General features: G+C 57.1%; 48 protein-coding genes and 1 other RNA gene (2 of these 49 cut by a window edge). 13 read left to right on the top strand and 36 right to left on the bottom strand.

The window, feature by feature from the left end:
* Positions 1–906, bottom strand: partial view of an ArsR/SmtB family transcription factor gene (locus GFR01_RS00685; protein ID WP_099180900.1) — the 5' portion only. It extends 21 nt beyond the left edge of the window; 906 of the gene's 927 nt are visible here — the first part of the coding sequence; its start codon is at positions 904–906; its stop codon lies beyond the left edge, outside the window.
* Positions 907–1,453: 547 nt separating this feature from the next.
* Between GFR01_RS00685 and GFR01_RS00680 the strand changes: the two genes are divergently transcribed.
* Positions 1,454–1,690, top strand: a complete 237-nt coding sequence (locus tag GFR01_RS00680) for a hypothetical protein (RefSeq protein WP_244902090.1) — start codon at positions 1,454–1,456, stop codon at positions 1,688–1,690.
* Between the two features lie 43 nt (positions 1,691–1,733).
* On the opposite strand, the gene GFR01_RS00675 is transcribed toward GFR01_RS00680, so the two are convergent.
* From GFR01_RS00675 to GFR01_RS00655, 5 genes are all read right to left on the bottom strand, one after another.
* Positions 1,734–3,839: a M13 family metallopeptidase gene (locus GFR01_RS00675; protein WP_099180899.1), complete on the bottom strand. Its 2,106-nt coding sequence runs from the start codon at positions 3,837–3,839 to the stop codon at positions 1,734–1,736.
* A gap of 99 nt (positions 3,840–3,938) precedes the next feature.
* On the bottom strand, positions 3,939–6,086 hold the full coding sequence (locus GFR01_RS00670; RefSeq protein ID WP_099180898.1) for a beta-N-acetylhexosaminidase: 2,148 nt from the start codon (positions 6,084–6,086) through the stop codon (positions 3,939–3,941).
* An 83-nt stretch (positions 6,087–6,169) separates the two neighbouring features.
* Entirely contained in the window at positions 6,170–7,123 is a 954-nt protein-coding gene (locus GFR01_RS00665; protein ID WP_099180897.1) for an ABC transporter substrate-binding protein, read from the bottom strand.
* A complete protein-coding gene (locus GFR01_RS00660) occupies positions 7,120–7,905 on the bottom strand; it encodes an ABC transporter ATP-binding protein (RefSeq protein ID WP_099180896.1) in 786 nt (261 codons plus the stop codon). Before GFR01_RS00660 ends, GFR01_RS00665 begins: the two co-directional genes overlap by 4 nt.
* On the bottom strand, positions 7,902–8,924 hold the full coding sequence (locus GFR01_RS00655) for a FecCD family ABC transporter permease (RefSeq protein ID WP_099180895.1): 1,023 nt from the start codon (positions 8,922–8,924) through the stop codon (positions 7,902–7,904). Before GFR01_RS00655 ends, GFR01_RS00660 begins: the two co-directional genes overlap by 4 nt.
* Before the next feature lie 427 nt (positions 8,925–9,351).
* Here GFR01_RS00655 and GFR01_RS00650 point away from each other — a divergent pair, with 427 nt between their 5' ends.
* The 3 genes from GFR01_RS00650 to GFR01_RS00640 are packed head-to-tail and all read left to right on the top strand — an operon-like array spanning position 9,352 to position 13,494.
* Complete coding sequence (locus GFR01_RS00650; RefSeq protein ID WP_099180894.1) at positions 9,352–10,686, top strand: c-type cytochrome; 1,335 nt, start codon at positions 9,352–9,354, stop codon at positions 10,684–10,686.
* Between the two features lie 26 nt (positions 10,687–10,712).
* The gene (locus GFR01_RS00645; protein WP_007283244.1) at positions 10,713–11,189 is read left to right on the top strand and encodes a (2Fe-2S)-binding protein; all 477 of its coding nucleotides are present in this window, start codon (positions 10,713–10,715) and stop codon (positions 11,187–11,189) included.
* Positions 11,182–13,494 carry a xanthine dehydrogenase family protein molybdopterin-binding subunit gene (locus GFR01_RS00640; RefSeq protein ID WP_099180893.1) on the top strand — a complete coding sequence of 771 codons (2,313 nt, stop codon included), beginning with the start codon at positions 11,182–11,184 and terminating at the stop codon, positions 13,492–13,494. Before GFR01_RS00645 ends, GFR01_RS00640 begins: the two co-directional genes overlap by 8 nt.
* A 71-nt stretch (positions 13,495–13,565) precedes the next feature.
* Here GFR01_RS00640 and GFR01_RS00635 read toward each other — a convergent pair whose 3' ends face one another.
* Complete coding sequence (locus GFR01_RS00635; protein WP_218016644.1) at positions 13,566–14,582, bottom strand: 1-aminocyclopropane-1-carboxylate deaminase; 1,017 nt, start codon at positions 14,580–14,582, stop codon at positions 13,566–13,568.
* Positions 14,583–14,725: 143 nt separating this feature from the next.
* Here GFR01_RS00635 and GFR01_RS00630 point away from each other — a divergent pair, with 143 nt between their 5' ends.
* The 3 genes from GFR01_RS00630 to GFR01_RS00620 all read left to right on the top strand — a co-directional run bounded on the left by GFR01_RS00630 (position 14,726) and on the right by GFR01_RS00620 (position 17,696).
* Positions 14,726–15,202, top strand: a complete 477-nt coding sequence (locus GFR01_RS00630; protein ID WP_099180891.1) for an Lrp/AsnC family transcriptional regulator — start codon at positions 14,726–14,728, stop codon at positions 15,200–15,202.
* Between the two features lie 83 nt (positions 15,203–15,285).
* Positions 15,286–16,377 carry a glycosyltransferase family 61 protein gene (locus tag GFR01_RS00625; RefSeq protein WP_099180890.1) on the top strand — a complete coding sequence of 364 codons (1,092 nt, stop codon included), beginning with the start codon at positions 15,286–15,288 and terminating at the stop codon, positions 16,375–16,377.
* A gap of 140 nt (positions 16,378–16,517) precedes the next feature.
* Entirely contained in the window at positions 16,518–17,696 is a 1,179-nt protein-coding gene (locus GFR01_RS00620; protein ID WP_099180889.1) for a nucleoside hydrolase, read from the top strand.
* 38 nt (positions 17,697–17,734) lie between these two features.
* Here the strand turns inward: GFR01_RS00620 and GFR01_RS00615 are convergent, their stop codons facing one another.
* From GFR01_RS00615 to GFR01_RS00605, 3 genes are all read right to left on the bottom strand, one after another.
* Positions 17,735–18,661 (bottom strand): lysophospholipid acyltransferase family protein, encoded by a 927-nt coding sequence (locus tag GFR01_RS00615; RefSeq protein ID WP_099180888.1) that lies wholly within the window; start codon positions 18,659–18,661, stop codon positions 17,735–17,737.
* Positions 18,662–18,870: 209 nt separating this feature from the next.
* Positions 18,871–19,926: an adenosine deaminase gene (gene add, locus GFR01_RS00610; protein ID WP_099180887.1), complete on the bottom strand. Its 1,056-nt coding sequence runs from the start codon at positions 19,924–19,926 to the stop codon at positions 18,871–18,873.
* 76 nt (positions 19,927–20,002) lie between these two features.
* Positions 20,003–20,410, bottom strand: a complete 408-nt coding sequence (locus GFR01_RS00605) for an MliC family protein (protein WP_099180886.1) — start codon at positions 20,408–20,410, stop codon at positions 20,003–20,005.
* A 114-nt stretch (positions 20,411–20,524) separates the two neighbouring features.
* Here GFR01_RS00605 and GFR01_RS00600 point away from each other — a divergent pair, with 114 nt between their 5' ends.
* The gene (locus GFR01_RS00600; RefSeq protein ID WP_099180885.1) at positions 20,525–21,118 is read left to right on the top strand and encodes a DUF4339 domain-containing protein; all 594 of its coding nucleotides are present in this window, start codon (positions 20,525–20,527) and stop codon (positions 21,116–21,118) included.
* Between the two features lie 7 nt (positions 21,119–21,125).
* Here the strand turns inward: GFR01_RS00600 and GFR01_RS00595 are convergent, their stop codons facing one another.
* Positions 21,126–22,154, bottom strand: coding sequence for a glycosyltransferase (locus tag GFR01_RS00595; protein WP_099180884.1), 1,029 nt, complete (start codon positions 22,152–22,154; stop codon positions 21,126–21,128).
* Positions 22,155–22,166: 12 nt separating this feature from the next.
* Positions 22,167–22,700, bottom strand: a complete 534-nt coding sequence (locus tag GFR01_RS00590; protein ID WP_099180883.1) for a hypothetical protein — start codon at positions 22,698–22,700, stop codon at positions 22,167–22,169.
* 145 nt (positions 22,701–22,845) lie between these two features.
* Here GFR01_RS00590 and GFR01_RS00585 point away from each other — a divergent pair, with 145 nt between their 5' ends.
* The gene (locus tag GFR01_RS00585; RefSeq protein WP_099180882.1) at positions 22,846–25,545 is read left to right on the top strand and encodes a M16 family metallopeptidase; all 2,700 of its coding nucleotides are present in this window, start codon (positions 22,846–22,848) and stop codon (positions 25,543–25,545) included.
* 47 nt (positions 25,546–25,592) lie between these two features.
* On the opposite strand, the gene GFR01_RS00580 is transcribed toward GFR01_RS00585, so the two are convergent.
* The 8 genes from GFR01_RS00580 to aroA form a co-directional block, all read right to left on the bottom strand.
* Positions 25,593–26,072: a hypothetical protein gene (locus GFR01_RS00580; protein ID WP_099180881.1), complete on the bottom strand. Its 480-nt coding sequence runs from the start codon at positions 26,070–26,072 to the stop codon at positions 25,593–25,595.
* 146 nt (positions 26,073–26,218) lie between these two features.
* Positions 26,219–26,548, bottom strand: a complete 330-nt coding sequence (locus GFR01_RS00575; RefSeq protein ID WP_099180880.1) for a hypothetical protein — start codon at positions 26,546–26,548, stop codon at positions 26,219–26,221.
* Positions 26,549–26,621: 73 nt separating this feature from the next.
* On the bottom strand, positions 26,622–27,644 hold the full coding sequence (locus GFR01_RS00570) for a CgeB family protein (protein ID WP_063904479.1): 1,023 nt from the start codon (positions 27,642–27,644) through the stop codon (positions 26,622–26,624).
* A gap of 49 nt (positions 27,645–27,693) precedes the next feature.
* Positions 27,694–30,675: a glycosyltransferase gene (locus GFR01_RS00565; RefSeq protein ID WP_099180879.1), complete on the bottom strand. Its 2,982-nt coding sequence runs from the start codon at positions 30,673–30,675 to the stop codon at positions 27,694–27,696.
* A 19-nt stretch (positions 30,676–30,694) separates the two neighbouring features.
* Positions 30,695–34,045, bottom strand: coding sequence for a glycosyltransferase family protein (locus GFR01_RS00560; protein ID WP_099180878.1), 3,351 nt, complete (start codon positions 34,043–34,045; stop codon positions 30,695–30,697).
* Positions 34,046–34,280: 235 nt separating this feature from the next.
* Positions 34,281–35,990 (bottom strand): 30S ribosomal protein S1, encoded by a 1,710-nt coding sequence (gene rpsA / locus GFR01_RS00555; RefSeq protein ID WP_063904482.1) that lies wholly within the window; start codon positions 35,988–35,990, stop codon positions 34,281–34,283.
* A gap of 252 nt (positions 35,991–36,242) precedes the next feature.
* On the bottom strand, positions 36,243–36,881 hold the full coding sequence (gene cmk, locus GFR01_RS00550; protein ID WP_099180877.1) for a (d)CMP kinase: 639 nt from the start codon (positions 36,879–36,881) through the stop codon (positions 36,243–36,245).
* The gene (gene aroA / locus GFR01_RS00545) at positions 36,878–38,203 is read right to left on the bottom strand and encodes a 3-phosphoshikimate 1-carboxyvinyltransferase (RefSeq protein ID WP_099181567.1); all 1,326 of its coding nucleotides are present in this window, start codon (positions 38,201–38,203) and stop codon (positions 36,878–36,880) included. The genes cmk and aroA overlap by 4 nt, the downstream gene beginning before the upstream one ends.
* A gap of 150 nt (positions 38,204–38,353) precedes the next feature.
* On the opposite strand from aroA, the gene GFR01_RS00540 reads away from it, so the two are divergent.
* Positions 38,354–38,686, top strand: coding sequence for a TIGR02300 family protein (locus tag GFR01_RS00540; protein WP_063904485.1), 333 nt, complete (start codon positions 38,354–38,356; stop codon positions 38,684–38,686).
* A gap of 91 nt (positions 38,687–38,777) precedes the next feature.
* Positions 38,778–39,227: a chorismate--pyruvate lyase family protein gene (locus tag GFR01_RS00535; RefSeq protein ID WP_244902089.1), complete on the top strand. Its 450-nt coding sequence runs from the start codon at positions 38,778–38,780 to the stop codon at positions 39,225–39,227.
* Between the two features lies 1 nt (position 39,228).
* On the opposite strand, the gene GFR01_RS00530 is transcribed toward GFR01_RS00535, so the two are convergent.
* The 8 genes from GFR01_RS00530 to GFR01_RS00495 all read right to left on the bottom strand — a co-directional run bounded on the left by GFR01_RS00530 (position 39,229) and on the right by GFR01_RS00495 (position 46,876).
* The gene (locus tag GFR01_RS00530) at positions 39,229–39,972 is read right to left on the bottom strand and encodes an SDR family oxidoreductase (protein ID WP_099180876.1); all 744 of its coding nucleotides are present in this window, start codon (positions 39,970–39,972) and stop codon (positions 39,229–39,231) included.
* Complete coding sequence (recR, locus tag GFR01_RS00525) at positions 39,969–40,562, bottom strand: recombination mediator RecR (RefSeq protein ID WP_167384207.1); 594 nt, start codon at positions 40,560–40,562, stop codon at positions 39,969–39,971. Before recR ends, GFR01_RS00530 begins: the two co-directional genes overlap by 4 nt.
* Positions 40,563–40,590: 28 nt before the next feature.
* Positions 40,591–40,914: a YbaB/EbfC family nucleoid-associated protein gene (locus tag GFR01_RS00520; RefSeq protein ID WP_099180875.1), complete on the bottom strand. Its 324-nt coding sequence runs from the start codon at positions 40,912–40,914 to the stop codon at positions 40,591–40,593.
* Positions 40,911–42,893: a DNA polymerase III subunit gamma/tau gene (locus GFR01_RS00515; RefSeq protein WP_099180874.1), complete on the bottom strand. Its 1,983-nt coding sequence runs from the start codon at positions 42,891–42,893 to the stop codon at positions 40,911–40,913. Before GFR01_RS00515 ends, GFR01_RS00520 begins: the two co-directional genes overlap by 4 nt.
* 100 nt (positions 42,894–42,993) lie before the next feature.
* Positions 42,994–43,090: signal recognition particle sRNA small type (ffs, locus tag GFR01_RS00510), an RNA gene on the bottom strand.
* Between the two features lie 45 nt (positions 43,091–43,135).
* Positions 43,136–44,935 carry a gamma-glutamyltransferase gene (gene ggt / locus GFR01_RS00505; protein ID WP_099180873.1) on the bottom strand — a complete coding sequence of 600 codons (1,800 nt, stop codon included), beginning with the start codon at positions 44,933–44,935 and terminating at the stop codon, positions 43,136–43,138.
* Positions 44,932–45,735 carry a type I methionyl aminopeptidase gene (gene map / locus GFR01_RS00500; RefSeq protein WP_099180872.1) on the bottom strand — a complete coding sequence of 268 codons (804 nt, stop codon included), beginning with the start codon at positions 45,733–45,735 and terminating at the stop codon, positions 44,932–44,934. Before map ends, ggt begins: the two co-directional genes overlap by 4 nt.
* A gap of 85 nt (positions 45,736–45,820) precedes the next feature.
* Positions 45,821–46,876 carry a D-alanyl-D-alanine carboxypeptidase family protein gene (locus tag GFR01_RS00495; RefSeq protein WP_063904491.1) on the bottom strand — a complete coding sequence of 352 codons (1,056 nt, stop codon included), beginning with the start codon at positions 46,874–46,876 and terminating at the stop codon, positions 45,821–45,823.
* 246 nt (positions 46,877–47,122) lie between these two features.
* Here GFR01_RS00495 and clpS point away from each other — a divergent pair, with 246 nt between their 5' ends.
* Positions 47,123–47,551 (top strand): ATP-dependent Clp protease adapter ClpS, encoded by a 429-nt coding sequence (gene clpS, locus GFR01_RS00490; protein WP_244902088.1) that lies wholly within the window; start codon positions 47,123–47,125, stop codon positions 47,549–47,551.
* A gap of 126 nt (positions 47,552–47,677) precedes the next feature.
* On the top strand, positions 47,678–49,987 hold the full coding sequence (gene clpA / locus GFR01_RS00485; RefSeq protein ID WP_099180871.1) for an ATP-dependent Clp protease ATP-binding subunit ClpA: 2,310 nt from the start codon (positions 47,678–47,680) through the stop codon (positions 49,985–49,987).
* Positions 49,988–50,036: 49 nt separating this feature from the next.
* Here clpA and GFR01_RS00480 read toward each other — a convergent pair whose 3' ends face one another.
* From GFR01_RS00480 to GFR01_RS00445, 8 genes are all read right to left on the bottom strand, one after another.
* Positions 50,037–50,501 carry a DUF3465 domain-containing protein gene (locus GFR01_RS00480; RefSeq protein WP_099181565.1) on the bottom strand — a complete coding sequence of 155 codons (465 nt, stop codon included), beginning with the start codon at positions 50,499–50,501 and terminating at the stop codon, positions 50,037–50,039.
* A gap of 73 nt (positions 50,502–50,574) precedes the next feature.
* Entirely contained in the window at positions 50,575–51,594 is a 1,020-nt protein-coding gene (gene gap / locus GFR01_RS00475) for a type I glyceraldehyde-3-phosphate dehydrogenase (protein ID WP_099180870.1), read from the bottom strand.
* A 117-nt stretch (positions 51,595–51,711) separates the two neighbouring features.
* The gene (locus GFR01_RS00470) at positions 51,712–53,109 is read right to left on the bottom strand and encodes a sugar porter family MFS transporter (protein WP_063904495.1); all 1,398 of its coding nucleotides are present in this window, start codon (positions 53,107–53,109) and stop codon (positions 51,712–51,714) included.
* A 123-nt stretch (positions 53,110–53,232) separates the two neighbouring features.
* Complete coding sequence (locus GFR01_RS00465; RefSeq protein ID WP_099180869.1) at positions 53,233–54,885, bottom strand: electron transfer flavoprotein-ubiquinone oxidoreductase; 1,653 nt, start codon at positions 54,883–54,885, stop codon at positions 53,233–53,235.
* A gap of 34 nt (positions 54,886–54,919) precedes the next feature.
* Positions 54,920–55,846 (bottom strand): electron transfer flavoprotein subunit alpha/FixB family protein, encoded by a 927-nt coding sequence (locus GFR01_RS00460; RefSeq protein ID WP_099180868.1) that lies wholly within the window; start codon positions 55,844–55,846, stop codon positions 54,920–54,922.
* Positions 55,846–56,607, bottom strand: coding sequence for an electron transfer flavoprotein subunit beta/FixA family protein (locus tag GFR01_RS00455; RefSeq protein WP_099180867.1), 762 nt, complete (start codon positions 56,605–56,607; stop codon positions 55,846–55,848). Before GFR01_RS00455 ends, GFR01_RS00460 begins: the two co-directional genes overlap by 1 nt.
* Before the next feature lie 16 nt (positions 56,608–56,623).
* On the bottom strand, positions 56,624–57,481 hold the full coding sequence (locus tag GFR01_RS00450) for a sugar phosphate isomerase/epimerase family protein (protein WP_099180866.1): 858 nt from the start codon (positions 57,479–57,481) through the stop codon (positions 56,624–56,626).
* Positions 57,482–57,483: 2 nt separating this feature from the next.
* Positions 57,484–57,671, bottom strand: partial view of a dihydrodipicolinate synthase family protein gene (locus GFR01_RS00445; RefSeq protein ID WP_099180865.1) — the 3' end only. Its footprint extends 961 nt past the window's final position; 188 of the gene's 1,149 nt are visible here — the last part of the coding sequence; its start codon lies beyond the right edge, outside the window — the gene reads right to left on this strand; the stop codon is at positions 57,484–57,486.

Here is a 57,671-nt window from a genome sequence, read left to right as displayed (position 1 = left end):
CCAGAGTTTGACGGTCAGTTCCCCTTCAAGAGCGACCGGTTCTGCCGAAACCAGACCAGCGGCGCGAAACCATGTCGCCATCTGCGCGTCGGTAAATCCAAGCCGGACATGCGCATCCCGCATGCGAAGCTCTTCCCGGTTATGCGAAGCAAAATCGATCACCAGCAGCCGACCACTGGCGTCCAGAATGCGTGCAGCCTCTGCAATCACAGCCGCAGGGTGCTGCGCATAGTGCAGAACCTGATGCATGACCGCGACATCGGCCGAACCCTCCGATAAAGGGAGGGCCTGAAAGTCACCCTGCCGGAGATCGGCCTGATGCAACCCGGCTTCCGCCAGCTTGGTGCGCGCAAGCCGGAGCATGGCGGGACTACGATCAAACCCGATAACCGTGTCAGCGCCGCTCCCCAACAGCTCCATCATGCGACCGGTCCCCGTGCCTATGTCCACGAGCCGACCAATCGGAAACGCCGACAACGTCTTCACAATGGCAGTTTCAACTTCCTGCTCGGACACATGAAGAGAACGTAGCGCGTCCCATTCCACCGCATGGGTTTCAAACCAGTCTTCCGCCGCAAGAGCGCGAACATCTCGAATGGCCTGCAACCGAATACGATCCGCGCGGATTTCCGCCGGTTCCCGTGCAGTCCATCGACCAAGCGCCATAAAGACAGGCTCCAGAACATCTGGAGCACCTAGCGTCAGAAAAACCCAGCTTCCTTCCTTGCGGCGTTCAATCAACCCCGCATCGGCCAGAATCTTCACATGCCGAGATACGCGGGGCTGACTTTGTCCCAGAACCTGAGCTACTTCGCCAATAGACAATTCCATTTCGCGCAGAAGAGCCACAATCCGCAGACGGGTCCTGTCTGCCAGCGCCTGAAAAATGGTGAGTACCTGCTCCATTCATATTTACATATAAGGAGTTCTTTATATGAGCAAGTATCAGTGACCCTTTTTCACGCCCTCAGGCCGCTATGAAACTTGTCATGCTTTCCTACCGATGTTCACGCCTCTGAGATGACCAAGAGGAAAGACAGGATTGAAGGCCGAGCGAGCCAGATAACCTGCAACAGCAGAAAAAAAGCTTTCGACTGCGCGCTCGGCACGGCTCAAGCCTGCCTCATGACACACGTTTCCACCCTGAGGGTGCGCACACTCCTGAACTGTCTTTTGTACAGAACGATTAGCTGCATTCTGAAACGTGCCGGCAGATCGCTTTTGCCTTCCAAGATCAAGTGCACGCTCTGGAAAACGCCGGTTCCGGCGTTATTTAGAGTAAGAAGCCGCCTGATGGGGACCAGCCCTTCGCCGGGCAGACCGGCAGACCTATCTGAACTGTGCCAGGGAAAGTTTCCGCATTTCAGCCTTTGGTGTGCAGGCCGCCATTCGGACTTCAACAACATCATTGCCGCCATCGGCGCGATAAATGCGGATGAGATTTCGATTGAAAGTGTCCGATGCGCTTACAGCCTATCGCTACCCTGACGAAATCCGGTCAGGCGTTTACGATTTTGCGCGGCTGGCATCTGTCAAAGAGATGGTGGGCCTGCTTAGGGCCGCCAGCAAAACCAACACCCCGGACACCTTCTGGGTCAATCGGGAGTGCGGACTGAAACCCCGGAAATGGCCAGAGACGAAAGCTGCCCTGATCAACATAGTTGCGGCAGCCCACTATATGCGCCCGTAAAAAAGCGGGCAGATGGGGTGGCAATCCACCCCATCATACGCCGTTACCAGATTTTGACGCGCTGATCCGGTGCCAGATACAGCTTGTCGCCCGGCTGTACGTTCCACGCCTTGTACCAGAGATCTATGTTGTGCATCGGGATGTTCACGCGGGCTTTAGGCGGTGAATGCGGGTCGATGACGACAAGCTGCTTCTCGGTATCCGGGCGCAGTTTCTGGCGCCAGACCTGCGCCCATCCCATGAACACACGCTGGTCACCTGTCAGGCCATCAATGACCGGAGCCGGCTTACCGTTCAGGGACGCGTGATAAGCATCCAGCGCCAGCGTCAGGCCACCAAGATCGGCGATGTTCTCGCCCATCGTGAGCTTGCCATTCACATGAACGCCGGGCTGCACTTCGAAAGCGTCGTACTGTGCACCAAAACGGTCCGCCAGCTTCTGAAAGCGCTCTCCATCTTCCTTTGTCCACCAGTTCCTCAGACGCCCCTTGTCGTCGTATTTGCGGCCCTTGTCGTCAAAGGAATGGGTCATTTCATGCCCGATGACACCACCGATTGCCCCGTAATTTACAGCCGGATCAGCCTTCGGGTTGAAGAACGGTGGCTGAAGGATTGCAGCAGGGAACACGACCTCCACAAAACGCGGATTGTTGTAGGCATTCACCGTTGCGGGCGACATCAGCCATTCATTGCGGTCAACAACCTTGTCGAGATGGCTTAACTGATAGTGCCATTCAAAAGCGAAAGCGCGCTCGGCATTGCCGTACACATCGCCCTTCTTCACAACCAGATCGGAGTAATCCCGCCATTCATTCGGGTATCCCACCTGGATTTCAAAGCTGCCCAGCTTCTTCAGTGCGGCTTCACGCGTCTGCGCGCTCATCCATGTGTTGTGTTCGAGACGGTTGTGGAACGCTGCCTTCAGGTTGCCCGTCAGCGTCTGCATGGCAGCACGATCTGAAGCCGGGAAATACCGATCCACATAGATCTTGCCGAGCGCCATTTCCATGGCACCGCTCGTGAAGTCCACACCACGCTTCCAGCGAGCCGCCAGAGCAGGCTGACCAGACATGGCTTTTGCATACGCAAAACGTGCCTGCACGAACGGATCGGACAGGAAGGACGCGGAATTGCTGGCCGTATGGAAAGCCTGCCAGGCGCGCAGGGTATCTAGATCGGTCTTCGCAATCAAATCTGCTTCAGCCTTGATGGCAGACGGTTCACCCACAATGACGGTCCGCTGCTCCAAACCAGCCGACGGCACACCGGCTGCAAGCAGCCATGTCATCCAGTCAAAAGACGGCGTGCTATTGACTAGTGCGGCCACGGTCATCGGATTGTAGGTCTTGTCTGGATCACGCAATTCCGTCCGTGCCCAATGAACCTTGGCGATGTCCGTCTCGAATGCCACGACGTCTGCGGCAGATTTTGCAGGGTCTGCCCAATGAACAAGCGTCAGAAGCTGCGTGATGTAAGCCTGATAAGCAGCTTTCTTGGAAGCAAATTCCGGCTTCAGGTAATTGTCCCGATCCGGCATGCCCAGACCAGCCTGATCAATGCTGAGCGCGTATTTCGTCGGATCTTTTGCATCAACATCCACATCTACCGAGAATGGCGATGAGCTGAATGTCACGGCCGACGCACCACTGAACTGTGCGAACGTCTTCAGATCCTTGATCTGGTGAATAGTGGCAATTTCAGCCTCAAGAGGCTTTGCTCCAACAGCCTCAACCGCCTTCTCATCCATAAAGGACGCATAATACGTGCCGAGCTTCTCGTTGATCGTCTGCGGCTGATCGACCGGATGCGCGGACAGATCCTTGAGAATGGACTGGATGCGCTGGCGGGAGGTTTCGGCCAGAGCGTTGAACGGACCATAACTACTCATATCCGAAGGGATTTCGAGCGTCTTCAGGAAGCTGCCGTTTGCATAATCGAAGAAACTGTCACCCGGCTTTACGCTCGTATTCCGGCCCGCAAGATCGAGGCCATACTGATCGTATGTGATCATCGGCATAGCCGGCTTTGCGGAAACAAGGGATGGCGTTGCTGCCAGTCCGAGACTGACGGACAGCAGCAAAGCTGCCTTACGGGGAAATGTCTTCTGGTGCATGCAAAAAGGCCCGATCGTGAAAATCTGGCAGGCCATGTTGGTCTGCCCTCGGGCCTGCAATGTAAGTTTACAGTCGAAACGAATGAGACGCAAAAATCATGCCCTGCCTAGGAAAGCAGGACATAACCCATTGTATCAGTTCTGGCTTTCGACAAGTGCCTTGATGCCGGGAAGAATGGCAATCAGCAGGCCACCTGGTGGCTGTTCACGCTTCATGGACAGAATGTGGTTCGACGAGTTGTGGAAGAACTCATCCTGCGCTGCGATCAGATGCTGCGCATCCAGACGCCAGGCCGTACCAGCAGCGCCGTTCAGAACATTCAGCCCGGCATTGGAAAGCGCTGCGACCGTATGGGAGACAGGCGTTACCTCTTCGAGAGCGGGCACGTCCTTGGCAATAGCGGAAAAGGCTTCGTCATTGGAGGACCACGCCGTCAGCATCGTCTTCAAGGGCGCTTTCAGGCTCTTCTCACCCGCAAGATACCGCTTGACCATGCTGTTGAAACGCGTGGCCTCAAACGCATCCGGGTCGGCAATCGCCACCGGGGCGGATAGCATGGCGTCTCCGCTCTTGGAGGCCAGACGGTTCAGCGCATAGTTCCGCACCGGAACCGTGGCGCTAAGAAGTGTGGAAAGCGGGCCGGTATGCCCCGGAGCAAGCCCTTCTTCCAACGCGTTTTCATGCTGCGTGGCCTGCAAATCCGTTGCCTGCAGTTCCGCCATGATGACAGGCAGGCGCCGCTCCAGATCATCAACATCCCGCACATTTTCAGGCGACCAAAACCGCTCGGCCAGAGCTGCGGTACGAGGCCACAGACGGGCATCCAGCATGTTTTCGGACACGACTTCCGTCCACAACGCCCCTTCTGCACCCAAAACCATTTTCTTCTGGTCGTCGGTCAGAGGTGCTGCATTCGGGTCCTGAAGAAAGGCCTGAAGCAGGGGAGTAATCTTCGGATGCGTCTCTTCCAGTTCTGCTGGCGTAATGCCATTCGCCTTCGTGTCATACGGATCGACCGCATAATGCGTGCGTGATGGCGTCAACAGATCCAGATAATAGCCTGAAGACACTACAACAGGATGACCAGCCTGCGTGGCAGAACCCGTCCATTTGGAGCCGCGCCACCCTTCCACAACGACATTCTTCGGGATCGGCGCTTCGCTGACCTCATCCCAGCCCATCATGACGCGTCCCTGGCTGGACAGGATCTTCTCGACCTGCGCCGTGAACGCGGCCTGAAGAGCCGGCGCATCCGCATAACCATGTGCCTTCATGTAGGCCGCAATCTTCGGATTGTTCGTCCACTGCGTGCCAAGAACTTCGTCGCCACCCGAATGGAAATAATGATCCGGGAAGAGCGTCTCCATTTCCGCATAGAGCGCGCGGATGAATTTCAGCGTCTTTGGATTGGTCGGATCCATTGCTGGGTTGTTCAGGTTCTCACCCACGGCATTGACGTCCGGCAGCGGCTGGGCTGCCAGTTCCGGATAGGCCTGCAAAACCGCCAGCGCATGACCCGGAACATCAAATTCAGGAACAATGCGGATACCGCGATCCGCAGCATATGCCACGACATCCCGGATCTGAGCCTGCGTATAATACTGCCCGTGTGACCCAACACTGGTCAGCTTCGGGAAAACATGGCTCTCCACACGGAAGCCGGTACCGTCATTCAGATGCCAGTGCAGCACGTTGAGCTTCAGAAGCTCCATGGCATCAAGCTGCCGCTTGACCGTTTCCACCGATGCAAAATGACGGGACACATCCAGCAACAGACCACGCCATGCAAAGCGTGGGGCATCATCAATATGCAGTCGCTCTACGACAGCACCATCCGAACTCTTGTGAACAAGCTGAAGGAACGTCGCCAGACCGTAAACGACACCTGCCGGACCATCGGCCTCAAGATGCGCGCTGTCAGCTGACGTGGTCAGAGCATAATGTTCTTTGGTCGAAGTAGTGAGATAAGCCGGGTCATGGCCAGCACTGATATGCAAAACATACGGCGTGCCGTGCCCTGCAGCACCCGCAACGGCATCAAGACGCGTCGTGAAACGGGCCGCTGCTCTTTGCAGAAGCGGAGAGGGCTGCGTATCCCAGACAATCCGGACGCCCCCGGAAAGAGGACTGACGCCATTGGAAGCAGAAACGGTCTGAGGCACCGGCATCAGTACTGGAGCCGCCTGCGCCATTCCGCCAAAGGCCGTACCAGCCAAGAGGACAGCACCCAGACATGCTTTTTTCCAGAAAGAACCGTTAGGGAAAGAGGAGGTCCGGGTCATCCGAGAGTTTCCTTGCAGTTTCGAATCAATATCTGAAACGATTCTGATCGAATCAGCAATCTTTTTGAGTGTTTTTTACCGTTTCATTCCGGCGGCAGGGCTGCAAGCATCCGTTTTGCATCCTCAGCGCGGAGCGTGATGCCATAGAACTGCCGGTAAAAATCCTGCATTTTCGTGATCATTCCGGCCTCATCCACATGACCGGTCTGAACGATCTGCCGCGCCCAGTCGACCTGAAGCAGCAGCTCAGGGCTGTAACGGTCCCACGGGAAAATCCCCGCCGGATTGCGATACACACGCCCCGCCTTCACAGCCGCAAGCTGAGACCACACGCCATCATTGGCAAGCTGCGCCGGATCGCCCGCATTAGCCCCGATAATGATGATATCCGGATTCCAGGACAGGATCTGCTCCACCGAGACCGGCTGCTTGTTCCCGTGCACGCCAACAGCGCCGTTCCGCCCACCCGCAGATCGGATCCATTCGTCGATGATGCTCTGGTCGCCATCAACGCGCAGCGGTTTGAGCGATTCAACATGCAGAACTTTCGGCCCCTGCGGATTGGTCATAGCCTGTGAGACCGCTTTCAGGAACGCCACCCGATAAGCCTGCGCCCGCTTGGCGGCCAGAGGCGTCTGAAGAAGGGTCGCCGTTCCGTCCACACATTCCAGAAGGCCGACGAACCGATCAAACCCTTCCGGCACGACATGCAGCCCAACCTTTGCAAGCGCATCCGCCGAATGACCGGACGCCGTGACGAACACCAGATCCGGATCAAGACGCAGCAGCTCTTCACCATTCAGATTGCCGGCTTCAAGCGGCTGCGCTTTCGACAGGGACGGCACCAGCTTGAACATCCAGGGCATGATGGACGGCTTGGCCACCGTTGCAACGATGTGATCCTGCGCACCCAGCATGATGAGGGTCGCGTTATGGGCGTACCATCCTTCCACAATCCGTGTGGGGGGAGCCGCATAGGCCGTTGTGGCCATGAGGGAAAGGCTCAAAAGCCCACCGAACAGTCGAGACAGTTTCATCGTGTATTCTCCTCATGGTGGAAAAACCGTTTCCCGGCATGATCGATCTGCGCCAGTGGCACGCCGTAAAGGCGGGACATTCGCTCTGCCGTCACAATCTGCTCTGGTGGACCATCTGCAACAATATGGCCCTGATCCAGAACAAGCGCCCGACTTCCGGACGAAAAAAACTCTTCCGGACGATGCGATGTCAGAAACACAAGATGTCCCTCTGAGGCCAGTTCCGCCAGAAGTCCCATCAGCCTGATCTGATGGCCGTAATCCAGGCCTGTCATAGGTTCATCGAGCAGAAGCCCCACGGCTTCCTGCGCCAACGCCCGCGCCAGAACAACGCGCTGCCTTTCCCCGCCAGACAGTTCCGTCACCGGTCGATCCGCCAGGGCACACAAGCCCAGACGCTCCAGCGCGGCATCGACCTTCCGCCGATCCTCCGCCCCCAATCGCCCGGCGATGCCGTGATGAGGAACACGCCCAAGCTCCACCATCCGCCGCACCGTGTACGGGAAAACAGCCGCATGCCCCTGTGGCACATATGCCAGCCGCCGCGCCACGTCTGCCGAATGAAAGGACGACAGCAGACGACCTTCCAGATGAACCGTACCGGATGTCGGCTTCAGCAATCCCATAAGAATACGGAGAAGCGTACTCTTCCCTGCACCGTTCAGCCCCAGAAGCCCGACCAGTTCCCCCCGGCGGAATGTCAACGTAATTCCGTCAAGCACGGCCGGTCGCCCGGGACGTTTCAGGATGACAGCCTCGCAGGACAGGAACGCATCCGTCATACGCCCTCTCCACGCAAACGGCGCAGCACCAGAACAAAGGCAAGCGCACCAAAAAGCTCAGTCATGACCCCGAGCGGCACTTCTCCGGATGTGAGGGACCGAGCAACCGTATCTGCCAGAATAAGACCCGCCGCTCCCAGCAGAGCACAGACTGGCATCATGTTCCGGTGCTCTGCACCCGCGAGCATCCGTGCCACATGCGGCACCAGAAGCCCAACCCAGCCGATGATCCCCGCCATGGAAATTGTCATGGCACAGACCAGCGTTGCCAGCAGAATGACAACAGGCCGCATGACCTGAACGGAAATACCGAGGCTTCGAGCCTCGTCATCCCCCAAAGACAAAACGTCTAGTAAAGGTGCCAGCAGAATAAGAACCGTGACCAGTATAAGGATTGGAACAGTCAACCAGGACAGCTCTTTCCAATCCGTCTGGGATAATGTGCCCAGAAGCCAGTTCACAACAGCCGGTAACTGATCCATCGGATCAGCCGTGTATTTCACAAGAGACAGAAGAGCCGTGAACACGGCATTGGCGATAAGGCCGCCCATTAGCAGCGTCAGCAGGCCACCTTGGGGCAACAGTCGGGAAATGGAGAGGCCAGAACTGACAGCCAGAAGCCCCCCGCAGAATGCCCCGATCTGGATCAGGGCAGGCGAACCACCCAGCACAATCACCAACGCCGCTCCGAAAGCCGATCCGCTCAGAACGCCCAGAATATCCGGCGAAACGAGCGGGTTCCGCAGTACAGCCTGAAAAGTCGCTCCACCGCAGGACAAGGCGCTTCCGACCAAAAGCCCTGCAAGAGCACGCGGCAGACGAACCTGCCACACAATGGCGTCGGCAATCGGATCAGAGCCACCCCATAAATGCAGCAATCTCCCGAGAACCACCACGACACGCGATGGGGACAGAGGATATCGCCCACAGCACAAGGCCAGCACGACAGCCAGCAGAAGGGCCGCGGCAGACAGGCTGCGGATGAGGGTCGGACGAATGGAAATGAGGCATCCTTTCACGCGGGATAATCACCTTACCTTACCTCTCATCCGGGCGGATCGGGAACAGGGCGGCTTCATGCTCCGTGAGACAGGACTGTGACCCCGAATTGAAACATATCTTCATTTTGGCACTGAGTGACAAAATATTCATCCGCTACGAATCGTTTTTTTCGAGTGTCCAGGCAATGCCGACATCATATAGGACCAATAAAATACCTATTTATAAATATGAATATTGACGCAATCGCACATGAATTTGACTTCGAAACTCCCGAATATGTGTGACATTGAAGCCAACCCACCCTGAAAACTGCACGACAACATCAATCCGGACGAATTTTGAGTTATCTCAATCTTCCATTTCAGCAGCGCGTGCCATATTGAGAAACAATCATCCGTCACAATGAGGACGGCAGTTTTGAAACAGTGCCGGGACAGTGCAAGAATGCTCAAACGGATCGCCGCCAGTATTGTGGGCCTCGGCGCGGTGGGTGGCCTCGGGTTCCTCGCCTATGCGTGGTACCCCCCAATCGCCCCCATCTCCCCACCTTCAACCGCGTCCTTCTCCGCTGACGCCATCAAGCGCGGCGAAATCGTTGCGGCTGGCGGATACTGCGCAGAATGTCATACACGCGTAGACGGCAGCCCTGGCCCCGAACTGGCCGGTGACTTCAAGATGGCTACCCCGTTCGGTGACATCTTCTCATCCAACATCACGCCTGACCCGGAATGGGGTATCGGCAACTGGTCTCTGGCCGCGTTCAAGCGCGCCATGAACAAGGGCATTGCCCGGGACGGCTCGCAGCTTTACCCGGCTTTCCCGTTCGACCACTTCACGAAGGTCAACGATCAGGACGTCTCTGATCTGTATGCGTATCTGATGACGCGCCCGGCCGTGCATCTGAAGCCTCGTGACAACACGGTCCCCTTCCCGATCAACATCCGCCTGACCGGGCAGGGATTCTGGAAACTTCTGTTCTTCACGCCGGGCCGCTATCAGAATGACCCGAAGCATGATGCGCAGTGGAACCGTGGCGCCTATCTGGCCGAAGGCAACGCCCATTGTGGCGCCTGCCATACGCCGCGTAATCTTCTCGGGGCAGAAAAAGCAAGTCATGCCTATGACGGTGCCGTCATTGATGGCTGGATTGCGCCGCCGCTGAACGAACACAACCCAACGCCGGTTGTCTGGACGGAAGACGAATTCTTCCAGTACCTGCGCTTTGGTGTTGCCCCGCTCCACGGCTCTGCTGCTGGCCCGATGTCTCCAGTGCCGCATCGCTTCCTGTCCAAAATTCCGGAAGAAGATGTGCACGCCATCGCACATTATTATGCGGACGTCGCCAAGGCTGCCCAGCGCTCCCAGGGCGATCAGGCCGCCATTGCCCGTGCCATGCAGATGTCCGGCAAGGATCTGGTTGGCCCGCAGACGCTGGATGCCGATGCCCGCCTGTATCAGGGTGCCTGTGGTGCCTGCCACTACAACGCTGGCCCGCAGCCCGTTTCCGGCCGTCCGGAACTGGCTCTGAACAATGCGCTGTGGCTGGATGAGCCGAACAATCTCTTCCAGGTGATGCTGCATGGGATCGGCGCTGCCGAAGGTCAGGACAACATCGCTATGCCGAGCTTCTACACGGCCCTTTCGGACCATGACATGGCCCGCATCGCCGCGTATCTGCGCCGCACTCGCACCACCCTCCCCCCCTGGACGGATCTGGAAAAGAAGGCTGCGGCTGCCCGCGCCACACTGTCCGCACCGCCCGTTAACGCCTCGCACTGATCCGGGCAGGACAGGGAAACACGAAGATGACAACGAAATTTGAACTCAACGGACAGCCCGTTTCGGTCGATGCACCGGATGACACGCCCCTGCTGTGGGTCCTGCGTGACGAGCTGAACCTGACTGGCACCAAGTTTGGTTGCGGCATTGGTGAATGCGGTGCCTGCACCGTGCATGTCGGCGGTCGCGCTACACGCTCCTGCATTACACCGCTGGCCTCCATCGAAGGCGCCTCCATCACGACGATCGAAGGCCTTGATCCGGAAGGCAATCACGTCGTGCAGGTCGCCTGGCGTGACCAGCAGGTGCCGCAATGCGGTTACTGCCAGTCCGGCCAGATCATGCAGGCCGCAAGCCTTCTGAAGGACTATCCGACCCCAACGGATGCCGAGATTGACGGCGTCATGGGCGGTAGCCTCTGCCGCTGCATGACCTATATCCGCATCCGCAAGGCTATCAAGGAAGCAGCTGCCGCACAGCAGGGAGGCGCCAACAATGGCTAAAATCGAGCAGATTGCCCGCAAGTCGGACAAGGCCCGTCTTTCACGCCGCAGCTTCCTGATGACGGCCGCTGGGGCCGGTCTGATGTTCGGCTTCGCCCGCAAGGCCGACGCGTCCCAGACCTATCCGTCTGCCATGCCGCCGGAAGCCGCATTTGAGCCAAACATGTGGTGCGCCATCGCGCCGGACGGCTCCATCAACGTCAATGTCGTCCGTGCCGAGATGGGTCAGCACGTCGGAACTGCCCTCGCCCGTATCATTGCGGACGAAATGGAAGCCGACTGGGATCATATCAAGATCACGGAAGTGGACACGGCCCCGAAATGGGCCGGCAAGTTCGTGACCGGCGGTTCCTGGTCTGTCTGGGATACGTGGGACACGTTCCGTCAGGCGGGTGCCGCTGCACGCACGATCATGCTGGAAGAAGGCGCAAAGCTGCTCGGCACAACGCCAGATAAGTGCGTTGCCCGCAACAGCACGGTCACGGCTGGTAGCAAGAGCGTCTCCTATGGGGAGATCGTTTCCAAGGCTAAGCCGACGCGCAGCTTCACGGCGGATGAGATGGCAAAGCTGCCGCTCAAGCCCGCCAGCGAACGCCGCCTGATCAGCAAGCCGGTTCCTGCTCTGGATATTCCGGACAAGACGACCGGCAAGGCCATCTACGGCATCGACGTGAAGCTCGAAGGAATGGTCTATGGCCGCCCCAAGATGCCGCCGACGCGTTATGCTGCGAAGGTGCAGTCCGTCGATGACAGCGAAGCCAAGAAGATCCCGGGCTTCCTCCGCTATGTTGTTCTGGATGATCCGTCCGGTATCGTTCCGGGCTGGGTTGTGGCTCTGGCCAAAACCTACCCGGCCGCCATCAAGGCTGCGGATCTGCTGAAAGTTCAGTGGAACCCTGGCCCGACGATCAATGTCTCGGAAGCAGACATCATCGAGCACGGCCGCAAGCTGATTGCAGACCCGAGCACAGGTGCACGCGTCTTCAACGACAAGGGCGTGGATGAGGCTCTCGCCCACCCGGCACACAGCTTCGAGCGCAGCTATACCTGCGCATCCGTTGCGCATTACCAGCTTGAGCCGGTCAATGCCGTGGCACGCCATGTTGACGGCGTGTGGGAGATCCACACCGGCAACCAGTGGCAGTCCCTCGTTCTGCCGCAGCTCTCCAAGGCGCTTCAGGTGCCAGAAGAGCAGATTGTCATGCGCACCTATCTGCTGGGTGGCGGATTTGGTCGCCGTCTGAACGGTGACTATTCCATCCCGGCGGCTCTGGCGTCCAAGGCCATCGGTGGGGCTCCGGTCAAGCTGATCCTGACCCGCTCTGACGACATGGCGTTTGACTCCATCCGCTCTCCCTCTCTTCAAACGATCCGCGTCGCTCTCGATGCAGACCAGAAGAAGATCACGGCGATGGACTATGCCGCGACCGCTGGCTGGCCGACGCTCATCATGGCGCCTGCCTTCATGGCAAAGGGCGAAGACGGCAAGTCTTACGATCAGTTCGCCATTGCTGGTGCAGATCACTGGTACGAAACCGGCCCGACCCGGGTTCGCGCCATCACGAACGACCTGGCCAACAAGACCTTCCGTCCGGGTTGGCTCCGTTCCGTATCTGCGGGCTGGACGCCGTGGGCGCTTGAATCCTTCCTCGACGAAGTCGCCCACCAGACGAAGCAGGACCCGCTGGAGTTCCGCCTGTCCATGTTCACGGGCACGGGCCGTAACGCGGGCGACTCTCCGAATGCCGTCGGCGGCGCAAAACGTCAGGCTGCAGCCCTTCAACGCCTTGCCGAGAAGATCAACTACGGCAAGACGCAGCTTCCGGCCGACACAGGCATTGGCATCGCGACCAGCTTCGGTCAGGAACGCGGCATGCCGACCTGGACGGCTGGTGCGGCTCAGGTTCACGTTGATCGCAAGACCGGCGTGATTACCTGCCAGAAGCTCTGGCTGGTTCTGGATGCGGGCACGATCGTTGATCCGGGTGGCGCGCTGGCACAGACCGAGGGTGCAGCCCTCTGGGGTCTAAGCATGGCGCTGTTTGAGGGTACCGAAATCGTCAATGGCACGATCAAGGACAGCAACCTCAACACCTACACGCCAGTCCGTATTCCGGATGTGTCGGATATGGACATCGAGTTCATCCAGAATACCGAGAAGCCTACTGGCCTTGGTGAACCGGGCGTGACGGTTGTAGCTCCGGCCATCGGCAATGCGGTGTTCAATGCTGTGGGTGTTCGTCTGCGTCATCTTCCGATGCGTCCGGCGGACGTGCTGCGTGAACTGAACGGTCACAACAGCTAAAACCGGGCCTTATCGTCGCAATACAGAAACGCCGCGCCCCGGACTGGGACGCGGCGTTTTTTATGGCTGCATCAACCGTTGCGGTAATAATAGCTGTAGCCGTTCAAGGCCGGTGCGCCGCCCAGATGAACGTACAGAACCTTTGACCCATCCGGGAAATATCCTTTCTTCGTCAGATCAATCAGGCCCTGCATGGATTTCCCTTCATAGACAGGGTCCGTCATCATGGCTTCTGTACGCGCAGCCAACCGTATAGCTTCGTTCGTTTCTTCGGATGGGACCCCGTAGGCGGGATAGGCGTAGTCTTCGAGGATCACGATCTCATCATCCCGCACTGTCCGCCCGAGTTCCACCAGATCGGCTGTGCGGTCCACAATCTCCCGCACCTGCTCACGCGTCTGCGTCGGCGTTCCGGAGGCATCAATGCCAATGACCCGATCTGCACGATCCTGCGCCGCAAACCCGACAATCATCCCCGCCTGCGTCGAGCCTGTCACGACACATACGATGATGTAATCGAACGTGAAGCCGAGTTCCTTTTCCTGCTGCGCGACTTCTTCCGCAAAAGCAGCGTAACCGACACCACCATATTGATGAACGGAGGCACCAGCCGGAATGGCATAGGGCTTTCCGCCCGCATCCTTCACGGACTGAATGGCGTCTTCCCAGCTCTGGCGGATGCCGATGTCAAAACCATCTTCCACAATGCGGGATTCAGCACCCATGAGACGCGTCATAAGGATATTTCCGACGCGGTCATAAACAGCATCGTAATGCGGCACCCATTTCTCCTGCACGACAATGCATTTCATGCCCAGCTTGGCGGCTGTCGCTGCAACCATGCGGGTATGATTGGACTGCACGCCACCAATGGAAACCAGTGTATCCGCACCAGAGGCCAGAATATCGGGGACGATATATTCCAGCTTGCGGAGTTTGTTCCCACCCATCGCCATGCCGGAATTGCAGTCTTCACGCTTGGCGTAAATCTGCACTTGGCCGCCCAGCGCTTCGCTCAGCCGTGGCAGATGTTCAATGGCAGTCTTGCCGAAAGTCAGGGGGTAACGTTCGAATTTTTCCAGCTTCATGATCTGCGTCCTTGAAAGAATGACAGGCCACGAGGCGTAATAAATTTTATCCCGAAGGTGCTTTCTAATTTGATCTATATTTTCTTCTAAAAACCCATCAATCTCTATTTTTATTGAAGATATTATTAGTTCTCAGGATCATTATGAAAGATTCTTCCTCCCCTGATCTCGATGCCATTGACCGCAGGATTCTTCAGCTTCTGCAGGGAAACGGACGCATGTCCAACGCAGAGCTGGCGGAGCGTGTGAATGTCAGTGCCGCAACCTGCCATCGCAGGACGCAGCGCCTGTTTCAGGAGGGCTATATCCGCAGTGTCCGCGCGGACATTGACCCGGTGAAGGTCGGACTTGGAACCATTGCGCTGGTCGGCGTCGTGCTGGACCGCTCCACGCCCGAAAGTTTTGCCGAGTTGGAAGCCGCGGTGAAAAACATGCCCATGGTGCTGGACTGTCATCTGGTGGCAGGCGATTTTGATTATCTTCTCAAGATCCGCGTGGATGACATGGCCGATTTCAACCGTCTTCATGCAGAAAAGCTGATCGCCTTTCCCGGTGTTCGTCAGGCAAGAACGTTTTTCGTCATCAAGGAAGTAAAAGACAACGCACCACTGGCTTTCTAAACCTCAAATCAACCCGCCGTCTGGAACATGCACGGAAAGGCTTCTATTGTTTACGACACAATAGAGCCGAAGGTTTTGATGTCATGAGATTTTCCGATCTTTCCCAAGGAACGAAAACTGCCGACTGCGGGATTTCGGAATTTCAGGAATGTAGACCGGCCGAAAAGTCCGTTGGACCGTTCAAGATCTGGGAACTGACGGATCAGCGGGGATGGGTTCACGAATACCACTGGAAACGACCGACCGAAGACCTCAATCCCGTCGGTTTTTACACGGTCCAGGATCTCATTGTGACCCGGCCTGGCAGCACCATCCTCAACACGCATCTGATCTTTGACTGCGCCACAGGGCGGGACAACCAGCGCAGTATACCGCAGGAGGACGACTATTTTTCCCAGTCGCCCCGGAACAAAATCGTTATCGAAGAGCCCGTTATTGTCGCCGATGGTGTTTCGTTTGATATCTGGGGACATTGGCTGATTGATTATCTGCCTCGGTTTGGCGTCGTAAAATCCATGAGAGGAGAGCGATTTGCGGAACTGAAAATCCTTCTGCCACATTCGTCACCTGAGTGGATTTACCGTTTTTTGGCTCTCTCATGCGGCGTCAACAGAGACAATATCATCGGATATAATCCCGGCTCCGATATCGTTCTGTGCAAAAAGGCTATTCTTCCCTCATATTGCTACACGGAAGAATTTTCTTTCCACAGTTTCGTCAGGGATTTTTACAACGCCCTGAAACCGGGCATCAGTACCGAAAAAAAATCCCGCAAGGTTTTGGTGTCACGGTCAGACTTCTCACATGGCAATCGGCCATTCCCCAACCGTGCAGCTTTTGAATCCATGGCGGCAGAACGCGGCTATGAAATTATCCACCCCGAGAAGCTCTCTCTTGAAGAGCAGATCCAGATTTTTTCCGAAGCAGCCGCAGTAATTGGAGAACATGGATCAGGCATGCACAGCACACTTTTTTCCGGCCCTGATACTGTTGTCGGCTGCCTAGGCTTCTGGAATGCCGTTCAGTTGAACATTGGATATTTAATGGGTCATCAAAACGTCTATCTGACAAAAGGCTGCCAGTGGCCCACTCCGGAGAGAAACGAATTTCAAATTGGCTGCACCGAAGAGGATCTTCACAGCTTCCTCGATAAAATCGACGTTCTCATTCCATAGCCGGTAAAAAAATTCCCAGTCTGAACCTGAGAAACGCGGTTGTTCCAAAATAATGCTGTTGATGCATAGGCGATGTGCAAAACCTGCCTTTGAGGTATGGTTTCGCGTTTCTCTGCCAACAGCCATGGATCCCGTCTCCCATGCCTCTTTTTTCAACCGTCCGTAAGACGGAACGTTTCACAAAGATATATAAACGCTTCCGCCAGACCCTCGCTCTCAGCCTGACCGTTGGCAGCCTTCTGGCAGGAGCAGCGCAGGCCAAGGCTGATCCGCGCCTCGTCATTTTTGACGATGACGGTTTCAGCATCGCCCAGTGGATGATCCTCAAGGCGCCCAATGTGCGCGTACTGGGCATCACGACCGTCACGGGAGACGTCTGGCAGAAAGAAGCAACGAATGATGCGCTGCGTGGTGTGGAAGTGGCAGGGAGGGCCGATATCCCCGTCGTTCCAGGCGCAACGTACCCGTTTTTGAATTCCGAAAAGCTCACAGATCGCTGGGAAGCCCTGTATGGCAAGCTGATCTGGAAGGGTGTCTGGATGAAGAAATGGGTCGAGAAGACCGAACAGCCCCTGCCCTATTATCATGGCCCCGATGTCGTACCCGATCTGCCGTATGGCAACCCGGTCAAGAAGCCGGAAAACGAGCGTGCGGCTGATTTCCTGATCCGTATGGTTCATCAGTATCCGGGGCAGGTCAGCATCATCGCAACGGGCCCGATGACCAATATTGCACTGGCCCAGACGCTCGATCCGGAATTCGCCGGGCTCGCGAAAGAACTCGTCTACATGGGCGGTGGCCTGAACCCGCGCCAGACACGGCCCGGCGTTGTGGCGCATCAGTTCGCACGTGAGTTTCTGAACAGTCCCCGTCGTGAATTCAACTTCCGTCTGGACCCGGAAAGCGCAAGTGCGGCCCTCCGCGCACCGTGGAAGCACATCGTGATGGTTCCGGCCGATCCTTCAACGGACACAGAGCTGACGCCGGAATTCCTGAAAAAGCTGGAAGCAACCGGCACGCCAATCGGGCATGTCATGAAGTGGCATTTGAGTGGCTTCCCGCTCTGGGATGAAATTGCAGCATCCGTCTGGCTGGACCCGAGCATCATCACGGAAAAGCAGGATCTGTTCGTGGATGTAAACAGCCAGTTCGGTCCGGGCTATGGGGACGTGGTTTCCTGGACGCCGGGTTATGAGCCGGGTCTGGGTGAGCGTAAGAACGAGGTCGTCCTGCGCATCAATGTCCCGAAACTTGAAAAGCAGATCCTTGATCTGATCGGCAGCCCACAGGCCCCGGTCAGCGGTCGTCCTCTCCCCTGAACGACGAAGCCCCGCGGCACACTGCAGCGGGGCTTTTTTTATACGGCCGAAAGAGCCACCGGCTCCTTCGGCCACCGACGATGCAGCCAGAGCCACGCTCCGGGCCGGTCTCGGATCCACCGTTCCAGCGTCTCGTTCATGGCAACGCAGATGGACCGGATATCAGCATGACGATCGCCGGTACGTTCAGCCTGTAATGGCGCTTCACATACCATCCGGAACCGCCCTTCCCCCAGACGCACGATGTACACGGGAATGATGGGAAGATTAAAACGTAAGGCCAGTTGTGCCACGGCTGGGGCCGTCATGGCCTCACGTCCCAGAAACGGAATGGCAAGCCCGTCATTCATTTTCTGATCCACCAGGAAACCCAGTGATCCGCCATTCTGTAAATGGGTCAGAGCCTGCCGGGCCCCCTTGGGGCCTTTAGGGAACATTGTGCCGGTCGAGCCCAGGGCTTTCTGACGCATCTTTTGCGTCGCGCCCTCAATAGCCGGATTGGATGAGGCCCGATAAAAACCGGCAACCGGCACACCCAGACTGGCCGCAATTGGCAGGATCAGTTCCCAGTTCCCCAAATGGCCGGAGAAGAAAAGAGCCTGCCTCCCTTGTGCCTGAAGAGCGGCGATATGTTCTTCCCCTTCAATCTCCCAGCCCGGTCCAACCTCACTCCGCGTAAACGACGCCAGATGCGGGAGTTCCGTGACGTTTCTGCCAAGATTCGTCCAGACATCCTGAATAATCTGTTGTCGCGCATCCGCCGCAAGTTCCGGAAGAGCACGTTGCAGGTTCTGATCAGCGACCCGGGTAGCAGGGAGTTTCATCCCCACCCTGCGCATCAGCCAGCCACCGGCGTTAGACGCACGCTCTGGACCCACACCGCGCAGGATGCCGATCACGCTCCACAGCGCAGCGGATTGCATGTGATGGGAGAGGCGACGCAGAGCCGGGACGATAAAAGCCATAGGCAGATAATCGCCATAGAAAAAAGATAATCAATTTATGATTTGTATCTAAAGAATACGGATATACCTGAATTATATTTATACAGAAATAATACAGACATATAAAAACATAATTTATTTTTACTAATATGAAATTGTTCCTGAAATTACTTTTAAAAGCCCCTTCCTGCCCCCACATCTTGAAGCCACAGGAAGGGTCAACGTCTTCGTCAGGCCGGAACTCCAACCCTGTATGTCTGCGCAAAGTCCTGAAGAGCGGCCAGATACGTCTCGCGCTCTGCATCTGAGATCCACGCCGCCTCAAAAGCATTTCTACTGATCTGAAACAGTTCTTCCGGGGTCAGATCAGCAGCGGCCTGCGCCTTGGCGAGGCTTTCCGTCATATACACGCTCTGCATGTACCCGGGATCATCAGAGTTGATGGTAATTTTTAGACCTGCCGCCAGCATATCCCGAATGTCCTGACGGGACCGACCAGGACGAATGACGTCATTCGGGGATGGGCAAAGCGTAAACGTCACGCCTTTTTCGCGTGCCATGGTGATCAGTTCAGGCCTTTCCAGTACATTCAGCCCGTGATCCAGACGTTCGCTCCCAAGATCCTGAAGAGCCTGTCGGATGTGCTCATGCGTGTTCTCCTGATCGAGATCGCAATGCATGGTCAGGTGAAGCCCCATCGCTTTTGCACGGGCAAAGATCTTCGCAAACTTTGCAGGAGGGTTGCCTTTCTCGTCGGAGTCCAGACCCACACCAATGATGCGGCTACGGTCCGGCTGTTCCAGATAGGGCAGCGCCTGAGTGAAGGTTTCATCCGCCGATTCTGCACTCATCTCCCGGATGAAGCACATGATGAGACTGGACCGGATACCGAAATCGCGTTCAGCTTTCTCCTGTGCGGCATTGAAACCCCGGATGACAGTCCCGAAGTCCAATCCACGGCGGATATGCAGTTGCGGGTCAAAGAACATCTCGGTGTAGAGCACGTTCTGTTGCGCGACTTTCGCTAGGTAAGCATAGCAGAGATCGTGAAAATCCTGCTCGGTCTGTAACAGCTCCACGCCTTCGTAGTAGAACGCGAGAAAAGACGGTAGGTCATTATAAACATAGCCCTGCCGGATGTCTTCCACGGTACTGGACTTCAAAGGGTGATTGTTGCGCTTCGCCAGGCTGATCTTCAGATCTGCCTCCAAAGTGCCTTCCAGGTGGACATGAAGCTCAGCCTTGGGCAGCTTTTCCAGAAACTTCTGCATGGAGACAGCAGACATGATGGTTTCCTTACCGGTAGGGACAGGAAACCATCATGCGCGCTCAAGCGGAAATTGAAACGATCCCGATACGGTATTACTTTTTCGGGACAGGACGACAGGTTACAAGAGCCTTGTCATCCGTGGCACTGGAAAAGAGCGCATCGTCCCCTTTGCTCCACCAGATATACTGAGCAGCCGCATATTTTGCTCCATCAGCCGCAATGACATTCGAAAACACCTGCGTCTGGCCACTAATTTGCAGAACCGCGAGACTGATGTCACCTGCATTGAGGTACTGCACGGTCACGCGGTTTTCAGGGAGCGCCGCGAGCAGTTCTTTCGCGTTCCCATCCTTCGCGCTGCAAGTATAAACCGCTGTCTGACGGTCTACCTTCGTTCCTGAAGGCAACTTGATCTGTAGACTGCTTGTCGGTGCTGCCATAGCCACACCCGCTGCCAGGCAGAAGAAAGACACCAGACCGATCGAATATTTCTTCATCATTTGATCCTCCATGAAAGGCTAACGTCTCTCCCATTGCCTGAGACGCATCTTTCAGCCAGATTGAGCGCCCATCCTGTCAGGATGATGACACCTTTCCCCGAGCAAGGACGGACTGTGAGCTGGTTTTACGAAGAACACGGTAGCCGCAAAGGCCCGGTCTCCGAAGATGGCATGCGCGCCCTGGTGACCACGGGCATGATCGAGCACTCCACCCTCTGTTGGACCGAAGCCTTCGGAGCTGAATGGCACCCGGCAGGAAGCTGTGACTTCTGGCCGCCTCAGCCGGAAGGCGTGCCACCTGCACTCCCAGCCAGCCGGGTTTCCAACCGTTGGGCCTGGCTGAGTATTCTCGGGCCGTTTGTCAGCAGCATGATCGTCAATGTTCTGGCATGGTTCAGCGGTATGCCCGATCGGCAGTCCGGGATCATCGCTGTCATTCTCAGCTTTGCCATCATCTTCACATCCATGCTGACGGATCGTCGTGCGCTGATCGCCGCAGGCTTCCGCCCCGGATCACCCTTCTGGATTCTGATCCCGCCGCTTTATTTCTGGCGGCGCATCCGGTTCGTTGGTCGAGGGATGCTGCTGTTTTTCCTGTCCATGCTCGTGTTTCTGTTCCAGTTCGTTCCGTCATTTTCGGAAAGCTGGGACCTCGTCCGCCATCCGGGCGGCTTTCCCAGCTATGTCTCGCGTCATTACGACCTGTGATCAGCTGTCATAAGAAACGCTTGTAAAACTGCTCGGTCTTCCGGGCCTGATTCGCGAGACCATAAGCGGACAGGTCCCAGACCTGAGCAGATTGTTGCCTGAGGCGTCTCAGCCCGATGGATAATGCCTCTACATCATCAGGCTGCACGAGACAGGCTGGATCATTTCCCAGAATATCCAGCACACCTCCTGCTGCAGTCGCGCAGACAGGCAGCCCGGCCGCCATGGCTTCCAGAAGAACCAACCCAAACGGTTCCCGGCTTGAAGGCAGGACGAAACCATCGAATGCGGCGAATACAGCCGGAGCGTCTGTTCTGTAACCAGCGAAGATTACGCGGTCCTGCGCCAATTGTCCCTGCTCAAGAAACGATCGCTCCGGCCCATCGCCAATCAGAACAAGCCAGGTATCGGCCGACAGCCCGGCCTGTTTCCAGGCCTGAAGCAACAGATCAAACCGCTTTTCCGGAACCAGCCGCCCCATCGTACAGATAATGAAGGCGTCCTGAGGAATGTGATGCACGTTCCGGAAAGTGTTGCGAAGAACAGCCCGCTGCACCGCATCTAGTCTGGGCGGGATAGTCCAGTTCGAAATCACCGCGTTTCGACCTCTCCATCGCGTCGGCAAACTGTCCTGCTGCCACTGCGCAATACAGATCAGTCCATCATGGGCGCCATAACTGCGCCCATGATACGCGTTATGAAGCGTGCCAATGAGGGGTGTTTTGCCTGCGATCCCAGCTTTCTTCAGTGCGCCAGCCCGGATGGACGCCTGACCCAGATGCGTATGAACGACATCGAATGAGCCGCCGTGCATCAGCCTGGCCAGACATCCCAGATATCCACGCCAGTCCGCCCGGACGATCCGAACGGCAGGAGCGAGATGATGTGCGATATCCCCGCCAGTTCTGAAGTCTGCCGTCTGACTTTCCAGAAGGAGTGTCACATCATGGGAGCATGCCTGAAACGCCGTCAGTTCAGCGACATGTCGCTCGGTTCCGGCAAATTCCCGCGTTGAAAGACAGTGAAGAATTTTCACCGCCTTCCCCGATCAGTTGATGCGCCCAGCCGTGGACCAGACACCTTCAATAATTGGTCCGCTGCGTGAAGACATACGCTGACGGGGCGGCTGCGGCTGACAGGACACAAAATACAGCCCCATCACGAATGTCAGCTGCGAAAGCGTCATAAGCTGAGCCAGGATCCAGCCAATCCCGATCCCATCCAGCCCGCGGAAGAGCTGATAGATCAGAAACGCAATGGCGATCATACGCATGCTGAGCATCATCGGCCGCAGAGGGTTCATCATACCCGGTCGGATCAGGGGAACCGTCTTTTTCATGCCCAGAAAGAAGGCCAGGTTCATGAACCAGATGAGAGACGTGTCAATCAGTCCTCCCAACGTCACACCAAACAGAATGATCGGCAGCAGCAGAGAGGCACCAGTCAGCATCAGTGAACCAAGCTGGAAGCTTAGCCCAAGCTGAACTGCCGACAGCCCTGAAGGCAACCGGTTGGCCACTGGCTGAAAAATCCGATCAATCAGCCAGTCATCACAGCGAACGATAAAATTGGAAGACGTCATAATACTTCCGTTCTTAGCGGCCACCGATCCAGCACGTCACATGATTTTTTATTCATCCTTCGGCAATCCCGCTCCCGTAGACAGCATCCCCGACAGTCGATTTACTGTCTGGCAGACCATTTTACCCGCAGGAAGTTAACATCCTATGCCCGGTTTTTCCCGCCTGACCCGTCTGACACTGCTTGCAGCCTCCATGCTGGCACCGCCCGTTCTGGCGACCGCACAGGCCGCGCCCGCAGTTCCACAGGCCAGCACGGCAGCACCGGCAACGATCACACGGGCCACGCTGCCCAACGGCCTGCGGGTCGTAATCGTGCGGGACACGCTGGCCCCCGTCGTTCAGACGATGCTCAATTATGAAGTAGGGTCCGTCAACGCACCCAAAGGCTTTCCGGGCACGGCGCATGCTCTTGAACACATGATGTTCAACGGCTCGCAGAGCCTGTCACGCGATCAGCTTTCCACGATCAGCGCGCAGCTTGGCAACAATGACAATGCGGACACCACGTCTGACGTTACACAATATTATTTCAAAGCTCCGACAGCCGATCTGGATGTTCTTCTGCGGATTGAAGCCGGGCGGATGCGCGGCCTGAACATCACCGAGAAAGAATGGGCACATGAACGCGGCGCGATCGAACAGGAAGTGTCCCGCGACCTTTCCAGCCCGATCTATCGCTACCTCTCGCAGGTCCGCGGTGCGCTGTACGCTGGCACTCCATACGAGCACGATGCCCTTGGAACGCGCCCATCCTTCGATGCAACGACAGCTCCATTGCTGAAGCAGTTCTACGAATCCTGGTATGCCCCGAACAATGCCATCCTCGTCATTACAGGGGATGTGGACGCGCAGGAGACGCTCAAGAAAGTCGAGGCTGCGTTTGGCGACATTCCGGCTGCCAAGCTCCCCGAACGCTCGACTGTCACTCCTACGCCTGCAAAGGCTCAGTCTCTTGCGCTGGATACAGATCTACCCATCGGTCTCGTGACCATGGCATGGCGGATGCCGGGGCAGCGTGACTCGAATTATGCGGCTGTTACGCTTCTGGCAGATGCGATCGCAAGCCAGCGTGGTGCCCTCTTCGGACTGGTTCCGGATGGCAAGGCGCTGGATGCGGGCTTCATGTACGATCCGGATGCACAGGCCGGTCTGGCCGTGGCCTATGCCGGTTTCCCAAAGGGCGCGAACCCGGATGAACTGCGCCATACTCTGGCATCTCTGATGGACGGATTCCGCAAGAACGGCATCCCAGCCGATCTGATCGAAGCCGCCCGGCGCAAGGAAATCGCCTCGCTGGAATTTAACGCCAACAGCATTTCCGAACTGGCTGAGAACTGGTCCCAGGCCGTGGCCATCCAGCATCTGAACAGCCCGGACGACATGATTGCGGCTTTCCGCAACGTCACCAAGGCGCAGGTGGATGATCTGGCCAAAGCCCTTCTGGACCCACAGCACGCAATCAGCGCCACCCTGACACCAAGCGAGAAGGGCAAGGCCATCGGCGGCAAGGGCTTTGGAGGAACTGAATCCTTTAATACGCCACCCTCCGGCAAGGTTGCCCTGCCGACATGGGCCGAGGAAGCACTCGCACGTCTGAGCATCCCGGCTGCCGCACCACTGCCGACAGCCTATACGCTTCCGAACGGTCTGCATCTTCTCGTTCAGCCCGAGCATGTCAGCCATACCGTGGAACTCGTAGGGTCCATCCGGCAGAACCCATCGCTGCAACAGCCTGCCGGGAAAGAGGGCGTCGCCAGCCTGACGGCTGATATGTTCCTGTACGGCAGCACGAGCCATGACCGTCTGGCACTCGCCAGTGCTCTGGATGACATTTCGGCCGATGAAAGTGCGGGACCCGGCTTTAGCCTCAGCACCCTGACGCAGAATTTCAGCGCCGGTCTTTCCCTGCTGGCAGAACACGAACTTCACCCCGCTTTCCCGGAAAAAGCATTCCATGTCACACAGATGGAAGCCATTCAGGCGCGGGCTGGCGAGCTTCAGTCCCCGGCCTACCGTTTCGGGCGTGCCACACGTCATGCGCTTGTGCCAGCCAATGATCCGACCCTCCGGGAAGCTACCCCAGCCACGCTGAGCAAGATCACGCTGGACGACGTGAAGTCCTACTACGCGACAACCTATCGCCCGGACCTGACAACAATCGTCGTCGTGGGTGACATCAGCCCGGAAGATGCCAAAAATCAGGTTGAGAAGGCTTTCGGAGGCTGGAAGGCTGCGGGCCCCGCACCGGTTGTTGACCTGGCGTCCATTCCGCTCAGCAAAGCGTCTCAGGCCGTCATCGCCGATCCGGGACGCTCGCAGGACGATGTGAAGCTGGTGGAAACCATCGGGATGAAGGTCACAGACGCAGACCGTCATGCTCTGGCGGTCGGCAACGAAATCCTTGGCAATGGCTTCTCGTCCCGTCTGATGCAGGATCTACGCGTTCGAACCGGATATGTTTATGGGGCGGGCAGCGGCTTCAGCTATTCCCGGACACGCAGTTCCTTCGGCATCAGCTTCGGTGCAGACCCGGATAAGGTGAACAAAGCCCGGACGCTCGCTATCAAGGATGTGCAGGATATGCGAACCCAGCCGGTCTCGCAGGAGAGCCTAGACCTTGCCAAAGCGTCCCTGCTCCGTCGTCAGCCCATGACCCGCGCCAGCTTCGGTGCGCTGGCAGGCAGCTATCTGGATCTGATCGACCTTGGCCTTCCCCTGAACTCTCCCGCAGAGGCAGCCAAAGCAATCTATGACATGACCCCCGCTCAGGTTCAGGCCGCTTTCAGCAAATGGGTCCGTCCTGAAGACCTCGCCCAAATCGTTCTGGGACCTCAACCTAAGTGAAGTCTAAAAAAATGCCGGGAAAACCCCGGCATTTTTATTGAGAGCCCCTAATCAACGATTTTGATGCGAAACGCGATATTGCTCACAGTGCCGGTCGAATCCCCGACATCCACGAGAACAAGGTCAAACCCTGTATATCCAGCAGCTGGGCGATAATGCAGGGCTGTTGCGGGAAGTTTCACCGTATTACAATGAAAACGTGGATTTAGCTCAACAAACTGCGGAAATGTGGAATAGTCCCCGAGATACGCCGTTCCATGGACCGGGGCCTTCCTGATCTTCAAGACCTGATAAATATTTGTCGAACAGTCGACATTTACTGACTGCCATGACGAAATGATAACATCGCTGTCTTTTTTGATGATCTTGTCGACGAAACGATAATAATTGGACGCTGGAACAGACACGACCCGTCTTGAGACCTGCTTCTGGGGCGTGTTCATGACAGTGGCAGTTGTCTGCACACATCCTGCAAGGGCTAGGCACGTGAGGCTGTAAAAGCCCTTCTTGAATTTATATCGCATCATGCTGCTGCAAAGCTCCCAACGAAAGATCCATTCCGTCAGGATCTTTATGAAATATTACTTCACGCTTCTAATTTGAGACAATACATTTCAGTCCTTCTTCTAAGACAATGCTTAAAGGTTAGGTTTCCTAAGACGCAGCCAACGTCCTAACGCCAAACCGTCATCACTGCTCCACCCAGAACAATCAACGTTCCCCCAATACAAACCGGAAGCGTTAAAGTCTGGCCAAAAGCAAAATAAGCGACAATCTGTGCTGCGACGAAAAACAGAGCCACATACACCCCCATCAGCCGTCCGAAATCCCAGTCAGGCAGATTGACCGTAATTCCATAGATCAGAAGTACGGCACCCCCAGCTGCGATGAAGCCAGCCCTACCCAGCCCGGTCGAATGCAGACCGGACCGTACAAGCGCATCCCCCCCAACTTCCAGAAAAGCCGCCAGTGTCAAAAGGACCGCAAGCCAGACAGTCTGCATTAGAAACACTCCTTCAAAGAAAAAGCCGGGCACGAGCCCGGCTTTCCGTATTCACCAGTCGATCAGGAGTCTCTTATTTGAGAAACCCTTCTGACTGCAGCACAGCCAGCGCCTGCTTGATACGATGGCTGTAAAGATGTTCCGCTTCCGTCCGCGCCTGAGCCTTACGGGTCATGGCCAAACGGGCTTCATCATCGCCAAGATATTTCTCGACCAGATTTTCAAAGTCGATCCGGTTGGAGAACACAGGAATTTCGTCAGCTTCATAGTACCGACGGATTTCATGCGTGTCTTCATGGAACACCTGAAACGCGCCAGCCAGAGCCGCCTCGAACGTCCGCGGACCCGGAGTAGAGGGAGCAATCACGAAACGCTTGTTCTCGAAATGCAGCGAACGCCCCAGGTTCAGAACCAACTTCGAGCGACGATACAGTTCCACAAGCTGGGATTTCTCGATGCGAGCATCCGAGAAACCGATCCCGAGTTCCCCCCAGCCCGGACCAACAATCTTGATGTTCAGATTGCGCAGGACCGGCAGAAGATTGCGGACGATGTCTTTACGGCTGGTGAATGCCACGCCACAGAACAGGACGTCGATGGTCTTTTCGACGTTCTCTTCAATCGGCATGTAGTGCAGCTTGGGGCTGGCTGCGAGCGGCAGATGGAACACCCGGTCACGCTGGTAGAAATTATGGCCCCAGCGATCGCATGAGAATACAACGTCAAAGTCATCAGCGATGCGGTAGTTCGCATCCTGCTCATAAGGATCTTCTGTTGCCCAGAAGACCGTTACGGCACCAATCTTCTTGGCTTCCCGGCAGACTTCACCGAAATACGTGCTTTCCGGCAGGTAAGAGCCAATGGCAAAAACGATTGTAGGCTTCAGAACTTTGACGGACGCTGCAGCCGCAGAGATATGAACGGCCGTTACGTTCTCTTCGCCAAAGCACTCCGCCCAGCCATCCATGATGGATTCACGAATCTGCGCGTTGGCCTGGCTCTCATAGCGGCCGCCGCTACACACCAGCACACGTCCGGTCAGGCCAGACACGTTCCGCTCTGCTTCAGCGGCATGTTCTTTCACTTCTGTGGTCATAGCCTCACCTGTTTCCTTACACTCTCATAGCCTGATCAGCTGGCCCGCTCTACGCAATGCAGGTTTGCAGGATCGCTGACAGATCCTGCCGGAATCGCGCTGGCGCGCAATCCCGTTCTACTGCCTTCAGCGCCCCGTCTCTCAAACGCGTCCAAAGTGCACTGTCCTGATAAAGACGGGCAACGCTGGACGCAAATCCTTCAGCATCCTCGGCAGATGCGGAAAGGAGTTCTACTTCATCCTGCCAGCCAACCTGGCTGGACAGCAGGGATGTCACAACCATGGGCACGCCAAAGGCCGCTGCCTCCTGCACCTTGAAAGGCAGTCCCCCTGCGAAGCGCGTCGGCGCCACGAAAACACGGTGCCGATTGAAGAGAGGCGCCAGATCATGCACGGCGCCCACAATATCCACACGGGGATGCCTCGCGAATACACTTACATCGACCGAGGGATGAATAAAGCCTGCGATCGTGAAACGGACATCTTCCGGAAGCAGTTCGTCAAGGAAAGGCAGAACCTCCCCTACAAACCATTCCAAACTGTCATGATTGGGTGCCCCTTCGTCATGCAAGGCACCCAGAAACAGGATGTCCCGCCGGCTCTGGAAAGACGCCCCTGTAGGGCGAATACGCATTTCATGCCCCAGAACAGAAACATTCTCATAACCCGCCCGGCGCACAAGAGAGGCATCATGCTCGGTAACAGCCACGATCTGCTGGCAGTAATGAGCACATTCCAGTTCACGCCGCAGCATCTCGTCAAAGTCCAGCGCTGGCTTCGGCAGGTCCAGAACCTTGATACGCTCCAGCGTGCGCGGCGTGGAGATGACCTCCGTATCCAGGACGGCCCCCCCGGTCGGCAGATAGCGACTGGCTTCATTCATGATCGGGAGCAGCCGCTCCATGTTATGCGTCCGTCCAACCCAGACGAGATCATAGTACCCCGCACGCGCCTGAATGAAATCCGGAAACGTGGAAAGGTGCTGATCTGCAATTAGTTCGACCGTCTCAGGGAAATCCCCAAAAAGTTCGAGTTCACTCTGGTCCCTCGGCAGCATCGGGAAAACTGTCACCTGATATCCAAGCGACGCCATTTCGCGAACAACGTCGTTCGAACGAACATATCCTGATCCCAGACGACGAAGCGGCAGTCTGTCTTCAACGAACAGGATGTGCTTCCTGTCAGACCGGCGCTCACGGGCCTGCACCGCATTCCGGATATGTGCGGGTTGCTGATGGCGCAAAAAATCCTGATGCGCCCGAGCAAAAATGCGCAGATTGGCGTGCATCAGGGTCTGCGAACCTGTTGAGCCGGAACTACCATATTCCAAATGTTCCACGACCACATTTGGATCATAGACAATCCGGAAACCCATTTTGAGAATACGGACGCAAAGGTCCGTATCTTCATAATAGGCCGGACGATACCGCAGATCGTATCCGCCCAGACGCCTCAAAACGGAAGAGCGGATCATCAGGAATGCGGCTGATACATAATCCACATCCCGGACAAAATTGGCTTCCGGCAAATTTGGACTATCTTCACGCCGGTAACCGTAAGTGGAACCATCACGCCAGATAATGGAACCCGCTTCCTGCAACCGCATGTTCGTTCGGATCAGTTTTGCACCAACCGCCGCAATTCCATCGTCAAACCGAAGACGCTCCAAGGAGTGCGCTATACTGCAGGGATACAGGCGCAGGTCATTGTTGAGGTAAAGAACAAAAGGTGCCTGGACCTCAGCCAATGCTGCATTACATCCCTCCAGATAGCCGATATTGTATCTGAAGCGCAGAATTCTGGCACCATGTACCAACTCGCCAAGGCGCTGTGTCTGGTCATGCGAACCTGAATCCACCACAATCAGCTGTATTGCACCCGCGTAATTGGCTCGCAGGGACGACAACGCCTGCATCGTCAGGGCAAGTCGATTATAAACGACCACAATGACACTGACTTCCGGCACACCAGAAACCGTGAAATCAAGTGGATGCCGCGCAAAAGCTGGCAACAATGCCTCGGCTTCACGTTCAAACAACTGCCGGGACTGGTTTTCGTCTATCTCTGGTGTTTCAACCAGCGCCGCCCGTTGGACTTCCCCTATTCTCGCCGCAACAAGATGAGCAAAAGCGCTGTCATAAACATGGTTCCGAACGTCATTACGCACCTGCGGACGGTTCATATGCGCAAGGAGGTCTATGCCTTCCTTGGGAACCCGGCCTTCATGCGCACCAAAGCGCAGGAAATGCTCATATCCATTTCGGAACGACCCAAGATCAATACAGGCCACCACGTCTGGATGAGCCGTCGCGTAATACTCTTCGGAGAACATCTCCTGCGGATCAAAACGACGCGCCGTGTCATTCGTCAGATAATGGTGCAGTGCACTGCTGTAACGGCCTTCAGCAATCTCGCGGCGGACTTCCGGGTACCGATCCAGATACCAGACGGGATCGAAATACCAGGAGACCCGCCCCGCGTCCGCGATACTGGACGGAAGACTCAGCCAGGACGCGAACAGTCCGATGCCACTGTCGAAATAATCTGGAAAACGCAGTGCCAGTCGGCGGCACAATTCATCATCAAAGAACTGATGTCCCCTGTAATAACGCGCTTCACCTACTTCGAGATAATGATCATAGCCATTCACGAAGCCCTGCTCGTCCAGGAAACGACGTGTCAGTTCAGGATAACGCCGAAGATAACTGGACTCATCAAACAGCCAGTGCGGGGAATGCTGATGATAGCCCTCGGCGCAGTAGTGCTCGAAACCTGATCGCCACTTCTCCTGAATCAGGTCACGGCGCACCTCGGGATAGGCTTCCCGATACCAGATTTCATCAAAATAACGATTGGGAGAATGACCATAGCGCTGGCCAGTCTCCAGATAAAACGCATGAAGGTCCTGATGTCCTTCTTCATGCATCCAGTCCCTGACTTCCGGATATCGCAAAAGATACCACTGCTCATCAAACTGGCGCCAGCGAGGCTGATGGCCAGCAGAAGGCTGGTCCGAGACTGGATCAGACATGAATGGTAATGCTCCCGCCTCAGGCTATGGCTTTCTCATTCAGCAGGAACTCTATCCGTTCGGATTGCTCGGGCGTCAGACTCTCCCGGCCCGTGGAAACGACACGTCCCGCATCGAAAGTCACGATCAGGTCCGTCAGATGTGTTCCAAACACATCGCCTGCCACATTGATCAGAGCCACACGGTAAACTCCATCCAGCGGGCGCGCATATCCGTGGAGCGGGTTCAGGATTCCGAAGAAGCCCGCACATAGGGGCGCATCACGATGCACCGTTGCTACATCCTGGCGAGCGACGCGTTCCATTCCGAACAGCGTCAGTTCATCCTTTTCGGGAGAAACCACTCCTACATACATCTGCCCGGCACGCGACAGGCTCTTCAGGAATGCCCAACCCCGGATCACGATGGTTCCAGATGGATCGATCTCGCTGACCGATTCACCGATAACGCCGGTGAATTCGTCAATAAAGTGCTCTAGCAGTCCGCTGCCATAGGGATGCAGCTTGTCCTTCTGGAACCCCGCGAGCTTGATGCCGCGAATAAGGCCATCGCTATGAGAAATCCGATTGAAGTCAGCCAGAATGGTATCATTGGACGGAGCGGAACGCTGGATTGTCCCGATTTTGCCGCCCTCGACCTCAATCTGGATCGACGTCAACTGGAAGGCAGCCTGGCCGTTGATGACATTGACCAGTCCGACCCGGAACCTGCCTTCACACCATTTACCACGGAGAGCTGCCTTCCCGGAGAAGCCCGAACGGCGCGGAGCGTCGTTGAACATCTCAACAATATCACCGCGAATTTCACGCTCGCACTCGAGGAAAATCAGCGGGCTATCTGCATCTTCGCCGATCAGAACCGTCAGCATGCGCCCCGCCGTCGTGACACCCGGGATCAGGAACCAGCCACGGATGTGGAATTCGTTCGCTCCCTTGAAGTCCTCATCTTCGTTAGTAGCGAAGATATGGTGGCAGACATCATCAATGTAGCACTCCGCGCCCTGGATGGAGAACCAGTCAGACACCGGAATGGGAAGTTCAACGGACAGATCGCGCGTCGTCGGAGGATCGAAGATATGGCGTGGCGGAGCCTGGTGGCGCCATGACGGATGCGGCAACAGATGAACCTGCCCTGCATCCAGACGCAGATCGGACACACCCATAGGACGACGCGGTGCAACATCCCGATAAAGTGCAAGCAGACCGTCTGCGTATTCACGGGCATGGGTCCACAGATGGGGACCGATATTGGCCATAATCGCCTTACGCAGCGGCTCGGAAGAACGCAGCAATTCAAGACGTTCAAGAACCATGCTGGGGCGATTGATGGGTACCTTGAAGCCGTTGACGCCATCTTCAACACGATCGCCCAGCGCACCAACATCCGTCACGATCGGGATCAGACCATTCTGCCAGGCCTCTGAAAGCGAGATGCAGTAGGTTTCAGGCCAGATCGACAGGTTCAGAGCAACATCAGCCTTCTTAAGGGCTTCAATGTCACCCATGTCGTAACGGCCATAAAGCTTCACGTTGGACCGTCGTCCAGCGTTCAGAACCGCTTCGTATTCGGGATGTACATAGCCAAAAATGTGGAAAACAAAGTGATCCGGGTGAGCGATCTCAATAAGGCTCAGGATTGTGTCCGCACCCTTTGTGCGCAGGAAATTTCCGACAATCGCGATATTGAGCGGCTTTTCACCTAGCGGCTCGTAGCCCTTCGGCTTCACAGGCACCGTATTTTCCGGGCTTGGTATACCTGTGATCAGGCTGATCTTCTCGTTTAGGACCGGATAGATCTCGTGGGTCAGATCACGGGAATGCTGCGTCCCGAACATGATCGCATCTACAGAACGAAGCATCTTGGCCACGAAGGCACGACGCGTCTGCTCACCGCCATATTCAACATTTTCAGAAGCCTTCAGCGTGATGTCAGCTGAAAGAACCGAACGAACCTCGTCTTCCACATAACGCAGCTCATGATTGAGCAGGTTGTAGCGGGCAGATACCAGCCAGAAGTCATGCGCCGAGAAAACAACGCCCGCACCATTGGCCTTCGCAATAATGGGGAGAGACAGCGCATGGTGACCCAGATGCTGGAAATGCACGATGTCCATGTTGTACTGGCTGATAACGCTGGAGAACGCCATCTCTTCTGGCGCATCACACATCGCGTCCTGCCAGCCCACTTCCGGAACATCAAAACGCTCCAGTTCCTGACCACTTGCAGTTGTCAGGCGGCAGAATGTTCCACGACGCAGCCAGTAAAAGAATTCAATTTCGCGTCCCAGCAACGAGCAGAGAGCCTGCTGGTAAACTTCAACACCACCCCAGGCCTGTTCATGGATGGTGGAATGCGTGCACATGAGAATACGCAGACGGCGGCGGCGTTCTACCGGCAAAACATCCGATGACTTACGTCGTCCGAAATCTGCTCCGGTGATTTCACGCATCTGCTCCAGGCGATGCTCATAAAGATGGTGAGCCAGGACAGACTTCTGTGCAGCCTGAGCCGCCTTGCGGCGCGTACTCTTGTTACCAAGAATACGGGCAATTGCGTCTACCACCCCATCCGGATCACGGGCGAGGCTGATGCCTTCGACAGTATCAAAATATTCGCTCGCCATGCTCTCAGGAGCTTCGACCACCTGTGCGGTACCAGCCAGACCAAGCTCAAAAAAGCGCGGACCCGGAGCAGTAGCCTGACTGACATCACCATGGCTGGCGTAGTCACGAAACATCGTCAGAGTAACGGCGCTGACATTGGCAAAGTCAATGAAGGCTTCGTGGCTGATGGGGCGCTGAATGGCGAGCGCGGCAAGATCAGCAGGTAACGGAGGAAGATACTCGTTGCCCGGGCAAACCAGCTTGAGGCGCGCATCGGGGAAGGCCGCAATAACACGCCGCAGCGTCTGCACTCGATTCGGCCACATCGTACCCGCGAAGAAGATATCGTACTCCAACTCGCTGGCCGGAAGAACCTTTCGCTCATGAATGGATGTACTAGCTGCCAGTGGCAGGTAATGTCCTTTACCATGATAGTATTCAGCACAGGACGGATCATTCGTGAAGACGTAATCAAAAAGGCCCGCATTCTCGACATTGAAGTCGCGCATGAACGGATCTTCAAACGTCCAGAGAATAAGTGTTTTAAAAGCCGGTCGAACCCGACGAATCAGCGCCAGATTGATACGCTGTGCATCCAGGCAGATCAGCACATCATGTTCTCCGGAAGCAGCGATACCGCCAAGAGACATGTTGTCTGCGACAACGACCTGGTCTTTTCCAAATAAAGATTTGGCGGCCCGTTCGACCGCCAGCGTCAGATAGGAATTGGGATTGTGGGTGTAGTTCGTGTTGTAAATAACCGCCATCAATCTCCTGGGTGCATGGCACCCACTCCCATCTTGAACCGAAACCATCAGTCATTCAGGCAATAGGCCGCAAAAGACTGCCGCTATCACGGTGCCCTAATTCTTACCCGAAGGTTTACGCCAACAAAACCCCTTTAAAAAAAGAAGCTTTCTTCAATGCAGACAAAAAAAAGAGCCGCTTGCGCGGCTCTTTTCCAAAATCTTCACAGTATTAGGCTGAGAAAATTTTTCAGTCTCAGACGTCCGTGGTGCGACGACGAATTGCCGCACCAAGGATGTCACCCAGGGAAGCGCCCGAGTCAGAAGAACCGTACTCGTTGATGGCTGCCTTGTCTTCCTCGACCTCACGGCCGCGGATCGTCAGGGCCAGCTTGCGAGCTGCACGGTCAACGGAAACGATCTTTGCATCGACCTTTTCGCCAACTGCGAAACGCTCTGGACGTTGCTCAGCCTTGTCACGAGCCAGCTCTGCACGGCGGATGAAGCCGGTCAGCAGATCGTCGACCTTCACTTCAATGCCGTTTGTCTGAACTGCCGTCACAACGCAGGTGACAATTGCACCCTTCTGAACGCGAGCCAGCGTGTCGGCTGCCGGATCTTCCTGAAGCTGCTTGATGCCCAGGGAGATGCGCTCCTTCTCAGGATCCACGTCGAGGACCTTGGCCTTGACGACCTGACCCTTCTCGTAGTTCGCCATGGCTGCTTCGCCAGCTTCGTCCCAGGACAGGTCGGACATGTGGACCATGCCGTCGATGTCTGCGGAGAGACCGATGAACAGACCGAACTCGGTGATGTTGCGGATTTCGCCTTCGATGACAGAGCCAACCTTGTGCTCTTCTTCGAACTGCTCCCAAGGGTTGCGCTGAACCTGCTTGAGACCAAGCGAAATGCGACGCTTGGAGCTGTCCACGTCCAGAACCATGACGTCGACTTCCTGGGAAGTAGCGACGATCTTGCCCGGATGGACGTTCTTCTTCGTCCAGGACATTTCGGAAACGTGCACCAGACCTTCGACGCCCGGCTCCAGCTCGACGAATGCACCGTAGTCGGTGATGTTCGTGACGCGACCCGTGAAGCGGGCGCCAGCCGGATACTTGATGGCGACGTTTTCCCACGGATCAGCTTCAAGCTGCTTCATGCCGAGGGAGATACGCTGCGTGTCCGGGTTGAAGCGGATGACCTGCACGCGAACCGGCTGACCGATCTGCAGAGCTTCGGACGGGTGGTTAATGCGCTTCCATGCGATGTCCGTGACATGCAGGAGGCCATCAACGCCGCCGAGGTCAACGAACGCACCGTAGTCGGTGATGTTCTTGACGACGCCGTCAAGGATCATGCCTTCCTTCAGGCCCTGGATCAGCTCGGAACGCTGTTCTGCACGGGTCTCTTCAAGAACGGCACGACGGGACACGACGATGTTGCCACGTGCGCGATCCATCTTCAGGATCTGGAACGGCTGCGGCTGACCCATCAGCGGGCCGACGTCACGAACCGGACGGATGTCAACCTGGCTGCCCGGAAGGAACGCCATTGCGCCGCCCAGATCAACCGTGAAGCCACCCTTGACGCGACCATAGATCGTGCCGTTAACGCGCTGGTTGTTGCCGAATGCACGCTCCAGAGCGGTCCATGCTTCTTCGCGGCGAGCCTTCTCGCGGGAAAGAACGATGGAACCGTCACGGTCTTCGTAACGCTCGACATACAGCTCGACAACGTCGCCCGGCTTTACGTCCGGAGCAACACCCGGCGGGCCGAATTCCTTAAGGGAAACGCGGCCTTCGCTCTTGAGACCAACATCAACGATAGCGAATTCGTCGGTCAGACGGATCACGCGACCGGTGACGACGGAACCGTCAAAACCGGTGTCGCGGCCCAGGGTCTCTTCGAGAAGGGCTGCAAAATCTTCCATGCCGTGATCGGCAGGGGTCTGATTGGCTGAAGCCATGTAAATACAATATTCCCGGATTTTCGGCTTAAAACCGATCATCCACGTCTGCGCCACGCTGATCAGGATCTGTCGTGACGACTCCCCGCTGCCATCAGAGGTCAGAACGGGTCCGTTAGGTTAAGCCTGCGCGCAAATACGCGCGATAGACGACACCATGCCCATTACGGACACAGCGCTAGCCCGCAAAAACACCCTCAGTGGGCGCTCTGTCAATAAAAAAACGGGTGTTTGACCGCTCTCTTCGGGCAATCAGGAGCAGACCTTTCGGCGTGCGACTTCTTCGCAGGCTTTTTCAAGCACTTGTTCTGCAGAGAGGCCGTCCGTCTCAATCAGAACAGCATCCACAGCCTGCACAAGTGGTGCCGTATCCCGCGAAGAATCCCGCGAGTCCCGCACGACAATCTCGGCAACAGCCGCTTCAAGCTCAGCCTCGGCCAGAAGAGCCTCACCATGAACCTGGCGATGGCGACGCAGGGCACGTGTTCTGGGAGAGGCCGTGATGAAGAACTTCACGTCCGCGTCCGGAAAAACGACCGTTCCGATGTCCCGGCCGTCCACAACAGCGCCAGTCTGCGTGGCAAACACACGTTGCCGGTCCAGAAGAGCCGCACGAACCGCGGGCTGGGCCGCCACAAGAGAGGCCCCCCGGTCGATTTCCGGAACACGGAGATCCGTTCGGGCAAGATCTTCCGGCTGGAGTGCCTGCGCCTGGGCAGACGCATCTCCCGCCGGGTCCAGACCCGCATTCACCATCCGCCGCGCAACAGCACGGTACAATAACCCTGTATCCAGATACGGCAGACCAAGCCGGGCCGCGAGTGCCTTGGCCAGCGTCCCCTTCCCGGCTGCGGCTGGCCCATCCACGGCGATGACAAGCGGACGGCTCATGCCCGGATATCCGCACCCAATGCGTTCATCAGGTCCACAAAACCGGGAAAGCTGGTCTCTATGAAAGCCGTATCGTCGATATGAACCGGCTTCTGCGCGGCAAGACCGAACACAATGCCACTCATCGCCAGACGATGATCCATGTGAGTCGTCACAGTGCCGCCACCCAGAGGGCCCTTGAAGCCCTGAACGATCAGATCATCGCCTACGACTTCGGTTTCTGCGCCATTGACGTTCAGCAGTGAAACCGTGGCGGCCAGACGGTCGCTTTCCTTCACCCGCAGTTCTTCCAGACCCCGCAGGCGGGAGGAACCTTCCGCGAAGGCACAGGCCACAGCCAGAACCGGATACTCATCAATCATCGACGGGGCACGCTCGGGTGGGACGTCCACGCCCTTAAGCTTGCTGTGACGCACGCGAAGGTCACCGACAGGCTCACCACCCTCGACACGCTCGTTCTCAATCGTCAGGTCAGCACCCATTTCGAGCAGCGTCGTGAACAGACCTGTCCGCAGGGGATTAAGACCCACATTCTCGATCAGCAGATCGGAACCAGGAACCAGCAGCGCCGCCACGAGCGGAAAAGCAGAAGAGGACGGATCGCCCGGCACCGTCACGTCACGCGCCGTCAACTTCACCGGACCTGTCAGTTCGATTCGACGTCCACCCGCATCGAGAACGGAAACATCAACCTCAACACCAAAGTGACGCAGCATGTTTTCGGTGTGGTCACGGGTTGCGACTGGCTCTTCCACCACTGTCTTGCCGACGGCATTCAGACCAGCCAGCAGAACAGCGGACTTTACCTGTGCCGAAGCAACCGGCAGGCGATATTCCAGCGGCCTGGCCTTGCCATCACCGCGGACAGCCATCGGAAGACGTCCACCCTCTCGAGCCAGAAATTCGGAGCCGTTCTTGGACAGGGGGTCCATGACACGACGCATCGGACGGGAACGCAGGGAGGCATCCCCGGTCATGACACTGTTCATCTTATGGGAGGACAGAATGCCGGACAGGAGACGCGCAGCCGTTCCGGAATTCCCCATATCCAGCACATCGGCCGGCTCGGTCAGTTCACCTACGCCTCGGCCGTCAATCGTCCAGATAGCACCGTCGCGGGTAATGGTCGCACCGAGGGCACGCATGGCGTCTGCAGTCCGCAGAACGTCCTCGCCTTCCAGGAGGCCGTAAACATGCGTACGGCCATGTGCGAGAGAGGCCAGCATCAGCGAACGGTGGCTGATGGATTTGTCACCCGGAACACGGGTGCGGCCGGAAAGTCCCTTCGGGGACGCGGAAACTGTCAAAGGTCGCGCTTGCATGCCCCTGTTCATGCGAGGGTCATTCCTGCCTGTCAATCACCCACAAAACGGTCCGCTCATGCAGTTTTCGGGACACTTCGGGTTTGACATGATGGAAACAAGCTGGCATGGCCGCGTTCCTTATCCGAGGCATTGGCAGGCTTGCATAACATGGCAAAACCCGAACTCGGTCTAAAACGGACGTGCGTTGAGTGCGGCGCCCGCTTCTATGACCTGAACCGCGTCCCTACAGTGTGCCCCAAGTGTGGCACCACCCAGCCGAACGATATCGGCCGTCTCAAGCGCAGCGAAGGCCCGCTGCCGGAAGAGAAAGATCTGAAGGCTAAGCCTGAAGAGAACGAAGATGATGTCGATGTCGATCTGGACACGGATGATGATGCCGATGACGATGTCATGGCGCCTGATGATGATCTGGACGATGACGATGATCTTTCGAACGACATCGAAGTCACGACTGACAAGGACGACCGGGACGACCACTAAGGTCCTCCGTGCTCTTTCTTTTACAGCAGTATTAAGCGGCTGCGCTGGTCCGGGAGGCACTTCGCCCCCGGATGGCGCAGCCGTTCGTGCATTGAAAGACCGGCTGGATCACAATCCAAGCGCAACAGCGGTCCTTCAGGAACATTGCTCTCTCCCGATCCGGGTGGTGCGCCTTCCGGCCCATGAACACCCCTCCCCGGACATCCTTCTGCTTCTGGAAGTTCAGGACGCAAATCAGGTTCGCACACGACATGTCCAGCTTTTGTGTGGCGATATCGCCCTGTCAGACGCCTGGAACTGGTATGTGCCAGAACGCCTGACCCCCGGGATGAACCGCGTTCTCGAGACGACAGACACGCCGTTTGGCAAAGCCGTCGCCGAGACACATTTCCAAAGACAGCGACTCGAATCGCATTTTCCGGACGCATCCGCGGGGGTCGTTCTGAAAAACCGCGCCATACTTCGGCGTGCGTCTGACAACGCGCCGATTTCCCTTGTAGTGGAAGATTATCTGCCCGCGGCCCTCAGACCCCAGCCCTGATTTATCGGCCTGGCGACCAGTTGAGGTGCTGACCGCCATCCATGGCTAACATCTGGCCTGTGACAGACGGCAGCGAGAACAGGGCCAGAGCAGCCTGAGCGATCTCTTCAGGCGAGGCACCACGCTTCAGGGGCGTTCCTGCACACATGCGATCAAAATGCTCCTGTGACTGCCCTACAGCCGGCAGAACAGGTCCGGGACCAATCGCATTGACGCGAATCCGGGGTGCCAGCGCGAGCGCGAGCGTCTGTGTCAGGGTCCACAGACCAGCTTTCGATACGGTATAGCTGACAAAATGTGGTGTGAGATTCCAGACACGCTGATCTAGCATGTTCAGAATCAGCCCTTCCGCATCTTCAGGCAAAGCCTGCGCCATCGCCTGGGACAAAACGAAAGGTGCCCTCAGGTTCGGTTCGATATGCTGGTCCCAGCTTTCGCGGGTCGCTGTCTCGATTTCATCCCGTGTGAAGGCCGAAGCGTTGTTGATAAGAACACCGACCGGCCCCAGCTTTTCCGTGGCGTCAGAAATCAGCGTCTCAACGTCTTTTTCGCAGGCCAGATCCGCTTTCAGGAGACAGCCGCAACCGCCAATCTGCTGGAGAAGGTCTTGAGCGTCCGCCTCGCTCTCACGGTAATGGATGGCAACCCTGAAGCCCTGCTGCACCAGCATTTCGACAAGTGCACGGCCAATGCGTCGGGCTCCTCCCGTTACGAGGGCCGTACGAGGGACACGCGGAGAAATCATAAGGCCCGCCGTGCAATCAGGGCCGCTGCGAGCGTGCCATCATCCAGCACATCCAGCGCGCCCCCCATCGGAACACCATGTCCGACACGGCTGACCGTCACACCTGTGGGAGCCAGCTTTTCCTGAAGCCAATGGGCGGTCGTTGCGCCTTCGACAGTTGCGCCAAGGGCCAGAATGACCTCCCGGACGCCACCTTCTGCAATACGATCCAGCAAAGATGCGATATTCAGATCATCCGGACCAAGTCCTGCAAGTGCAGAAAGCGTGCCCCCGAGAACCTGATAGACGCCCCGATGCACGCCAGCTCTCTCAAGCGCCCAGAGATCACCGACAGTCTCAACAACACAGACCAGACCACGATCCCGGTGAGCATCCGTGCAGATATGACAGGGATCGACCGTATCCAGATTGCCACAAAGCGAGCACGTCCGCACACTTGTTGCAGCCCGCTCCATGAGATGCGCCAGAGGCAACATCCGGGCTTCGGGCTGGCGCAGCAGACTGAGAGCCGCTCGGCGGGCGGACCGAGGACCAAGTCCCGGCAGACGGGACAGCATGGAAATCAGCTGTTCGATGTCATTGCTGATCATCATGGCGTCACGTCCGCAGGAAAAAGGATCAGAACGGCAGCTTCAGACCCGGCGGCAGGTCCAGACCGCCCGTCACGTCACGCATGGCTTCGGAACTGGCTGCTTCAGCCTTGTTCTTCGCGTCCGTATAAGCTGCAACGATCAGGTCCTGAAGCATTTCCATCTCGTTCGGATCAGCCAGCTTCGGGTCGATCTTCAGGCTGCGCATTTCGCCCTTGCCTGTCAGCTTGAGAGTCACGAGGCCTGCACCGGCCGTACCGTCCACCGTCAGATTAGCCAGATTTTTCTGTGCTTCTTCCATCTTGGACTGCATCTGGCTGGCCTGCTTCATCAGTCCGGCGAGGTTCTTCATAACGGCTCCTGGTCTTTCAGTAGATCGTCTTCATCAAGGAAATCGGCGTCGAGAGGCGCGAATTCCAGATCGGGAGGAGAATCCTCCGTCAATGGTGCGGTTATTTCGGGTGGCAGACCGTATTCATCAAGGGAATGATCCTGCACATCCCCGATTTTCGCACCGGGAAAAGTTTCGAGAATGGCTTTGACCAGTGGATGAGCTTCCACCGCAGCCCGGTTAAGCTGCACGACTTCGGCTCCCTGCTCGTCAAGCGTTGGTTCGCCCTCGGCAGTTGAAAGGCTGATACGCCACTGACCCGGAAAATGCTCTTCCAGAAAGCTCTGGAGAAGCCTGTCGGCTTTGGTCTGGGCATCTTCGAGGCGGATCTGCACATCTGGCGGGGAAAACCGCACGAGGTGCACCGCATTGCGAAGTGTTCCGTGAAGCTGGGGAACCTTATCCCATGTCAGGGCCACCATTTCGCGCCATGTGCGAGGCGAAACGAGTGGTTCAGGTTCCGTAAGTTGCTCTGGGAGCTGCTCCGGCTCGGCTTCAGCATAGCCGGTTTCAATAATCTCACCGCCATTGGCAACAAGACGAACATGCGCTCTCGGACCGCCCTGGTCCGTAGATGCGGAAACCTGCTGAGCGGCCTGAGCCTGAACATTTGTGCTGCTGGCTGGAGATCCGACGTTCGCAGAAGTGCCAGACGGACCAGATGGACCAGACGGAAGCGAGAGATCGACACCGCCTTCCGTCAACTGGCGGATCAGACGGTCCGGCGTCGGAAGCAAGCTGGCGTGACACAGACGGATCAGCACCATTTCCGCCGCCTGCCGGCGGTCCGGAGCAGCCTCGACTTCACCAACGCCTTTGAGCAGAATCTGCCAGGCACGTCCCAGAACACTGGTGGACAAGCGATCGGCGAGCATGCCACCACGCGTTCGCTCTGCTTCCGGCAGGTCACGACCTTCCCGCAGGGACGGCATGGCCTTGAGGCGGGACACGAGGTGCAGAAGATCCAGCAGATCGGCCAGAAGGACGCCGAGATCAGCGCCTCTTGCATAAGCCTGATCCGTCAGGTCCAGCGCTTCTGCCGCTTTTCCGGCCATAAGAGCTTCAAGCAGATCAAAGACCAGTCCCCGATCCGCCAGACCCAGCATGTCTGACACGGCATCCGCATCGCTGGCGCCTTGGGCAATCGCTTGATCCAGAAGGGAGAGACCGTCACGTACTGAGCCATCGGCCGCACGGGCAATCAGGGCCAGCGCATCGTCGGACAGGCTTGCACCTTCCTTCTGCGCAATGCGGCCAAAATGTTCGATCAGCAGAGATTGCGGTACACGACGCAGATCAAAGCGCTGACAGCGGGACAGGACCGTGACCGGCACCTTCCGCAGTTCTGTCGTCGCGAAAATGAATGTGACCTGCGGCGGTGGTTCTTCAAGCGTTTTCAGAAGCGCATTGAATGCATTGCGGGACAGCATATGGACTTCATCAATGATGAAGACTTTCATGCGCGCCTGCATCGGGCGGAAACGCGTAGCCTCAATGATTTCGCGCACGTCATCGACGCCGGTGCGGGAGGCCGCGTCCATTTCCAGAACGTCGGGATGACGATCTGCAAGAATGGCAGTGCAGTTCGCGCAGACACCACAGGGTTCAGCGGTCGGACCGCCCTTCCCGTCCGGGCCAACACAGTTCAGAGCACGTGCAATGATACGGGCTGTTGTGGTCTTACCCACACCGCGCACGCCCGTCAGCATGAAGGCATGGGCCACACGCTTAAGTTCAAACGCACGACGCAGGATACGGACCAGTGAGTCCTGACCAATCAGATCTTCAAAAGTCTGAGGCCGATATTTGCGGGCAAGAACGCGATAGGGCGTGTTGTTTTCCGGGAGCGCAGGAACCGGAACAGGTTCCGCAGGCGCATCACCGAAAAAGCCACCACCGCTTTCAGGCGGCAGGGGAAGATCGTCGTTATCGTCAGTCATGAAACTGGAAACCGTCAGAGCGGGATGTGAAGACCGCTCTCTGTCGACCTTGTGCCGAGGCGCAGGACAGAGAACCTGTCGCGCCCACAGGCTGCACTTGGTAGGAGGCCGGACATTTAACCCGGATAAAACTCACTGCGGCTGCTTCCTTCCGGACCTGACCGGGTTGGCAAGGTATCCGTCCAAAGCCGACCTCCCGGCGCTCTCCTAACACGGAGATGGGGGTGTCTGACAACCCCCTATCATTCACCCGCGGCTTCACCACCTGCATGACGCGGATCTGCAGCACCGTAGATCAAGCCCGTCCGGTGAGCAGACAGGCTTGGACGATCTGCCAGAATGCCCTCGGCCACACCCCATGGACGATGCAGCGAGAGTGCATATCCCTCGGATTTCAACGTGCTCATGACGTCATCCGTCAACGCACCCGGCTCCAGTTCGACAGCAGACGGCTCCCACTGTTCGTGGATTCGGGGCAGATCCACGGCCTGTCGGATGTCCAACCCGTAATCGAGCACGCCCAGAATGGCAGACAGCGTAATCGTCGGGATACGGGAACCACCGGGGCTACCGATCACCATGATGACCTTGCCGTCCTTTGAGACAATCGACGGAGACATGGACGAAAGCGGCGTCTTGCCCGGAGCAATGGCATTGGCCTCGGACCCGACAATTCCGAACATGTTCGGCGCGCCTGGCTTGGACGAGAAATCATCCATTTCATCATTCAGCCAGATACCGGTGTTGCCACCCATCACACCCGAGCCGAACCAGCCATTGAGGGTATAAGTGGCCGAAACCGCCATACCGCTCTTGTCCAGCACGGAGAACTGGGTCGTCTCATGCTTTTCCTGCGTATCCGGCGCGGCTTCTGCGGCCTTAACCGGAAGGGCTTCGCCTGCACGCAGCGTGCTGGACGGCAGCGCATGATCCAACGGAATGCCAGCCCGGACCTGAGCAGCGTAAGCAGGATCGTTCAGATGCTCGATCGGGTTCTTAACGAAGGCAGGATCGCCAAGATCACGCCGATCTGAATAGGCATGACGCATGGCTTCGATTTCTCGCTGCGCAGAAGCCGCCGTGTGCAGGCCGAGCGCGTGCATGTCATAGCCGGACAGGATGTTCAGGATCTCACAAAGCGCTACGCCACCACCACTAGGCGGGGGAGCTGTGTCGATCGTGTAGCCGCGATAAGTGCAGCGGATCGGCTCCATGAAGCGGATATGGTAATTCGTGAAATCCGCAGCTTCCAGAAGACCGCCTCCTTCCTTGCTGGCACGCACGATTTCGGAGGAGATTGGCCCTTCATAAAAGGCCTTCGGGCCATTTTTGGCAACAAGCTCCAGAGAATTGGCGAGGTTCTTCTGAATCAGCCGATCGCCCGGTTCAAAGGAAGACCCATCCGGACGCAGGAAAATCGGCCGGGCATATGGGTCCTGACGGAAATACTTCGTGGACGTGTTCAGAAGCTGAACGTCCCCTTCGTTCAGGATGAAGCCGTCACGCGCCAAGGCAATGGCGGGAGCCATAACCTTTGCACGCGAGAGATGGCCCCATTTCTGCAGGATCGTATCCAGCCCGGCGACCGTTCCCGGAACCGCTACGGCCTTCCAGCCTTCCGTGGACATCCCCGAAATGACCTTCCCCGAGGCATCCTGATACATGGTGGCCGTCGCAGCACCCGGAGCATGCTCACGGAAATCCACGAATACCGTCTGCCCAGTTTTCAAACGGATGGTCATGAAGCCACCACCGCCGATATTACCCGCCGCCGGATAGACAACTGCCAGCGCATAACCTACGGCAACCGCGGCATCGATGGCGTTACCGCCCTGTGCAAGAATTTTAGCCCCTGCTTCCGACGCAAGATGCTGCGCCGAAACCACCATACCGTGCTTTCCCGAAGCCAGAACGCCCGGCGACATCTGATCCGGCCCGAAAGCCAGCGGATCATGAGCGGAACTCAGGACGGTCGATGCGGGAGCAGCCAGCGCTGTGCCCCCTGTCAGACCTGCAACAATCAGGGCAAAGATTTTTTTCATGCGCCAGCTCCGTATGGGGGCTTGTTGTAACCTTTCGGGGACAGGGTGAAGATTTCGCAACCGTCTTCCGTCACCCCGACCATATGCTCAAACTGAGCCGAGAGCGTGCGATCACGCGTAACGGCTGTCCAGCCGTCATCGAGAATTTTTACATCTGGCTTGCCGATATTGAGCATGGGCTCAATCGTGAAAACCATGCCCGGAACGAGCTTAACGCCCTGCCCCGGCTTGCCGTAATGCAGCACGTTCGGAGCGGCATGAAAGTCCCGCCCGATACCATGACCACAGAAATCACGTACGATGGAAAAGCGGTTCTTTTCGGCATGCATCTGGATCGCATGACCGACGTCCCCAAGCGTATTGCCTGGCTTGACCTGCTCGATTCCCAGCATGAGGGATTCATACGTCACCTCAACCAGCTTTTCAGCTTTCTTCGGTGCTTTTCCGACAATGTACATACGGGAATTGTCGCCATACCAGCCATCCAGAATAGATGTGACGTCGATATTGACGATATCGCCGTTGGAAAGCTTCTTGTCTCCCGGAATACCGTGGCAGACGACATGATTGATGGAGATGCAGCAGGCTTTCGGAAAGCCATGGTAATTCAGGGGAGCGGGTGTCGCGCCATGGGCAAGGGTGAATTCGTGGATGAGTCTGTTCAGCTCTTCTGTCGTGACACCTGGCTGAACATGTTCCGTGATCATGTCCAGCGTTTCTGCGGCCAGTTTCCCAACCGTTCTCAGGTGTTTGAAGTCTTCACTGTCGTAAAGAACAATCCCACGCGAATTATCACCCATGTCTGCCGCCCGATCCTCAATCTTTTACAGGTCGGGACAAAATGCGACTGTCCTGCGCTAACCGCAAGGCAGGGGCGCGAGTTTTTCAGCCTCGCGAGTGACGACCAGCCTTGTGATGGGTCGCCACATGATGCGCACTAACCATCCGGACGGACGCAGCATGACGTGTGATACGACCAAAGCGGCGGGGGCTGGTCGGAGCATCAGCCACTTCCATCGGACGGCTGGACGCAACCAGCGTCCGGCTATGCGCAAAGCGACCGCCATGACGCGCTGAGGCGATCATCATCGTCCGCGGTGCGACCGGATGCATCAGCGGCTGCGGTGCAACACCTTCTGAAGCGAAGCCGTCATCCAGAATGGAGGCCATTTCCATTGACCGGCGCGCATTGGAAGACGACCCAAGCACAACGCCAATCAGACGGACATTGCCACGAATGGCCGACGTCACGAGATTGCGGCCGGCAGCGTCGGTGTAACCCGTCTTCATGCCATCAGCACCCGCATAGATCTTCAGCATCGGATCATGGTTCGGAACCAGATGGCGATGGAAATAGAAGGAAGGCACACCGAAATAGTGATAATACTGCGGGAAATCGTTGATCAGATGCTGTGCCAGAAGTCCAAGATCATGCGCCGTCGTCACCTGATCAGGGTCTGGCAGACCGGACGCGTTACGGAACGTCGTGTTGGTCATACCTAGCGCGCGCGCCTGCTGCGTCATGAGCTGGGCAAAACGCACTTCATCGCCACCGCCCAGGAATTCACCCAGCGCACAGGCAGCGTCATTGGCGGACTTCGTAACCAGAGCGAGGATTCCCTGCTCAACCGTCAGACGTGTTCCCGGAACCAGCCCCAGCTTCGAAGGAGCCTGCATGGATGCATGAATGGAGACCGGAACTTCCTGATCCAGCGTGATCTGATGGGCTTCCAGAGCACGGAAGGTCAGGTAAAGTGTCATGAGCTTGGTCAGGGACGCAGGATAGCGCTGCAGTTCCGCATCAGACTGAGAAAGAACCGCCCCCGTACGCGCATCCATCACGAAGCTGGAAACATGGCCCGCATATTGCGCTCGGGCAGATCCCATACCCACAGCCGTGAGTGCGCATAACAGAAGGGCCTTGCGGAAGGGTAAGCGCATTATGTGGCAGCCTCTGAACAAACATTATCGTCGGGGACAGTCAGACCGCTCAAGACAGTCCGTAATCCCATTACATTAGGCGCAACAAAAAGCGCCCGTCCACAGGGTTTGCGGGAGTCTGCTTAATTTTTCGTAAGCATGACGCAAAGCCGACCAGATCATGTCAGGAACATGGCGATATTCACGAAATGTACTGCTTCTTACCCCCTTCTCAAGTCGAGGGAAGCGTCCCATATCATACCAGTCATGTCTTCTTACGATTTTCTTTCACCTTCCACCGCCCGTCTGACAACCGAGTCCACTTACGGTTTGACCGTGACGGGACCTGGCCCGTCAGACCCCAAGGAACCGACGGGTCCACGCCTGCCTGACGACGAAGATCTGGGGATCAGCGTTGTCGTTCGCCCGCGGACACGGACGCGCAAGCCGTCCATGTACAAGGTGCTGATGCTCAACGACGATTACACCCCGATGGAATTCGTTGTGCATGTGCTCGAGCGCTTCTTCTCCATGAACAGGGAAGAAGCGACGGCCGTCATGTTGCAGGTGCATCAGCGGGGGGTCGGCGTCTGCGGCGTCTTCACCTACGAGGTTGCGGAAAGCAAGGTGGCTCAGGTCATGGATCTGGCGCGCCAGAACCAGCATCCGCTTCAGTGTACGATCGAAAAAGACTGACTTTCCTGCCCTAAGGAATGCAGGCACCGGACAATTTCTTGTTCAGCCATGCGTTTCTGACTGGCGTTACGTGTTGCACCACGACAAGATACCTCTTCCACGAGAGGTCGAGAGGAGCGCCACCCTATGCTGTCCCGTACGCTCGAACAGACGCTCCACCGCGCCCTGACATTCGCGGGAGATCGGCGTCATGAATATGCCACCCTCGAACATCTGCTGTTGGCCCTCACGGAAGATGCCGACGCACTGACGGTTTTCCGCGCCTGCGGAATCGACCTTGAGAAACTGCGCTCGGACCTGACCGATTTCCTCGACAAGGATCTGGCGGGTTTGGCATCAGACCGTCCGACAGAACCGAAACCAACCGCTGCGTTCCAGCGCGTGATCCAGCGCGCGGCCATCCATGTGCAGAGCACAGGCCGCGACGAAGTCACGGGTGCGAATGTTCTGGTTGCGCTTTTTGCCGAGCGCGAGAGCCACGCTGTGTACTTCCTGCAATTGCAGGACATGACGCGACTCGACGCCGTGAACTTCATCTCGCACGGCATTGCCAAAGCTCCGGACCGGGGTGCGGGCCGGAAAGCTGCCGCTGCATCCAAGGATACGTCCGAGCGTGAAGAGCGTAAGGAAACGGCCAAGGACGGCGCACTGGCAACGTATTGCGTCAATCTGAACGATCGTGCCCGCGAAGGACGGATCGACCCGCTGATCGGCCGCGATCAGGAGATAGAGCGCACGATCCAGATCCTCTGCCGCCGCACAAAGAACAACCCGCTTTATGTGGGTGATCCGGGCGTGGGCAAGACCGCCATTGCGGAAGGTCTGGCCAAGCGCATCGTTGAGAAGGACGTGCCTGAAGTCCTGCAGGACAGCACGATTTTCTCCCTCGACATGGGTTCGCTTCTGGCAGGCACGCGCTATCGCGGTGACTTTGAGGAACGCCTCAAGGCCGTCGTGACGGAACTTGACCAGACGCCGGGTGCAATCCTGTTCATCGACGAGATCCACACCGTCATTGGTGCGGGTGCAACGTCAGGTGGGGCGATGGATGCGTCCAACCTGCTGAAACCGGCTCTGGCAGCTGGAACGCTGCGCTGCATCGGGTCCACGACGTACAAGGAATTCCGTCAGCACTTCGAGAAGGACCGTGCTCTGGTGCGGCGCTTCCAGAAGATCGACGTGCCGGAACCTTCTGTTGAAGATGCCATCAAGATCCTTCGGGGCCTGAAGGGCAGTTACGAGAAGCACCACAAGGTTCGCTACACCGACGAGGCCCTGCGTGGCGCCGTCGAACTGGCAGCCCGTTACGTGCATGATCGCAAACTGCCGGACAAAGCCATCGACGTGATTGATGAAGTCGGTGCGGCCCGGATGCTGGTTCCCGAGAACAAGCGCCGCAAGACCGTAACGCTAAAGGACGTGGAAGACGCCATCGCCAAGATTGCGCGCATCCCGCCCAAGGCTGTCACGGCGGATGACCGCGAGACCCTGCGCCATCTGGAGCGGGATCTGCGGAACATGGTGTTCGGTCAGGATAAGGCGATTGATGCGCTTGCCGCAGCGATCAAGCTGTCCCGTGCGGGTCTGCGTGATGCGGAGAAGCCGATTGGCAACTACCTGTTCTCCGGCCCTACGGGCGTCGGCAAGACGGAAGTGGCCAAGCAGCTTGCTTCGTCTCTGGGTATCGAACTCATCCGGTTCGACATGTCCGAATACATGGAACGTCATTCGATCTCCCGTCTGATCGGTGCGCCTCCGGGGTATGTCGGGTTTGATCAGGGCGGACTGCTGACAGATGCGATTGACCAGCATCCCCATGCGGTTCTGCTGCTGGATGAAATCGAAAAAGCCCATCCGGACCTTTACAACGTCCTGCTTCAGGTCATGGATCATGGTCGCCTGACGGATCACAACGGCAAGACCGTCGATTTCCGCAACGTGATCCTGATCATGACCACGAATGCGGGCGCGGCGGATCTGTCCAAGGAAGCGATCGGCTTTGGTCGCACCAGTCGTTCGGGCGAGGATGAAGAGGCGATCAAGCGCACCTTCACCCCTGAGTTCCGGAACCGTCTGGACGCGGTTATTCCGTTCGCCAACCTGACGCCGGAGACCGTGGGCCGCGTGGTGGAGAAGTTCATTCTCCAGCTTGAAGCCCAACTGGCCGACCGCCACGTCACGATCGAAATCTCCTCTGCCGCCAAGGAATGGCTGGCCGAGAAGGGTTACGATCGCCTGTATGGCGCACGTCCTCTGGGCCGTGTCATTCAGGAGCACATCAAGAAGCCTCTGGCGGAAGAGCTGCTCTTCGGCCGGCTTGCAAAGGGTGGCGCGGTGAAGATCGGTCTGAAGAACGACGCGCTGGACTTCGAAATCATCGAAGGCTCGGAGCTCAAGAACGAAGACGCCGAGAAAAAAGACGAAGCGACGAACTGAGTCGTCTTGTCAGGAAAAAGCCCCGGAGGATCATCCTCCGGGGCTTTTTTTATTCGTAGCGATGCCCGTTAACGGTCACATACCCGGCCCAGGGCCATTTGCGGCTCGTGCCGTGATGCGTCCAGTCAATGCCCTGCTTGCGCAGGCTGTCATAGTAATAGCGGCCCTGCACTTCAACAGTGTCGCCCTTCTGGACCCACGGCCATTGAGGGGCGCTCATCTCATCGAGCCCGGACACAATCCGGATGGAAACGCCCTGTCCGACATCAAGGTAGAAATAGCCATGCCAGCCGCTGCGCGTTCTTTGCGCCCGCTGGGCCACCGCAATAACACGTCCGCAGATATGTTCCGGAAGATCCGTCCGGGTGGCGCCGCGTTGCTCGAAAGTCTGCTGGTCGTTCAGGAATTTCGCGTTGTCGCAAGTCGCTGGCATGGAACCCACGCTCTGGGCAGACGCCGCGAGTGGCGCGCCAAGGCAGGCCATTAGTGCCAGAAGTTTCAGACGGGACATCATGGAAAAAGCACCCTCCATTCAGGAAAGTGCTTTTATGCTCCGTTCCATACTCTGAAACAAATATCCGCCTGACTCACGTCGCCCCAAACAGGACGGACGTGTCGATCATGCGGTTCGAAAAGCCCCATTCGTTGTCATACCAGGCACACACGCGCACCATCCGCCCGCATTCCATGATCGCCGTCTGTGTCGCATCGAAATTGGAAGATGCTGGCGAATGATTGAAGTCACTGCTGACCAGAGGCGCATCGCTATAAGCCAGCACACCTTTCAAGGCCCCCTTGGCCGCGTCCTGCATGACGCGGTTCACGTCCTTTGGTGTCTCAGGCGGGTTGCGGGACAGGAAATCGAGTGAAACCAGTGAGACGTTCGGCGTCGGAACACGGATGGAGGTTCCATCCAAACGACCTTTCAGATGGGGAAGCACCAGCCCGATGGCCTTGGCGGCCCCTGTTGAGGTTGGAACCATGTTCAGGGCTGCCGAGCGTGCGCGCCGGAGATCGCGGTGACGGCGGTCCACAATCTGCTGGTCTCCGGTGTAGGAATGGATCGTCACCATGTAACCGCAGTCGATGCCGAAATTATCGTCCAATACCTTCACCAGCGGAGCGAGACAGTTGGTCGTGCAGGACGCGTTGGAAATGACTGTCATGTCCGACGTCAGCATGTCGTTGTTCACGCCATAGACGATGGTGGCGTCGACGTCCGTTCCCGGTGCGGAAATCAGAACCTTGCGGGCACCTGCCTCAATCAGAAGGGAGGCTTTTTCCTTCGTGGTGAACAGACCCGAACATTCAAGCGCCACGTCCACCCCTTCGAAGGGGACTTTTGACGGATCACGCTCGGAAGAGACACGAATGGGGCCATAGGTTCTGCCGTTATGCCGGATGGTGAGCATGTCCCCTTCAAGCTGGACCTCACCTGGCATCCGGCCATGCACACTGTCATAGACCAGCATGTGCACTTTGTCTTCCGCCGACCCCGGCCCGTTGATCCCGACGGGCGTAACGTCCTGCCGTCCTGTTTCAACAATGCTGCGAAGGGCCAGCCTGCCAATACGGCCAAAGCCGTTAATGGCGATTTTTACTGTCATTGTCTTGGGTCTCCGTGAAGGAAAACCGCTGATGGGAAGAAGCCACGGCAGCGGTTTGTCCCGGCAGGCGTGAGCGCACCGGGACAGTCTTGCCAGAAGTGATGTCAGAACGCGGTGTCACAGGCCGATCCGGTTAAGGGGTTTGCCGGCCATGAGATTCCGCTCGATCTGCTCGAGAGAAACACCACGCGTTTCAGGCACGAATTTCAGGGTCAGGTAGATGAAGAATGCATTGAAAGCGGCGTACATCCAGAAGGTCTGAGCGTTGCCGATCGTGTTCAGGAGCGTCAGGAATGTCAGGCCAACGATCATGTTCGTGAGCCAGTTGGTGAAGGTGGAACAGGCAATACCGAAGTCACGGCCCTTGATGGGCTGCACTTCCGAACACAGGATCCACACCAACGGCCCGGCGGAGAACGCAAAGCCCACGATAAAGGCCAGCAGCATCACCACGGCACCATAGCGGGCGAGTTCGCTGTTCCCCGTTCCGAAGTAAAGGATCGTGCCGACTGTAAACATGCCGATCGTCATGATGACAAAACCGGCAATCAGCATCGGGCGACGGCCCCATTTGTCCACGAAGCCGATGGCTATGAACGTGGAGAGCACATTCACCAGTCCCACTATCGCCGTACCCCACATGGCCGCATTATCGCCAAAGCCTGCGACTTCGAAGATGCGCGGGGCGTAGTACATGACCACGATGATCCCCGTGAACTGCTGCATGGTCTGAAGCAGAACCCCGAGAAACACGGAACGACGGAAATTCGCATTGGCCTTAAAGAGGCCGTACCCACCCTCGATCTGGGCAAGCTGCTCCTCAATGTCTGCAATTTCAGAACGTGCTTCACCTTCATGACCACGGAGCTGATGCAGGACCGTGAAGGCCTCGTCCTTGCGGCCACGCAGAACCAGCCAGCGCGGGCTGTCCGGCAGCAGAAGCACACCCAGCAAAAACACTACGCCGGGGATGGCCACGATCCCCAGCATCCAGCGCCAGGAACCAGAATACGCCAGCAGCGCATCGGAGATGAATGCTACGAAAATCCCGACCGTGATCATGAGCTGATAAACCGAGATCAGAGACCCGCGGTAGTGCTGATGGGCGATCTCGGAGATGTAAAGTGGAGCGGTAAAGCTCGCGATGCCAACAGACACGCCCAGCACCATCCGTCCGATGATGAGAAACGTGACGGACGTTGCCAGCGCGCAGAGCAGCGAGCCTAAAACGAACAGAAAAGCGGAAGACAGCAGCAGGCGTTTGCGGCCGAAGAGGAAAGAGAGCCGCCCGCCAGAAACTGCGCCCAGCGCCGCCCCGACCATCATGGCCGAAACAATGCATTCCTTGCCGAAATCCGTCACGTTGAATTCCTGACCGATGAATTTCAGGGCGCCTGAAATCACACCGAGATCGAGGCCGAACATCAGCCCCGCGACCGCAGCCAGAATTGCGGTCAGAACACTTTTACCATTCAGGGACACTGGCGGCGATGCCGAAAGGTCTATGCCACTCATTGCCTTGTTCCTCTTCTTCAGGTTCCCATTATGGGAACAACCTTTAACTGTTCATGTTCTAGAGTTATCCCCTCAGGTAAAATCAAATAAAAGAGAATGTTTTTATTTCTCTTTATTTAAGTTTTACATGTTCGGATAGTTTGGACCATCACCACCTTGTGGTGTTTTCCAGACGATATTCTGACTTGGATCTTTGATATCGCAGGTTTTACAGTGCACGCAGTTCTGGAAGTTGATCTGAAAACGTGGCTGTTCATTTTCCGGACGCAGCACTTCATAGACACCCGCCGGGCAATATCGCTGCGCCGGCTCATCATAGAGCGGCAGATTAACCGCTATCGGGATGGAGGGATCACGCAGTGTCAGATGGCACGGCTGGCGTTCTTCATGGTTCGTGAAGGAGAACGCCACGTTGGTCGTCCGATCAAAGCTCAGTTCGCCATCCGGTTTGCGATAGTCGATCCGCTTGAACTGCGAGGCCAGACCGGTTGCGGCGGCATCGGATTTGCCATGGTGAAGGGTCCGGAACGGGGAATACCCGATCAGGCTCGTCATCCACATATCAAGGCCACCGAGTGCGACGCCCCCGACTAGCCCGAAACGCTCCCAGAGCGGTTTGACGTTGCGAACAGGTTTGAGGTCAGCGCCAACAGGGCCGTTGCGAAGTTCGTCTTCATAGGCCGTCAGTTCATCGTGTGCCCGACCCGCAGCCAGAGCGGAGCGTGCCGCGTCCGCTGCAGCGATACCGGAGAAAATGGCGTTGTGGCTACCCTTGATGCGCGGGACATTCACCAACCCGGCCGAACAACCCAGCAGCACACCACCCGGGAAAGTTACCTTGGGGATGGACTGCCAACCGCCTTCCGAAAGCGCACGAGCCCCATAGGCCACACGTTTTCCGCCCTTCAGTAGTTCAGCCACCATCGGATGGTGCTTGAATTCCTGAAACTCGCGATATGGGTCCAGATAAGGATTTTCATAGCCAAGATGGACCACAAACCCGACGCAGACCTGATTGTTGTCGAGATGGTAGATGAAGGACCCGCCACCGGCTTTGCTGTTCAGCGGCCAGCCCATGGTGTGCGTGACCGTGCCTTCAAGATGCTTGGCGGGATCGATTTCCCAGATTTCCTTGAGGCCCAACCCGAATTTCTGCGGGTCTTTACCCTCGGAAAGCGCGAACCGGTCCATCAACTGACGGGCCAGTGACCCCCGCGCCCCTTCCGCGAAGAATACGTATTTCCCGCGAAGCTCCATACCCGGCTCGTAGGCATCGCCCGGCGTTCCATCCGGGTTCTTCCCAAACTCGCCAGCCACAACACCCGCAACGCGCCCCTGCTCGTCATAAACGATCTCGCTCGCCGCCATACCGGGAAAGATTTCCACCTCCAGGCCTTCCGCGACCTGTGCCAGCCAGCGACAGACATTCCCGAGGGAGACGATGTAATTCCCATGGTTGTCCATGAGTTTCGGCATCATGCTGTTCGGCAGGCGGATCTGGCTCTTTTCCGTCAGCAGGAAGAAATTGTCTTCCCTCACCGGTACGGTGATGGGCGCGTCCATGGTCCGCCAGTCAGGGAGCAGCACATCCAGCGCGCACGGATCAATGACCGCGCCTGACAGGATATGCGCACCGACTTCAGACCCCTTATCCAGTACGACCACGGAGAGGTCCGGCTCGTTCTGTTTGAGCCGGATCGCCGCGGAGAGACCGGCAGGGCCAGCGCCGACGATGACAACGTCATAGTCCATGCTTTCCCGTTCGATCGTAGTCATGGTCTTTCTCCTCCCTGCAGGCCGCCAGGGCCTGTCAGAGTTTTGCCGTCAGTTCGGGAAGGATGGTGAAAAGATCTCCCACCAGCCCGTAATCCGCGACTTGGAAAATCGGGGCGTCTTCGTCCTTGTTGATGGCGACGATCACCCGGGAATCCTTCATGCCCGCCAGATGCTGGATCGCCCCGGAAATACCGACCGCGATATACAGATCAGGCGCCACGATCTTGCCCGTCTGCCCGACCTGCCAGTCATTCGGCGCATATCCGGCATCCACAGCAGCACGGCTGGCGCCGATGGCGGCATTCAGCTTGTCCGCAAGCTTGGCGATGGTGTCGAAGTTCTCTTTCGATCCGACGCCACGGCCACCTGAGACGATGTTCTTGGCAGCCGTCAGCTCCGGACGTTCGGATTCAACCGCCTTGTCTTCCACCCAGGACGACAGACCAGGATCAGCAGGAGCGGAGACATTTTCCACATTGGCAGAGCCACCTCCGCCAACAGCCGAGAAAGCCGCCGTACGAATGGTGAAAACCTTCACCGGATCAGAGGACTGTACCGTCTGGATTGCATTGCCCGCATAGACTGGGCGATCAAACGTCTCGGCATCCTTCACGGCCGTCACGTCTGACAGGATCATGACATCCAACAAAGCGGCAACGCGTGGCAGAACATTCTTGGAAAATGCCGTCGAGCCCGCAGCGATATGGCTGTAGCCGGAAGCCAGAGACACGATGAGGGCGGCGACAGGTTCAGCCAGTTCATGGGCCAGAGACGCGTCATCCGCCAGCAGAACCTTGGACACACCATCGAGCTTTGCAGCTTCAGCAGCAGCATCCGCACCGTTCTGGGTGGCAATGAGAACCGTTACATCACCCAGTGCTTTGACGGCGGAAAGGGCCTTGGCAACGGTATCGGTAGCGAGGTGGCCATTGGCCACTTCAGCGAGCAGCAGAACAGACATCAGATCACTCCTGCTTCAGTCTTGAGTTTCGAAACCAGCTCATCAACGGAACTGACCTTCACACCCGCCTGACGCTGAGGCGGTTCAGCCGTGCGGATGACCTTCAGACGGGGCGCAATATCCACACCAAGGTCAGACGCCTTGCGTTCTTCAAGCGGCTTCTTCTTGGCCTTCATGATGTTGGGCAGAGCGACATAGCGCGGCTCGTTCAGGCGCAGATCCGACGTGATGATGGCGGGCAGTTTCACACGGATCGTCTGAAGACCTCCATCAACCTCACGGCTGACGGTTGCGCTTTCGCCCTCAATCTCGACGGATGACGCGAAGGTTGCCTGCCCCCAGCCCAGCAGGGCAGCGAGCATCTGGCCGGTCGCGTTCATGTCGTTATCGATGGCCTGCTTGCCCGCGATGACGAGGTTCGGTTTCTCATCCTCAATCACCTTCGCCAGCAGTTTGGCGACGGCGAGAGGCTCGATATCCACATTCACATCTGTTGTGGCTTCGACGAAAATGGCGCGGTCCGCGCCCATGGCGAGCACGGTGCGCAGTGTTTCTTTCGCCTGCGGCACACCGATGGAGACAGCAACCACTTCCGTGGCGATGCCTTTTTCCTTGAGACGGACGGCTTCTTCGATGGCGATTTCGTCAAACGGATTGACCGACATCTTGACGTTCGCAAGCTCGACCCCAGATCCGTCACCCTTTACGCGGATGCGGACGTTGTAATCGACGACACGTTTGACAGGGACGAGGATCTTCATGATGCCCTCCGATGGGTCAGCAGACAGTGCGGAAGCGTTCGACCATCGTGTCCAGCACGTCAGCCGGGTGGCGCTTCCACCAGTTATTCGCGGAAAAGATTTCCACCTCGCAGAAGCCGGAATACCCGGCGGCTTCCACCTCCCTGCGGATCCCCCGCAGGTCTGCAACACCGTCCCCCATCATCCCGCGGTCAAGCAGGATGTCAGTTGTAGGAACAAGCCAGTCACAGAGGTGAAAGCCCAGAATGCGGTTTCCCGCACGAGCGAGCTGGCGTGGCAGGTCCGTGTCCCACCACACATGGTAGATATCGATCGCAACGCCCACGCTGTCCGACCCCAGAAGGTCACACAGATCCAGGGCGTCACGAGTAGTCGTGAGGCAGGAGCGGTCTCCGGCATAGGCCGGGTGCAACGGCTCCAGCGCGAGTTTCACACCACAGGCTTCAGCGTAGGGAATGGCCTTCGCCATCCGGTCCGCCACGATGTCCAGGCTGCGGGTTACGCCCTTCGTGCCGGTTTCCACACCACCGACAACAATGGTCAGAACATCGGTTCCAAGCTCAGCCGTCTGGTCGATGGACTGGCGGAAATCCGACAGGATCGCCTCTTCAGCCTGAAGACCCAGCGGCCCGACCAGAAACGGCGTCCGGCACAGGCCAACAACCTTTACGCCAGCCTGGCGCGCCCGGTCTCCGATTTCCGCAGCCCGGCCTTCGATCTCCCGCCGCCAGAACACGATCCCGCCAATGCCACGTTCGGCACAGGCGTCAATCGTCTGTTCCGGTGACCACCCTGCCCCGACACCCGGTACATTATGGCCAAGCGTTGCGGTATTGAGGGCGATAGCCGAATGATCGTGGCGAAAGTCCCGCATAATCAGGCCCCGTACACCGACAGAAGCGACTTCATGCGGTACACGGCTAGATCTGGATTCCGCAGCAGGCCGCAGCCATCCGCCAGACGGAAAATCTCAGTGAAATGCTGGAGGGAGCGCATGGACTGCGCGCCGTTCAGCATGACGAAGTGATCCTGAAAGCCATTCAGCCAGGCCAGAAACACCACAC

Source organism: Gluconobacter frateurii, assembly GCF_002723955.1.
GTDB classification, from domain to species: Bacteria; Pseudomonadota; Alphaproteobacteria; order Acetobacterales; family Acetobacteraceae; genus Gluconobacter; species Gluconobacter frateurii.
Note: the sequence above shows the minus strand (reverse complement) of the source record. Positions and strands in the feature narration are given on the sequence as shown.

Bases quoted from the DNA above. Each gene is read 5' to 3' on its own strand.
- ggt (WP_099180873.1), bottom strand. From the start codon at position 44,935: ATGAAAAAAATCTTTGCCCTGATTGTTGCAGGTCTGACAGGGGGCACA.
- GFR01_RS00660 (WP_099180896.1), bottom strand. From the start codon at position 7,905: ATGACGGATGCGTTCCTGTCCTGCGAGGCTGTCATCCTGAAACGTCCC.
- GFR01_RS00585 (WP_099180882.1), top strand. From the start codon at position 22,846: ATGCCCGGTTTTTCCCGCCTGACCCGTCTGACACTGCTTGCAGCCTCC.
- GFR01_RS00580 (WP_099180881.1), bottom strand. From the start codon at position 26,072: ATGATGCGATATAAATTCAAGAAGGGCTTTTACAGCCTCACGTGCCTA.
- GFR01_RS00495 (WP_063904491.1), bottom strand. From the start codon at position 46,876: ATGCGCTTACCCTTCCGCAAGGCCCTTCTGTTATGCGCACTCACGGCT.
- GFR01_RS00670 (WP_099180898.1), bottom strand. From the start codon at position 6,086: ATGACCCGGACCTCCTCTTTCCCTAACGGTTCTTTCTGGAAAAAAGCA.
- clpA (WP_099180871.1), top strand. From the start codon at position 47,678: ATGCTGTCCCGTACGCTCGAACAGACGCTCCACCGCGCCCTGACATTC.
- GFR01_RS00520 (WP_099180875.1), bottom strand. From the start codon at position 40,914: ATGAAGAACCTCGCCGGACTGATGAAGCAGGCCAGCCAGATGCAGTCC.
- clpS (WP_244902088.1), top strand. From the start codon at position 47,123: ATGTCTTCTTACGATTTTCTTTCACCTTCCACCGCCCGTCTGACAACC.
- aroA (WP_099181567.1), bottom strand. From the start codon at position 38,203: ATGCAAGCGCGACCTTTGACAGTTTCCGCGTCCCCGAAGGGACTTTCC.
- GFR01_RS00450 (WP_099180866.1), bottom strand. From the start codon at position 57,481: ATGCGGGACTTTCGCCACGATCATTCGGCTATCGCCCTCAATACCGCA.
- GFR01_RS00565 (WP_099180879.1), bottom strand. From the start codon at position 30,675: ATGTCTGATCCAGTCTCGGACCAGCCTTCTGCTGGCCATCAGCCTCGC.
- GFR01_RS00635 (WP_218016644.1), bottom strand. From the start codon at position 14,582: ATGAAGCTGGAAAAATTCGAACGTTACCCCCTGACTTTCGGCAAGACT.
- GFR01_RS00650 (WP_099180894.1), top strand. From the start codon at position 9,352: ATGCTCAAACGGATCGCCGCCAGTATTGTGGGCCTCGGCGCGGTGGGT.
- GFR01_RS00640 (WP_099180893.1), top strand. From the start codon at position 11,182: ATGGCTAAAATCGAGCAGATTGCCCGCAAGTCGGACAAGGCCCGTCTT.
- GFR01_RS00645 (WP_007283244.1), top strand. From the start codon at position 10,713: ATGACAACGAAATTTGAACTCAACGGACAGCCCGTTTCGGTCGATGCA.
- GFR01_RS00590 (WP_099180883.1), bottom strand. From the start codon at position 22,700: ATGACGTCTTCCAATTTTATCGTTCGCTGTGATGACTGGCTGATTGAT.
- GFR01_RS00530 (WP_099180876.1), bottom strand. From the start codon at position 39,972: ATGATTTCTCCGCGTGTCCCTCGTACGGCCCTCGTAACGGGAGGAGCC.
- GFR01_RS00605 (WP_099180886.1), bottom strand. From the start codon at position 20,410: ATGATGAAGAAATATTCGATCGGTCTGGTGTCTTTCTTCTGCCTGGCA.
- GFR01_RS00665 (WP_099180897.1), bottom strand. From the start codon at position 7,123: ATGAAACTGTCTCGACTGTTCGGTGGGCTTTTGAGCCTTTCCCTCATG.
- cmk (WP_099180877.1), bottom strand. From the start codon at position 36,881: ATGAGCCGTCCGCTTGTCATCGCCGTGGATGGGCCAGCCGCAGCCGGG.
- GFR01_RS00570 (WP_063904479.1), bottom strand. From the start codon at position 27,644: ATGACCACAGAAGTGAAAGAACATGCCGCTGAAGCAGAGCGGAACGTG.
- add (WP_099180887.1), bottom strand. From the start codon at position 19,926: ATGTCTGCTGTCTCCATGCAGAAGTTTCTGGAAAAGCTGCCCAAGGCT.
- GFR01_RS00615 (WP_099180888.1), bottom strand. From the start codon at position 18,661: ATGGCTTTTATCGTCCCGGCTCTGCGTCGCCTCTCCCATCACATGCAA.
- GFR01_RS00455 (WP_099180867.1), bottom strand. From the start codon at position 56,607: ATGAAGATCCTCGTCCCTGTCAAACGTGTCGTCGATTACAACGTCCGC.
- GFR01_RS00675 (WP_099180899.1), bottom strand. From the start codon at position 3,839: ATGGCCTGCCAGATTTTCACGATCGGGCCTTTTTGCATGCACCAGAAG.
- GFR01_RS00465 (WP_099180869.1), bottom strand. From the start codon at position 54,885: ATGACTACGATCGAACGGGAAAGCATGGACTATGACGTTGTCATCGTC.
- recR (WP_167384207.1), bottom strand. From the start codon at position 40,562: ATGATCAGCAATGACATCGAACAGCTGATTTCCATGCTGTCCCGTCTG.
- gap (WP_099180870.1), bottom strand. From the start codon at position 51,594: ATGACAGTAAAAATCGCCATTAACGGCTTTGGCCGTATTGGCAGGCTG.
- GFR01_RS00540 (WP_063904485.1), top strand. From the start codon at position 38,354: ATGGCAAAACCCGAACTCGGTCTAAAACGGACGTGCGTTGAGTGCGGC.
- GFR01_RS00630 (WP_099180891.1), top strand. From the start codon at position 14,726: ATGAAAGATTCTTCCTCCCCTGATCTCGATGCCATTGACCGCAGGATT.
- GFR01_RS00470 (WP_063904495.1), bottom strand. From the start codon at position 53,109: ATGAGTGGCATAGACCTTTCGGCATCGCCGCCAGTGTCCCTGAATGGT.
- GFR01_RS00560 (WP_099180878.1), bottom strand. From the start codon at position 34,045: ATGGCGGTTATTTACAACACGAACTACACCCACAATCCCAATTCCTAT.
- map (WP_099180872.1), bottom strand. From the start codon at position 45,735: ATGGGTGATAATTCGCGTGGGATTGTTCTTTACGACAGTGAAGACTTC.
- GFR01_RS00620 (WP_099180889.1), top strand. From the start codon at position 16,518: ATGCCTCTTTTTTCAACCGTCCGTAAGACGGAACGTTTCACAAAGATA.
- GFR01_RS00515 (WP_099180874.1), bottom strand. From the start codon at position 42,893: ATGACTGACGATAACGACGATCTTCCCCTGCCGCCTGAAAGCGGTGGT.
- GFR01_RS00575 (WP_099180880.1), bottom strand. From the start codon at position 26,548: ATGCAGACTGTCTGGCTTGCGGTCCTTTTGACACTGGCGGCTTTTCTG.
- GFR01_RS00480 (WP_099181565.1), bottom strand. From the start codon at position 50,501: ATGATGTCCCGTCTGAAACTTCTGGCACTAATGGCCTGCCTTGGCGCG.
- GFR01_RS00460 (WP_099180868.1), bottom strand. From the start codon at position 55,846: ATGTCTGTTCTGCTGCTCGCTGAAGTGGCCAATGGCCACCTCGCTACC.
- rpsA (WP_063904482.1), bottom strand. From the start codon at position 35,990: ATGGCTTCAGCCAATCAGACCCCTGCCGATCACGGCATGGAAGATTTT.
- GFR01_RS00625 (WP_099180890.1), top strand. From the start codon at position 15,286: ATGAGATTTTCCGATCTTTCCCAAGGAACGAAAACTGCCGACTGCGGG.